Source organism: Enhygromyxa salina, from assembly GCF_000737335.2.
Classification (GTDB): domain Bacteria; phylum Myxococcota_A; class Polyangia; order Nannocystales; family Nannocystaceae; genus Plesiocystis; species Plesiocystis salina_C.
Genome location: NZ_JMCC02000067.1, coordinates 1 through 52,092, shown reverse-complemented (window position 1 = coordinate 52,092; position 52,092 = coordinate 1). Strand labels below are relative to the sequence as shown.

Annotated in this window: 43 protein-coding genes; 18 read left to right on the top strand and 25 right to left on the bottom strand. The window is 66.7% G+C overall.

The window, feature by feature from the left end; translation table 11 throughout:
* On the bottom strand, positions 1 to 394 hold a 394-nt coding region (locus DB30_RS24520; RefSeq protein WP_240480318.1), incomplete at its 3' end, for a biotin/lipoyl-containing protein.
* A gap of 14 nt (positions 395 to 408) precedes the next feature.
* Positions 409 to 3,171, bottom strand: coding sequence for a 2-oxoglutarate dehydrogenase E1 component (locus tag DB30_RS24515; RefSeq protein WP_052553156.1), 2,763 nt, complete (start codon positions 3,169 to 3,171; stop codon positions 409 to 411).
* 139 nt (positions 3,172 to 3,310) lie between these two features.
* Between DB30_RS24515 and DB30_RS24510 the strand changes: the two genes are divergently transcribed.
* The 7 genes from DB30_RS24510 (at position 3,311) to DB30_RS24480 (ending at position 9,954) form a co-directional block, all read left to right on the top strand.
* The gene (locus DB30_RS24510; protein ID WP_052553153.1) at positions 3,311 to 4,549 is read left to right on the top strand and encodes a pyridoxal phosphate-dependent aminotransferase; all 1,239 of its coding nucleotides are present in this window, start codon (positions 3,311 to 3,313) and stop codon (positions 4,547 to 4,549) included.
* Between the two features lie 114 nt (positions 4,550 to 4,663).
* Positions 4,664 to 5,752: a hypothetical protein gene (locus DB30_RS24505; protein ID WP_052553151.1), complete on the top strand. Its 1,089-nt coding sequence runs from the start codon at positions 4,664 to 4,666 to the stop codon at positions 5,750 to 5,752.
* Between the two features lie 21 nt (positions 5,753 to 5,773).
* Positions 5,774 to 6,856 (top strand): hypothetical protein, encoded by a 1,083-nt coding sequence (locus DB30_RS24500; protein ID WP_052553149.1) that lies wholly within the window; start codon positions 5,774 to 5,776, stop codon positions 6,854 to 6,856.
* A 191-nt stretch (positions 6,857 to 7,047) separates the two neighbouring features.
* Entirely contained in the window at positions 7,048 to 7,650 is a 603-nt protein-coding gene (locus DB30_RS24495) for a hypothetical protein (protein ID WP_146660440.1), read from the top strand.
* 86 nt (positions 7,651 to 7,736) lie between these two features.
* A complete protein-coding gene (locus DB30_RS24490; RefSeq protein WP_052553144.1) occupies positions 7,737 to 8,411 on the top strand; it encodes a hypothetical protein in 675 nt (224 codons plus the stop codon).
* Between the two features lie 148 nt (positions 8,412 to 8,559).
* The gene (locus DB30_RS24485) at positions 8,560 to 9,084 is read left to right on the top strand and encodes a hypothetical protein (protein WP_052553141.1); all 525 of its coding nucleotides are present in this window, start codon (positions 8,560 to 8,562) and stop codon (positions 9,082 to 9,084) included.
* A 6-nt stretch (positions 9,085 to 9,090) separates the two neighbouring features.
* Positions 9,091 to 9,954, top strand: a complete 864-nt coding sequence (locus DB30_RS24480) for an STAS domain-containing protein (RefSeq protein WP_052553139.1) — start codon at positions 9,091 to 9,093, stop codon at positions 9,952 to 9,954.
* Positions 9,955 to 10,036: 82 nt separating this feature from the next.
* Here the strand turns inward: DB30_RS24480 and DB30_RS24475 are convergent, their stop codons facing one another.
* The 3 genes from DB30_RS24475 to DB30_RS24460 form a co-directional block, all read right to left on the bottom strand.
* Complete coding sequence (locus tag DB30_RS24475; RefSeq protein ID WP_052553138.1) at positions 10,037 to 11,530, bottom strand: NHL repeat-containing protein; 1,494 nt, start codon at positions 11,528 to 11,530, stop codon at positions 10,037 to 10,039.
* 120 nt (positions 11,531 to 11,650) lie between these two features.
* On the bottom strand, positions 11,651 to 12,505 hold the full coding sequence (locus DB30_RS24465; protein WP_052553132.1) for an MBL fold metallo-hydrolase: 855 nt from the start codon (positions 12,503 to 12,505) through the stop codon (positions 11,651 to 11,653).
* Complete coding sequence (locus DB30_RS24460; RefSeq protein ID WP_052553130.1) at positions 12,502 to 13,572, bottom strand: fatty acid desaturase; 1,071 nt, start codon at positions 13,570 to 13,572, stop codon at positions 12,502 to 12,504. Before DB30_RS24460 ends, DB30_RS24465 begins: the two co-directional genes overlap by 4 nt.
* A 248-nt stretch (positions 13,573 to 13,820) precedes the next feature.
* Here DB30_RS24460 and DB30_RS24455 point away from each other — a divergent pair, with 248 nt between their 5' ends.
* Positions 13,821 to 15,302 carry a M20 family peptidase gene (locus DB30_RS24455; protein ID WP_165703929.1) on the top strand — a complete coding sequence of 494 codons (1,482 nt, stop codon included), beginning with the start codon at positions 13,821 to 13,823 and terminating at the stop codon, positions 15,300 to 15,302.
* On the opposite strand, the gene DB30_RS24450 is transcribed toward DB30_RS24455, so the two are convergent.
* From DB30_RS24450 to larC, 4 genes are read right to left on the bottom strand one after another with little or no spacing between them, the layout of a single operon-like run.
* On the bottom strand, positions 15,299 to 15,925 hold the full coding sequence (locus DB30_RS24450) for a hypothetical protein (RefSeq protein WP_052553128.1): 627 nt from the start codon (positions 15,923 to 15,925) through the stop codon (positions 15,299 to 15,301). The two genes, DB30_RS24455 and DB30_RS24450, sit on opposite strands and share 4 nt — an antisense overlap.
* Positions 15,925 to 16,761 (bottom strand): nickel pincer cofactor biosynthesis protein LarB, encoded by an 837-nt coding sequence (larB, locus tag DB30_RS24445; RefSeq protein ID WP_240480317.1) that lies wholly within the window; start codon positions 16,759 to 16,761, stop codon positions 15,925 to 15,927. The genes DB30_RS24450 and larB overlap by 1 nt, the downstream gene beginning before the upstream one ends.
* A complete protein-coding gene (gene larE / locus DB30_RS24440) occupies positions 16,754 to 17,557 on the bottom strand; it encodes an ATP-dependent sacrificial sulfur transferase LarE (protein WP_052553126.1) in 804 nt (267 codons plus the stop codon). Before larE ends, larB begins: the two co-directional genes overlap by 8 nt.
* Complete coding sequence (gene larC, locus DB30_RS24435; protein WP_052553124.1) at positions 17,554 to 18,771, bottom strand: nickel pincer cofactor biosynthesis protein LarC; 1,218 nt, start codon at positions 18,769 to 18,771, stop codon at positions 17,554 to 17,556. Before larC ends, larE begins: the two co-directional genes overlap by 4 nt.
* 154 nt (positions 18,772 to 18,925) lie before the next feature.
* Here larC and DB30_RS24430 point away from each other — a divergent pair, with 154 nt between their 5' ends.
* Complete coding sequence (locus tag DB30_RS24430) at positions 18,926 to 19,222, top strand: SCP2 sterol-binding domain-containing protein (RefSeq protein WP_052553120.1); 297 nt, start codon at positions 18,926 to 18,928, stop codon at positions 19,220 to 19,222.
* A gap of 87 nt (positions 19,223 to 19,309) precedes the next feature.
* Here DB30_RS24430 and DB30_RS24425 read toward each other — a convergent pair whose 3' ends face one another.
* Positions 19,310 to 21,217 (bottom strand): serine/threonine-protein kinase, encoded by a 1,908-nt coding sequence (locus DB30_RS24425; RefSeq protein WP_052553118.1) that lies wholly within the window; start codon positions 21,215 to 21,217, stop codon positions 19,310 to 19,312.
* Positions 21,218 to 21,340: 123 nt separating this feature from the next.
* Between DB30_RS24425 and DB30_RS24420 the strand changes: the two genes are divergently transcribed.
* The 5 genes from DB30_RS24420 (at position 21,341) to DB30_RS24395 (ending at position 28,858) form a co-directional block, all read left to right on the top strand.
* Positions 21,341 to 22,342, top strand: a complete 1,002-nt coding sequence (locus DB30_RS24420; protein WP_052553117.1) for an RluA family pseudouridine synthase — start codon at positions 21,341 to 21,343, stop codon at positions 22,340 to 22,342.
* Between the two features lie 101 nt (positions 22,343 to 22,443).
* Complete coding sequence (locus DB30_RS24415; protein WP_052553115.1) at positions 22,444 to 23,499, top strand: serine/threonine-protein kinase; 1,056 nt, start codon at positions 22,444 to 22,446, stop codon at positions 23,497 to 23,499.
* 817 nt (positions 23,500 to 24,316) lie between these two features.
* Entirely contained in the window at positions 24,317 to 26,227 is a 1,911-nt protein-coding gene (locus DB30_RS24410; protein ID WP_052553113.1) for a serine/threonine-protein kinase, read from the top strand.
* Positions 26,224 to 27,075, top strand: coding sequence for a tetratricopeptide repeat protein (locus tag DB30_RS24405; RefSeq protein WP_052553111.1), 852 nt, complete (start codon positions 26,224 to 26,226; stop codon positions 27,073 to 27,075). The genes DB30_RS24410 and DB30_RS24405 overlap by 4 nt, the downstream gene beginning before the upstream one ends.
* A 16-nt stretch (positions 27,076 to 27,091) precedes the next feature.
* The gene (locus DB30_RS24395) at positions 27,092 to 28,858 is read left to right on the top strand and encodes an ABC transporter substrate-binding protein (protein WP_205633053.1); all 1,767 of its coding nucleotides are present in this window, start codon (positions 27,092 to 27,094) and stop codon (positions 28,856 to 28,858) included.
* Positions 28,859 to 29,009: 151 nt separating this feature from the next.
* Here the strand turns inward: DB30_RS24395 and DB30_RS24390 are convergent, their stop codons facing one another.
* The 5 genes from DB30_RS24390 to DB30_RS24370 form a co-directional block, all read right to left on the bottom strand.
* Positions 29,010 to 29,735: a hypothetical protein gene (locus DB30_RS24390; protein ID WP_052553106.1), complete on the bottom strand. Its 726-nt coding sequence runs from the start codon at positions 29,733 to 29,735 to the stop codon at positions 29,010 to 29,012.
* A 220-nt stretch (positions 29,736 to 29,955) separates the two neighbouring features.
* Positions 29,956 to 30,774, bottom strand: coding sequence for an MFS transporter (locus DB30_RS24385; protein WP_052553104.1), 819 nt, complete (start codon positions 30,772 to 30,774; stop codon positions 29,956 to 29,958).
* A gap of 199 nt (positions 30,775 to 30,973) precedes the next feature.
* Positions 30,974 to 32,293 (bottom strand): L-histidine N(alpha)-methyltransferase, encoded by a 1,320-nt coding sequence (locus DB30_RS24380; RefSeq protein ID WP_052553102.1) that lies wholly within the window; start codon positions 32,291 to 32,293, stop codon positions 30,974 to 30,976.
* Between the two features lie 246 nt (positions 32,294 to 32,539).
* Positions 32,540 to 33,094: an HD domain-containing protein gene (locus DB30_RS24375; RefSeq protein ID WP_052553097.1), complete on the bottom strand. Its 555-nt coding sequence runs from the start codon at positions 33,092 to 33,094 to the stop codon at positions 32,540 to 32,542.
* Positions 33,095 to 34,984 carry a hypothetical protein gene (locus DB30_RS24370; RefSeq protein ID WP_146660424.1) on the bottom strand — a complete coding sequence of 630 codons (1,890 nt, stop codon included), beginning with the start codon at positions 34,982 to 34,984 and terminating at the stop codon, positions 33,095 to 33,097. It abuts the gene before it with no gap.
* 168 nt (positions 34,985 to 35,152) lie between these two features.
* Here DB30_RS24370 and DB30_RS24365 point away from each other — a divergent pair, with 168 nt between their 5' ends.
* The gene (locus DB30_RS24365) at positions 35,153 to 35,638 is read left to right on the top strand and encodes a hypothetical protein (protein WP_052553093.1); all 486 of its coding nucleotides are present in this window, start codon (positions 35,153 to 35,155) and stop codon (positions 35,636 to 35,638) included.
* Positions 35,639 to 35,650: 12 nt separating this feature from the next.
* Here DB30_RS24365 and DB30_RS24360 read toward each other — a convergent pair whose 3' ends face one another.
* From DB30_RS24360 to DB30_RS24350, 3 genes are all read right to left on the bottom strand, one after another.
* Positions 35,651 to 37,084 (bottom strand): UDP-N-acetylmuramate--L-alanine ligase, encoded by a 1,434-nt coding sequence (locus DB30_RS24360; protein ID WP_052553091.1) that lies wholly within the window; start codon positions 37,082 to 37,084, stop codon positions 35,651 to 35,653.
* Positions 37,078 to 38,343, bottom strand: a complete 1,266-nt coding sequence (locus DB30_RS24355) for a radical SAM/SPASM domain-containing protein (RefSeq protein ID WP_052553090.1) — start codon at positions 38,341 to 38,343, stop codon at positions 37,078 to 37,080. Before DB30_RS24355 ends, DB30_RS24360 begins: the two co-directional genes overlap by 7 nt.
* A gap of 131 nt (positions 38,344 to 38,474) precedes the next feature.
* Complete coding sequence (locus tag DB30_RS24350; protein ID WP_052553088.1) at positions 38,475 to 38,684, bottom strand: hypothetical protein; 210 nt, start codon at positions 38,682 to 38,684, stop codon at positions 38,475 to 38,477.
* A 395-nt stretch (positions 38,685 to 39,079) separates the two neighbouring features.
* Here DB30_RS24350 and DB30_RS24345 point away from each other — a divergent pair, with 395 nt between their 5' ends.
* Entirely contained in the window at positions 39,080 to 40,432 is a 1,353-nt protein-coding gene (locus DB30_RS24345) for a serpin family protein (RefSeq protein ID WP_052553086.1), read from the top strand.
* A gap of 754 nt (positions 40,433 to 41,186) precedes the next feature.
* Here DB30_RS24345 and DB30_RS24340 read toward each other — a convergent pair.
* From DB30_RS24340 to DB30_RS24320, 5 genes are all read right to left on the bottom strand, one after another.
* Positions 41,187 to 42,962, bottom strand: coding sequence for a TIR domain-containing protein (locus DB30_RS24340; RefSeq protein ID WP_052553084.1), 1,776 nt, complete (start codon positions 42,960 to 42,962; stop codon positions 41,187 to 41,189).
* 18 nt (positions 42,963 to 42,980) lie between these two features.
* Complete coding sequence (locus tag DB30_RS24335) at positions 42,981 to 43,790, bottom strand: TIR domain-containing protein (protein ID WP_052553082.1); 810 nt, start codon at positions 43,788 to 43,790, stop codon at positions 42,981 to 42,983.
* Positions 43,791 to 43,841: 51 nt separating this feature from the next.
* The gene (locus DB30_RS24330) at positions 43,842 to 44,222 is read right to left on the bottom strand and encodes a TIR domain-containing protein (RefSeq protein WP_165703927.1); all 381 of its coding nucleotides are present in this window, start codon (positions 44,220 to 44,222) and stop codon (positions 43,842 to 43,844) included.
* Between the two features lie 163 nt (positions 44,223 to 44,385).
* Positions 44,386 to 44,979, bottom strand: a complete 594-nt coding sequence (locus DB30_RS24325; RefSeq protein ID WP_146660420.1) for an RNA polymerase sigma factor — start codon at positions 44,977 to 44,979, stop codon at positions 44,386 to 44,388.
* A 28-nt stretch (positions 44,980 to 45,007) separates the two neighbouring features.
* Positions 45,008 to 47,002, bottom strand: a complete 1,995-nt coding sequence (locus DB30_RS24320) for a serine/threonine-protein kinase (RefSeq protein ID WP_165703926.1) — start codon at positions 47,000 to 47,002, stop codon at positions 45,008 to 45,010.
* 730 nt (positions 47,003 to 47,732) lie between these two features.
* On the opposite strand from DB30_RS24320, the gene DB30_RS24315 reads away from it, so the two are divergent.
* Positions 47,733 to 49,556: a hypothetical protein gene (locus DB30_RS24315; protein WP_052553076.1), complete on the top strand. Its 1,824-nt coding sequence runs from the start codon at positions 47,733 to 47,735 to the stop codon at positions 49,554 to 49,556.
* 244 nt (positions 49,557 to 49,800) lie between these two features.
* Here DB30_RS24315 and DB30_RS24310 read toward each other — a convergent pair whose 3' ends face one another.
* Together DB30_RS24310 and DB30_RS24305 are read right to left on the bottom strand one after the other, a co-directional pair.
* Positions 49,801 to 50,382, bottom strand: a complete 582-nt coding sequence (locus DB30_RS24310) for a barstar family protein (RefSeq protein ID WP_146660416.1) — start codon at positions 50,380 to 50,382, stop codon at positions 49,801 to 49,803.
* Between the two features lie 180 nt (positions 50,383 to 50,562).
* Positions 50,563 to 50,730 (bottom strand): hypothetical protein, encoded by a 168-nt coding sequence (locus DB30_RS24305; RefSeq protein WP_205633052.1) that lies wholly within the window; start codon positions 50,728 to 50,730, stop codon positions 50,563 to 50,565.
* 563 nt (positions 50,731 to 51,293) lie between these two features.
* Here DB30_RS24305 and DB30_RS24300 point away from each other — a divergent pair.
* Complete coding sequence (locus tag DB30_RS24300) at positions 51,294 to 51,944, top strand: MYXO-CTERM sorting domain-containing protein (RefSeq protein WP_146660410.1); 651 nt, start codon at positions 51,294 to 51,296, stop codon at positions 51,942 to 51,944.
* Positions 51,945 to 52,092 lie beyond the last annotated feature (148 nt).

The following is a 52,092-nucleotide window of genomic DNA, read 5'->3' as shown; positions in this document are numbered from 1 at the left end:
CTTGTGCAGGCGCAGGCGCAGGCGCTTGCGCGGCTGCGGGCGCAGGCGCAGCCGCCTCGGCGTGGGCGCTCGCGTCGGCCTTGGCTTCTGCGTCAGCCTGCGAGCTCGCGGCCGCCGTCCCGCTTGCATCGATCTCGAAGATCGCGTCACCCACGTTGACGGTGGCGCCCTCGGCTGCGAGCTGCCGGCTCAGCACGCCGGCCTCGGGCGCGGGCACCTCAACGGTGATCTTGTCGGTCTCGAGCTCGACGATCGGCTCGTCAACGCTAACGGCGTCGCCGGGCTTCTTCAGCCATTTGGCGACGATCGCTTCGGTGATGGATTCTCCGAGGGCAGGGACTTGAATGGTGGCCATGGTGATGATCTCGTGGGGCAGGGGGGCGTGGTCGCTCAACCACGCCCAAAAGTCTAGGCGAAGGCGTCGCTGAGCAGGCGCGCGAGCTCGACCTTGTGGGCTTCGGACGAGCCGGTCGCAGGTGATGCGCTCTCGACCCGACCAACGTATTCGATCACGAAGCGCTTGCCGACCAGCTCCTGCAAGCGCGGCTGCATGAAGAACCACGAGCCCATGTTCTTGGGCTCTTCTTGGACCCACCGCACCCGCTTGGCGTTGGGGTAGCGCGCCAGCGCCTCGCTGATCGCCTGGCCGGTGCGCGTGAACGGGTACAGCTGCTCGACGCGCACGAGCGCGACGTCGTGGCGGCCCTGCTCGTCGCGGGTGCTGTCGAGGTCGTAGAACACCTTGCCAGCCGACAACAGCACCAGCTCGACCTTGCTGGGATCGGGCTTGGTGTCGTCGATCACGCGGTGGAATTGGCCGTCGGTGAACTCGCTGAGCGGCGAGAACGAGGGCCGAAACCGCAGCAGGCTCTTGGGTGACATCATGATCAGCGGCTTGCGCCACATGCGAATGACCTGGCGGCGCAGCACGTGAAACAGCTGCGCGGGCGTGGTCAGGTAGCAGACCTGCATGTTGTCTTCGGCGCACAGCTGCAAGAAGCGCTCGAGCCTGGCGCTGGAGTGCTCGGGGCCCTGGCCTTCGTAGCCGTGGGGCAGCAGCAAGGTCAGCCCCGACAGCCGGTTCCACTTGTCCTCCGAGGACGACAAGAACTGATCCATGATCACCTGCGCGCTGTTGGCAAAGTCACCAAACTGCGCCTCCCAGATGATCAGACCTTCGGGCGTGATCAACGAGTAGCCAAACTCGAAGCCCAGCACCGAGAACTCGCTGAGCGGGCTGTTGTAGATCGAGAACCGGCCCTTGTGCTCGCCAAGGTGCTGCAGCGGACACCACTTCGCGTTGGTCTCGACATCGGTGAACACCGCGTGGCGGTGGCCAAAGGTCCCGCGCCGCACGTCTTGACCGGAGATCCGCACGGGCGTGCCCTCGGCCAGCAGCGAGGCGTAGGCAGACAGCTCGGCGGTGGCCCAGTTGAAGGGCTGCTCGCCGTCGGTCATCTTGCGCGACTCTTTGGAGAACCGGGCGATCTTGCGGTGCAGCTTGAAGCCCTCGGGCACCACGCCCAGCTTCTCGCCGTAGGCCCGCAGCAAGGCGGCCGAGACCCGGGTGTCGACGTCTTCCACCTCGGTCTCGTCGCCGCCGCTGTACTCGCGCCACTTGCCGTGCATGGGCGCGAGCGCGTGCTTGGGATCGCTGGACTTGGCTTGGTCGAGCGCGGCCTCGAACTCGGCCTCGAACTCCTTGCTCATCTGCTCGCAGTCGGCCTGGCTGACCGTGCCCCGCTCGATCAGCTGGCGCTCGTACTGGGCGCGCACCGAGGGGTGGTTCTTGATGATGTCGTACATGCGCGGCTGCGTGAACGTGGGATCGTCGCCCTCGTTGTGGCCAAACAGCCGGTAGCAGACCACGTCGATCACCACGTCGCGATGAAAGCGCGCCCGCCAGTCAACGGCCAAGCGCGCGACGTGAGCGGCGGCCTCGGGGTCGTCACCATTAATATGGAAGACCGGGACCCCGAGCACGGACGCGACGTCGGTTGCGTACAAGCCCGAGCGTGAGTCGCGGGGATCGGTGGTGAAGCCGATCTGGTTGTTGATGACCACGCGGATCACACCGCCGGCGTCGTAGCCCTCGAGCGCGGCCATGTTGAGGGTCTCGGCGACCACGCCCTGGCCCGCGAACGCCGCGTCGCCGTGCAGGGTGACCCCCAAGCTGGCCGCGCGGCCAAGGTGGGGCTGCGCGTCTTGGCGTGCGCGCACGCGACCTTGGATGACCGGGGTGATGGCCTCGAGGTGGCTGGGGTTGAACGCCAGCGCCAAGTAGATCTCTTTGCCGCTCGCGGTCGTGTGGTGGCGGTGATAGCCAAGGTGATACTTGACGTCGCCGGACCCGATGTAGCTCTCTGCGTCGGTGTTGGAGAACTCCGAGAACACGTCCTTGGGCGCCTTGCCCAGCACGTTCATCAGCACGTTCAGGCGCCCGCGGTGGGCCATGCCGAAGATCACCTCGCCAACGTCGTGATCCGCCGCGCCTTCGATCAGGCAGTCGAGCAGACCGATGATGCTCTCGGCGCCGGCGATCGAGAACCGCTTGGCACCCAAGAACTTGCTGTGCAGGAAATGATCGACGGTGTCGACGTTGATCAGGCTGCGGAGCAGGCGAAGCTGTTCGTCGCGGGCGGGCACGACCTCGTTGAGGCAGCCCTCCATGCGGGCTTGCAGCCACGCGCGCTGGGTTGGATCCGCGAGGTTCCAGTACTCGACGCCAACGTGGCGACAGTAGGTGTTTTGCAGGCGCTCGATGATCTCGCGCAGCGTGGCCGGGTCCGGCGTCAGGCCGCTCGTGTGGAACAGGCGATCGTAGTGGTCCTCGGTCAGTCCGTAGTGCGCTGGGTCGAGCTCGCTGACGTCCGACCGGCGCGGGCGCGAGAGCGGATCGATGTCGGCTCCGCGGTGGCCATGCAGCCGGTGAGCCTCGATCAAATTATCGACCTGGGTCTGCAGCGCGATCTGTTGGGCGTCGCCGGCCAGTGTCTGGGCGGGAGGGCGCGCGCGGCCGCGGAAGCTCGCGCTCGTTGGCGGCGGCGTCTGACCCTCGAACAAGATCCGCAGCCACTGCGGATCCACGCTGCTCGGGTCCTGCTCGTACGCGTCGTACAGGGCCTCGAAGAAGGCCAGGTTATGAATGCTGAGCGCGGCGTCGGCGGTCATGCGTGCGCGGAGTGTACAGGTTGTCGTGCGGCCCTCCCACACCCGAACGGCACTTGTCTCGTCGTCGCCGGACGAGCCACGCGCACGCTGCTCGCGTTCGGCGAGTTCCCGAGATCGAGACCGTGATAGTGTCGGCCCCGTGACGGAACCCGAGCGCGATGTCCTCTCTAGCCGCATCGCCGACTGCATTCTTGGTCAGCACGAGTCCTGGACCCGGCGAATGTTCGAGCTAGGTCGGCAGCTGCGTGCAGACGGCGGCGGCCCCATCTGGGATCTGTCGCTGGGTAACCCCAGCCTCGAGCCGCCGCAGCTGTGGGCGCAGGCGATCGTCGAGACCCTGCGCGACGAACCCACCGGCATGCACCGCTACATGACCAACAGCGGGTTTCTCGACGTCCGCGAATTCATCGCGCAGCGCGAGGGGGAGCGCTACGGCATCCAGGGCCTCGAGCCCCACGACGTGACGATGACCGTGGGGGCGGCGGGGGCGATCAACGTGCTGCTCAAGTCGATCGTCGATGACGGCGATCGCGTGCTGGTTCCGGCGCCGTTCTTCTCGGAGTACGAGCACTATTGCGCGAACCACGGGGCCACCCTGGTCCCGGTTGCGACGAACCCGGACTTCAGCCTGGACCTGGGCACGATCGCGGCGGCGATCGCTCAGGATCCCGACAGCGCCCGGATCCTGCTGATCAACTCGCCCAACAACCCGACCGGCACGATCTACAGCGCGGCTGCGCTCGACGAGCTCGCGGCGATGTTGGGCAAGCTGCAGCTCCCGCGCCCGCTGTGGGTGATCGAGGACTCGCCCTACCGCGACCTGGTCCACGACCAGACCGCGGCGTCCGTACCTTCCATGCTCGGGCGCTGGCCCAACACGGTGCTGGTCACCAGCCACAGCAAAGATCTCGGCCTCGCGGGCGAGCGGATCGGCTACCTGGTGATCAACCCCGAGGCCCGCGGGCGTGAGCTCTTGCACCGGGCGGTCGCGTTCTGCAATCGCACGCTCGGCTTCGTCAACGCGCCCGCGCTCATGCAGCGGGTCTTGCCCAAGGTCCTGGGCCAGCCGGGCGGTCGCGTCGAGGTCCAGGTCTACGCCGAGAATTGCCACAAGATGGCGGCCGGCTTGCGCGAGCTCGGGTTCGAGCAGCCCACCCCGCAGGCTGGCTTCTTCCTGTTTCCGCGCTTGCCGGCGTCGCTGCGGGCGTCGCTGGGCGAGGGCGGGGATGTCACGCTCACCCACCGGCTTCGCGAGCAGCGCGCGCTGGTGGTGCCGGGCGTGGCGTTTGGGGTGCCAGACCACCTGCGGCTGGCGATGTGCGTCGATCCGCCGGTCGTGGATGGCGCACTGAACGCGTTTCGCGCCGTGTGCGCGTAGTGCCGGGCGCCGGTCGGGTGCTGGGCCAGCCGTGGCGCAGCGAAGCCGCGGCTCGCAGACAAATCCGCGAGCCGAGAAGACTCGCAGGCTCACACGTGGCACCCTCGCCTCGCCATGAGCGCCGGTAGCAAGAGCCTCTCAGATGTCCTGGCCCGAGACGTCGCGTACAGCGGCGAAGGGATCTCGGTCCGCTCTCTCGAAGACAACATCCAAGAAGAGCGCACCGTTCAGGACACCAAGGTCGGCGAGCTCAAGGTCCTGCGCGATCGCAACGTCGTGATCCAGACGGCGATGGCCGACGAGCTCAAGAAGCTGCGCAAGTTCAGCGACTACATCGACGGCACCGCGACCAAGGGCGGGTTCTGGGCTGGCTTCAAAGAGGTCGTCTCGTACATCCCCGGGTTCAAGTCGATCGCGATCTCGAAGCGCTCGATCGAGGAGCTGCTCAAGCAGCAGTACCAAGTCTCGGCCAAGCGCGTGAAAGAAGCGGCCGGCTACTGCGACGTGCTCAAGCAGTCCGAGCAAGAGCTCTACACAGAGATCAACCGCATCAACGGCAAGATCGTCGAGGCCGCCGAGAACGAGCGGCGCGCGCTCGAGTACGTGCTGGATCTGCGGACCATGCAAGAGGAGCTCGAGGCCGAGCTTCAGACGATCGAAGCCGGCAGCGTCGAGGCCCGCAAGATCGAGACGGATCAGGACCGGATCCGCGCGTTGCTGGCGGAGCACTCGACCAACGTGCAGCTCTACGGCGCCGCCGAGAACCGCTACGCCAGCCTCAAAGAAAACACCCGCAAGCTGGCCGAGACGATCCGCAACCTCGCGCAGGACATCCAGCAGTACACGACCGCGGCCAGCATCAAGCTGGACATGGCCTCGGCGCAGATCCAGGCGATCGGCCGGGCCGCCGACGCCTCGGTCGTGATGCTCGAGATGAAAAAGTCGCTCGACGTCATGACCGAGTCGATGAACGTGACCACGCAGTTCGTCAGCGACACCCAGATCTTCTTCCGTCAGAACCTCGACAAGCTCGTCGAAGAGCTCGAGACCTTCGACGAGGGCACCTCGGCGCTGCTCGACGAGAACCTCAAGAAGTCCAAAGAGATCGAAGAGGCGCGGATCCAGTCGGCGATCGACAAGGCCATGGCGAATCGCGCGAAGCAGGTCGACGGTGGTGGCGCCAGCGCGCCGGCCGAGGGCTGAGGGTTGCGGGGTGAGTCGGCCATGAACGAGCTCGTCACGCTGCACACCCAGGCGCTGCGGGGCGCGGTCGTCCCCGCCTACCTCGACAAGCTCATCGCCGCGCTGCGGGCTGCGCGGCTCAACAACACGTTTCCAGATCGCCGCCGGGTCCAGGGCAGTCTCGAGACCCTGAAGCTGGCGATGGAGGCCGGGCTCTACGATCAGCTCTACGTCGACGCCCGCGCGGGGCTGCCAAACATGGCCAGCTTCACCCGGGTGCTCACCGATCACGAGCTCGCGGGTGGGTCGCTGTCGCGGATGAGCGAGACGGCGCACTACGAACAAAAGCGCGACGAGGCCGAGGTCTACGCGCAGCTGCTGCAGAAGCGCCGCTACTTCGAGGCGATCCAGGGCCAGCCCTACGCGCCGCTCGACGAGCACCGCGTGCAGCTGCGCCGCCACGATCCCGCGACGGGCACCGCAGAATTTCGCCTGGACCTGACCAAGCTCGACGCGACCGGGCTCTACGTGCGGATCACGATCGAGCTGACCCAGGTCGCCTCGGCGTGGCGGCGCAAGGTCATCGACCTCGACGCCGATGGTGAGAGCGCCGCCGCCAACGAGGCATTTCACGCGACCGTGTACCGCAACGCCAGCTACGACGCCGAGCACCTGTTCATCCACATGCACGACATCGAGGGCGTGAGCGTGGATCGGGTCCAGCGCGGCGTGATTGGGCCGGTGTTGTTTCGGCTGCCGCGCGAAGGCGAGCCCACCAACCCGGTGGTCCCTGCGGAGCCGGATAAGGGCAACCCGCGCCTGGGTCACGCGTGGCGGCGTTGGCTCGAGTCCGCGAGCAGCGACGCGCCCGAGCTGCTGATGTGCTTTCAGACAGACATCGCCGCCCGCGACGTGCGCGAGGAGAAGAGCAACGATCCCATCGAGGACCTGCTCTCGACCAGCATCCAGGACAGCGAGCGGGCCCGCTACCAGCACACCCGCGAGCGGTTCCCGTTCAAGGTGTTCAAGGACCGCAAATTTGTGGTCACGCGCGGGACCGAAGCGCTGGCGCGTGCGGTCTGCCAGGCGGCCGGGACCAAGAATCTGATCTATCGCGTGCGGTAGGCTGCCGCGCGATCGGCCGAATGCAATGTCTGCATGCGCCGCTGTGTGCGTGCGCAATCAGTTGCGAGGCAATTATTGCCACGTGACAAGTTGGTTTGATCAGCAACGCTCGACGCATGCATCGCGTCAACACATTTCAACGGTTGTGCCCAATCGCGATAGCCGCGCTCACGGCGGTCTTCTGCGCGGGATTGCTCGAGTCCGAAGCCGAGGCTTCCCCGCCGCCTGGCACCGGATTCAACGAAGGTGGTGGCTACATCACAATCACGCCTGGCGCGCTGGTGCTGACCGGCGAGCACGACTTCACCGAGGTCAATCCCAGCTACGGATGGGGCGTGGGTGGCGGCTACATGTTCGCGCCTGGGCGCTTGTTCAAGGGCACGATCGGCGTTGGGTTCGAGCACAACGTGCTGATGCTCGACGGCTACAGGTTCAAGGACTTCGGCGCCCACGCGGTGCGTCTGATGCCCGAGCTTCGGCTTGGACTTGGAGGCAACACCGTGTGGGTCTACGGTCTCGTGGGGGCGGGTTTCGCGGCTACGGCGTGGTCTTGGGATGCCGACATCGGGTTCTTGGATCGGCCGCGCGGGCGCGACTCGGCGAGCGGACTCGCCGTGCAAGCCGGCGTCGGCATGCAGGGATTCGTCTACAAGAATTTCTTCCTTGGCGCCGAGGTCGACTTCGACGCGGGGTTTTTCTACGAAAAGGGCGGCGGCAATTGGGGCAACAACAACGACGACACCTTCTCGCTGTACCAGGTCGGGATCGAGTTCACGGCCGGGTGGCGATTCTGAGTCGTTTTTGAGTATGCCCGCTTGCGAAAATGACATGCGCCTGCGTGTCAGGTGACACGCCGGCGAGTGTCGGTAAGATCGGGTGGATGCATCGCGCCCGTTGGTCACGCAGGCTCGCTCCGATCCTCCTCCCCACGCTCGCTGCCGCGGTCTATCTGGGTCTCCCGCAGGGCGAGGCTGAGGCCGCCAAGCGCAGCGGTGGGTTTGACGAGGGCGGCTACATCATGCTCACGCCTGGGTCGCTCGTGCTGCCGTTCTCGCACGACGACTACCTGGACCTCGATCCCAGCTTTGGCTGGGGGTTTGGCGGCGGCTACATGTTCGCCCGCGGCAAGCTGTTCAAGGCCACGGTCGGTGGCGTGTTCGAGCACTCGGTGTTGGTGTTCGACGACTACGACTTCAACGACTTTGGCACCCACGTGATCCGCTTCATGCCAGAGGCGCGGATCGGACTGGGCAGCAACAAGGTGTGGGGCTACGGGATGTTCGGGGCCGGGTTCGCCGGGGCGTTTTGGACCTGGGACTTGGACGTGCCCTTCTTCAACGATCGACGCGGGGGGGACTCTGCGCTTGGCGCCAACGTCCAGCTTGGCGGGGGCGTGCAGGGGATCGTCTACAAGAACCTGTTCTTGGGCGGCGAGATCGACGTTGATCTTGGGTTGTTCTTCGAGGGGGACGACAACAATTGGCGCAACAACAATGATGACAACTTCTCGATCTACTCGGTCGCGTTCGAGTTCATGATCGGCTGGTATTTCTAGCCGCGATGGCGCGCCGGGCGTGTCGCGGCGATCCAGCTGAGGTAGGGGTAGGGGGGGCCGTGACCAGGCCTCGCGTGCAGCGCTGCCGCGAGCCGGGTGCCGATCGCGCCACTCGACCCCGTACATCGTGCGGGTATATGGTCGCACGGTGACTGAGCACAGCGGGATGCGCGAGTACAGTGGCGCAGCTCTGAGCAGCTTCATCGTTGGGCTGTCAGAGCATCAGGCGGTCGTTGACAAGCTGGTCGCTGACAGCGGGGTCGACCGCATCGATCCCGAGGCTTGGTACGACATCGAGTGGGCCTTCGACTTGTTCAACAAGATCGAGAAGAAGCTCGGTCGGGCCGCGGTGATCAAGGTGGGCCGGAGCATGACCGAGACCGCCGTCTACCCGCCCGAGGTCGACAGCGCCGAGAAGATCCTCTCGGGCGTTGGCTCTTGGTGGGCGCTCAACGCTCGCGGTCCCGGCATCGGCACGATCACCTGCGAGTGGGAGGACGAGCACAGCGCGGTGATCGAGTGCACGGCCTACCGCAACCACTGCACCCTCATGACCGGCATCCTCGAGGGGGCTTGCATGCGCTACGGCATCACGCCCCTGGTCGAGCACGGCCCGGGTTCCTGCATTCAGCAAGAGACGGGCGACATGTGCGTCTATCGGGTTAGTTGGTAGCGCGCCATGTCCCTGTTTGACGCATCCACGCGCACCGAACTCGTCTCGTCTGTCACCCAGCGCCTGGCCAAACGCCGCATGAGTGCGTTTAGCGTCGCGGGCGAAGAGCCATGCCGTGTCCATGTCGAGGCCGCCGTCGACGCCCTCGAGCGCGACACCGAAGCTGGCACCGCCGAAGCCATGCGCGTGGTGGCGGTCGCGTTCACGAACACCTTCTTGGCCCATGGACTGGGTTACTCGGACCTCACCTTCTTCACCCGACTGCTGCGCGAGCGGGCCCGGGAGCTCGCGCCCGCGCATCAGCGCGCCGCGATCGAGCAGTGGTGCTACGACCACCTCGTGGTCAGCACGACCCACTTCATGGTTCAGCGCGACGACGCGCTGCAGCGCGAGGCCGCCCAGCGCGACATTGAGCGGTTCGAGTCACAGCTCGCCGAGCTGCGGGTCGCGCTCAACGAAAAGACCCAGCTGCTCGAGCTCATCCGCGAGGCCTCCACCCCGATCGCGCCGGTCGTTCCCGGCATCCTCGTCGTGCCGCTGGTCGGGACCTTCGACCGGTTCCGCGCGGAGCTGTTGACCGAGCGCCTGCTCGACGCGATCGGCCAGAGCCGCGCGCGGGTGACGATCCTGGATATCTCGGGGGTGCCGGTGTTCGACACCGACGCGGCCCAGCTCGTGATTCGCCTCGCCCGCTCGGTGCGGTTGCTCGGGGCCAAGGTCATCCTCGTCGGGATGTCGCCGGACAACGCAAGGACGATCGTCGAGCTCGGGGTCGCCCTCGATGGGATGATGACTTGCCGGGCGCTGCAAGATGGGCTTCGAGCGGCGCTGGCCATTCAGCGGTTGAAGCTCGTCTCGACCGAGTTCTGACAGGCCATGCGCCAACGCAACCAGCCGGTCGAAGCTCGCGCTGCGACCGGCTGATCTTGGCAGACCCCGCTGCGGGGACCGACTACTGCGGGTTGACGACGGCGTTGAGGCCACCGCCGGTCATGTCGGAGTAGGTGTAGTGGTTGCCCTGGATCATCACGATCTCCTTGTCGTAGGTCTCCGGGTCCATCTTCCACGCCCAGCCCTGCTGGTCGACCATCCACACGTAGCCCTCAACATCAATGCTGACGCCGACCGGGGTCGAGCACTGGTTGTTGAAGTCCGCGGCGGTGTGGATCTTGATGACCGTGTTGGTGTCACGGTCGATCTGCGCGAGACCGCAGGGCCCGTTCATGGCGACCCACACATTGCCAAGGTTGTCGGCTGCGACGCCGCGATGGCACGCCTGGGTGCCGGGGATCGCGGTGAAGGTCTCGGCTTGCGCGTCGAACTTGGTGACCGGGCCGCTGCACCCACCGAACCAGGCGTTGCCTTCTGCGTCAACGGTCATGCCGTAGGCCTGGGCGCTCTGCGGCATCGCCCAGCGATCGAAGGTGAGGTCGTTGGTGTTGAGCCGGAACACCTCACCGCGCAGGGCCGTGAACCACACGTTGCCGATGCCGTCGTAGGCGGCGCCGTAGGGCGGGTAGTTGGTCCAGCCCATGTTCCACTGGTTAATGTCGACGACCTCTTCGACGGTGCCGTCGACGGGGTTGAGCCGACCCATGTGGACCTGGTTGGCCGCTTGGCCGTGCCAGCCAACCCAGATCTTGGAGTTCTCGTACATGCAGGTGTTCTCGTTGAAGTCACCTGGCACGAAGGTCATGCCGCGCGGACCCGAGGGCTCACCGGGGCCAACGTCGGGCAGGGTCGTCCGCCACAGCACGCACTCGTCTTGATCCCAGTCCTTGAGATCGTTGGGACCCGTCGAGGTCGTGATCATGTTGTCGTTGTTCTTGTCGATGCAATCCATCTCGTTGGCGGCGACCAGGGTCACGCTCTGCGAGTTGCGATTGCCGACCATCGCGAAGCGGCCGTCCAAGCTCACGGTCGTGCGCGAGGGGCTGTGCGAGCCGTTGTTGGGGCCGGTGCGGTAGCGACCCTCTTCGATCAGGGTCTCTGTGTTGACCTTCGAGACGCTGCCCTGCGTGGTGTTCGCGACCCACAGGTAGCTGAAGTCGAAGCCCATGTTGCCGCCCATGCAGGGGTCGCCGTCGCCGTCGCCGTCGCCATCGCCATCGCCATCGCCATCGCCATCGCCGTCGCCGGTGGAGTCGCCGTCACCGTCGCCAGTGGAGTCGCCGTCGCCGTCGCCGGTGGAGTCGCCGTCGCCGTCGCCTGGATCGCCGTCGCCATCACCGGTGGGATCGCCGTCGCCATCACCGGTGGAGTCGCCGTCGCCATCGCCGCTGTTGGACATGCCCTCGGCCGAGTCATTGGTCGTACCAGTCTCGGTGGTGCTGCTCATCGAGGCCGATCCGTCTCCATCGGCGATACCGTCATCGCCGCAGGCGGGGAGGAGCAGCAGGCACGGGAGACCAAGCAGAAGTGATCGGTTACGAAGCTCGAGGAACATTCGCCAAATCTACACAAAAACCGGGCTGCCCCGTACTTTTTCTCGGGGGGAAACCCTCTAGGAGCGAGGGGATTCACTCACGCTGCTGTGACCCAGCCAACAGCGAGCGCGCGGACGCCCTCACCCAGCCGCGGGGCGGGCTCCCTTGCCCACCCGGACCAGCTCGCCGTCGGCGACCAGCTTGCGCAGGTGCGCTTCGACCGACATCGCGGCGATCGGCCACAGCTTCTTGGGCACGTCGTCGTACGCGGCCGCCAGGATCCCAAGAAACGCTCGCCGCCCGCCCTCTACCACCGCGCGTCGGATCTTGGCTTCGCGGGCGAGCCGATGGCTGACGTAGTGCTCGAGCACCGCGACCGGATCGTCCAGCACCGGCCCGTGCGCAGGGACGAAGCTGGGCGACTGACCGTCTGCTTGGTGGGCGCGAACGTGCGCGGCCATCCGCCGCAGCGAGTCCAGGTAGACCCCCATATCGCCGCCGTCGCTGACGTCGACGAGGATCGTGCCTTCGCCGGCGACCAGGTCACCCGCGTGGGCGATGTTGGTCTTGCGGTCCCACACCACCAAGTGGCCCGGGGCGTGGCCGGGCGTGAACAGGGCCTCCACGACGTGACCTTCGCCAAGGTCGATCGTCCAGCCTTCGTCGATGTGCGTGTCGATCGGGAAGTCGAGCCGACTGGCGGTCTGCGGGTGGGCGAAGATCGGGATCTCGTGCCGGTCCCGCAGCGCTGGCGCGTAGCCGATGTGATCGACGTGGTGATGGGTGACGACGATCCCAGCGAGCGCGCGACCGTCTGCCAACAGCGAGGCGATCAGCGCGTCGAGCCGGGCCTGCTCGCGGGCGTGCGGGGTCGCGGGCTCGATGATCAGTAGGCGATCCCCGCCAACGATCAAGGTGTTGGTCGCCGTCGCCGGTGGCAGCGTGGGCGTATCGAGGTTCAGCACCCACGCGCCCTCGGCGATGCCCGCGGTCATGGCTGACGCGGCGACGCCGAGCTGGCCTTGGCTTCGGCCTCGGCCTTGGCCCGCAGGTAGGGTTCGTAGGTCTCGGCCAAGAACCGGGCTTTGTAGTCACGATACGAGGCGATGCCGCCCAGCAGCTTGGTCAGGCGGATCAGCCACCACGCCGTGTCGAGCTGCCACCACAAGAACCCCGAGCGCGCCCCGTTGGGGAACATGTGGTGGTTGTTGTGCCACTCGCCCGAGACGGTGCCGGCGAACAGCTGATTGATCGACAGATCCTCACGGTTGAAGTCCGCCCAGTCGCGCTTGTCCTTGCCGCAGCCGTGCGCGTCATAGTTGAAGTCGCGGATCCCAATTGCCCACAGTGCGGACATGCCAAAGATTGCGCAGGCCAGCGCGTGGCCGCCCATCAGGTAGAACGCGCCGTACCAAAACAGCCAATTGAGCGAGAAGTGCAGATACAGATAAGCAGGGTGACAGATCGAACCCCACTTTTTGTATTGTGCGTAGGTGTTGGCGTTGACGCCGGTGTGATTGAGCATCGCAACGGCGCGCTTGTAGTCCTTGCGCGAGAGATCCCGGGCGATCGGCTGGTGCAGCTCGCCGGCCAAGAAGCAGTAGAGCCGGCCGCCGTGGGCATTGTAGGGATCGCCAGCTTGCTCCGTATAGGCGTGGTGCACGTGGTGCGAGAGCACATAGGTCTCTTCGGGGACCAGCCGCAGCGGGAGGTTGCGGAGCACGAAGCGGTAGATTGGATGCGTGAACGTGAACGCCCGGTGGGTGCAGTAGCGGTGCAGCCAAACGATGTTCGTGGTGCCCAGGAACAGCATCGCGTACAAGAACCCAACCAGCAGCAGCGGCCAGCTGAAGTACTTGGTGAAGAACAGCACCGTGAACGGGAGCAGCGCGAGCGTCCACACCCAATCGGTGAAGGGCAGCCAGTTCTTGCGCGACGCGAAGATGTTCATGCGCGAGAACCAGTGCGCCATGATCTCGCGGTGGGTGGGCCGGTAAAACTCGCCATCTCGAGACCAGCCGTAGGACGGCTCTTCGAGTACCCGCTTGAGAAAGACGCTCATGAATTTCGGAGACTACCCTGTGATCGCGCGCACTGACCATCCTGGGGCCGGTTGAGCGGAACGCGCGGATCGCTCGATTCGGTGATTGAAGCCCGCCGCAGAATCCAATGCGCGGGCAGTTGGGCTCGTTCGCGTTACTCACGCGAAATTGTTGTGAGCAAACTGAGAGCCAGAAGCCACGAATTCACCCGGGGATCGCGCAGTGTGGGCATCGAGGTCGCGGCGTGCTGTTACGCTGGGGCGCGCCGATGTCGAGTGCCACACCACCACGTCCGTGGCGACGTCGCCTGCTACGTTGGTTGCTTGGCGTGCTCGGGCTGCTGTCCGTGCTGTTGGCGATCGCAACGGTCAACATGCTCGCGACCCGCTCGCAGCAGGTCCAAGTTGACGGGTTTGAGCCTTTGCGCATCGACGAAGTCCAGGCGGTCGACCGGCTGAGCGAGGCGATCCGGATCCAGACCATCTCGCCCCAAGACCCGGCCAGCTTCGATCCCGCGCCGTTCATCGCGTTCCACCAGCTGCTCGAGCGCTCGTTTCCGCTCGTCCACGCGCAGCTCGAGCGCGAGATCGTGAGCGACTACAGCCTGATGTACCGGTGGCCGGGGGCCGATCCCAGCGCCGCGCCGATCATCTTGGCGGCCCACATGGACGTGGTCCCGGCCGATGATCCCAGCGCGTGGTCGCACCCGCCCTTCGCCGCCGAGCAGGCCGAAGGCTTCATGTGGGGCCGCGGCACGATGGACGACAAGGGCGCCCTCATGGCGATCCTCGAGGCGACCGAGGCGATGCTCGCTGCCGGCATCACGCCGCCACGGACCGTGTACCTGTGCTTTGGCCACGACGAAGAGCTGACGGGCTCCGGCGCGGCCGCGATGGCCAAGCTGCTACACGCGCGCGGGGTCGAGGCCGAATTCCTGCTCGACGAAGGCACGGGGATCACGGTCGGGATGTTTCCAGCGGTCGAGCAGCCGGTCGCGCTGATCGGCCTGAGTGAGAAGGGCTCGGCGACGATCGAGCTGCTCGTGGAGCTCGAGGGCGGTCACTCGTCCGCGCCGCCGGATCAGACCGCGATCGGGATCCTCGCGGCCGCGGTCGCACGCGTTGAAGCCCAGCAGCTGCCAGGGTCGCTCGACGGTCCGTTTCGCCAGACCCTCGACACGCTCGGGCCCGAGATGCATGGGCCGCTGAAGCTCGTGGCGACCAACTTGTGGCTGTTCGCGCCGGTCATGACGCGGGCGTTGCTGGCCTCGTCGACGACTGCATCGTCGGTGCGCACGACGACCGCGGTCACGGTGATCGAAGGCGGCGTGAAGGCCAACGTGCTGCCACCCCGGGCGCGGGCCCTGGTCAACCACCGCATCAACGCGGGCGACACGGTCGAGCGCGTCGTGGCCCACGTGCGCGAGGCGGTCGATGATCCCCGAGTCCAGGTCACGCTGGTGGTCGGCAACGAGGTCCCGCGGATCTCCGACGCGCAGGCGCCCGGGTTCAGCACGATCGCCCGCGCGGTCCGAGAGGTGAACCCCGAGGTGCTCGTCGCGCCTGGGCTGTTCGTGGCCGCGACGGACGCTCGCCACTATGTTGGCGTCGCCAAGCAGGTCTATCGATTGTCGGCGTTCTTCATCACCAAGCAGGACGTGCCCCGCTATCACGGGGTCGACGAGCGACTGTCGCTCGAGCACTACGCTGGGATGATCCAGTTCTATGGGCGGATCTTGCAAGCGAGCTAGCAGCCGAGGGCGACCCACGCTGTGCCAACCACGATCGCGACGATCGAGGCCCCAAGCAGCGCCCAGCGGCGGACCACCTCGCGCGAGCCGGGGAGCCGACCGACGATCAGCGCGAGCAGGCCCGCGAACGCCCCCATCGCGAGAATTGAGCCAACGCCGAAGCCCGCCAGGTAGCTCAGCCTCGCGCTCGAGGTCAGCGCCAACGCCGGGAGCACGCCGTAGAGGTGCGAGCTGCCGGCGATGCCGTGGATCAGGCCAATGCCCAGCGCGGATCCGCGGCCGTGGACGTGGTGCGCAGCGTGGGCATGGGCGTGGGCATGAGCGTGGTCGTGCCGATAGAACCGCCACAACCCCCACGCGCCGACCCCCACGATCGCCACGCCAACGATCCGCTCACTCCACGCTCCGACGAGATCCAGCGGGATCAAGCTGCCGAACGCGAGCAGCACCAAGCCGACCAGCCACACGCCGCCCGCGTGGCCCAGGCCCCACGCCAGCCCCACCCGCGCGCCGCTCCGCTCGCTGTCCGAAGCGGTCGCCAGCGGGGTGATCGCGGCCAGGTGATCGGGCCCGCTGATGACGTGCCAGCAGCCGAGCAACAACCCGGTCAACGCGGCCAGCATCAGGGCGCCACCTGTGGTTCGTCAGGTTGCACGGGGCCGGACAGCCGGTTGATCAAGGTTGCCGCGTAGGCAGCCCCAAATCCGTTGTCGATGTTCACCGTCACCACCCCGGCGGAGCAGCTGGTCAAGCACGACAAGAGCGCGGTCACGCCCTGAAAGCTCGCGCCGTAGCCGGTGCTGGTTGGCACCGCGATCACGGGACAGTGGACCAGCCCGGCCACGACCGAGGGCAGCGCGGCCTCGAAGCCGGCGACGCAGATGATCACGCTGGCGCGCTCGAGCGTGGGCAGCTCGGCGAGCAGGCGGTGGAGGCCGGCGACCCCGACATCGGCGAGTCGCTCGACGCGATTGCCCAGGACCTTCGCGCAGCACAGCGCCTCGTTGGCGACCTTTTGATCCGCGGTGCCGGCCGAGAGCACGACCAAGGTCCCGCGCTGGCGAATGCTCTGATCCCGGTGCAGCGAGAGCAAGCCGGCCTGGGTGTCGAAGCGCAGCGCGGCGCGGGCCTCGAGATCCAGCGCCTCGCTAACGGCCTCGTGCGCGGCGGCGTCGGTCCGCGTGCACAGCACGTTGGGGTTGCGCTTGGCCAGGCGCACGAAGATCTCGCGGATCTGATCCGTGGTCTTGCCGGGGCCATAGATGACCTCGGGGAACCCACGGCGGGCGGCGCGATCATGATCGATCCGGGCCCAGTCCAGGTTCTCTACCCGGGGTTGCGCCGCGCTGGTCTCGAGCCCGGCGAGGGCTTGCTCGCGGTTGATGCGGCCATCGAGCAGCGCGTCGAGGATCGCCCTGGCCGAGGCGGCCGAGGGGGTTGAAGTGGTCACGTCATTCACCGGCAGACCTCAGCACGTTGAGTGAGCCCGAGCGAAACCCCGCGAGGTCGATCGTCACGATCGCATAGCCGGCGCGCTTGACCGCGGCGATCACCTCGACCCGCAGCGACAGCGCGCGCTCGAGATCCGCGATCGGCAGCTCGATCCGCGCGAGCTCGCCGTGGTGCCGCACGCGGAACCCCTCGAACCCGAGCGCGCGCACGCCAGCTTCGGCCTGCTCGACGCGGGCCAGCACCGCAGGATCCACCCGGGTGCCGGCCGGGACCCGGCTGGCCAAGCACGGTGACGCCGGCTTTTGATGGTTGGGCAGCCCAAGCAGGCGCGCGAGCTCGCGGATGCCGGCCTTGCCAAGCTCGGCCTCGACCAAGGGCTTGCGGACCGCGAGCTGCTTGGCGGCCAACAAGCCCGGTCGGTGTCCGCCAAGATCGTCGAGGTTGTCGCCCGAGGCGACGCACGCAAACCCCTCGCTGCGGGCCAGCGCGGTCAGCCGCTCGAACAGCTCGGTCTTGCAGTGGTAGCAGCGGTCGCCTGCGTTTTGGCGGTAGCCGGGGCGATCCAATTCGTGGGTGTCGATCAGGCGGTGGCGCAGGCCCAGCTCGGCCGCGAGCGCGACGGCGTGCTCGCGCTCGCTGCCGGCCAGCGAAGACGACACGCCCGTGACCGCCAACGCCCGCTCGCCGTGGACCCGGGCCGCGACGACAGCGACCAGGGTCGAGTCGACGCCGCCGGAGAACGCGGTGATCGTGGGGCCGTAGCCGCGGATCACCTGCTCGAGTCGGGTCAGCGCGGCGGTCATGCGCCCCCTTGGGCGGCGAGCAGGGCCGCGATTGCGTCGGTGACTTCGCGCAGCGGCATGGCTTGGGCGCGGGCGATCCGGGCTAGGTCTTCGTACTCGGGTCGGTCGCGCCCGCCCGCTCGCTTGATCCGCACGGGGCCCCATTCGGTGTCGAGGGTGGTGATCTCGCGGGCCAAGGTCGTGCGCGCCAGCAGCTGCTCGCGGACGCCTAGGGCCGTGGTCTCGCGCAGGATCGTGGCGACCGCTTGCTCGCGCTGGGCTGGCAGCACCAACACCGTCAGCGCGAGCCCGGGGCGGCCTTTTTTCATGGTCAAGGGCGCGAACGCGACGTCGAGCGCACCTTGCTCGAACAGCCGCTCCGACACCCACGCGAGCACCTCGGGCGACTCATCGTCGAGGTGGGTCTCGAGCGCGTAGATCGAGTCGCGCTGAAACTCGCCGGCCAGCGCGGTAGCGATCGGCTCGACCGGCTCGACCGGCTCGACCATCGTCAATCGCAGCACGCTCGCGGATCGGGACCCTGCCCCGTAGCCGACCGCGTGGGCCCGATAGCCAAGCGTGCCAGCTTCCAGCGGTGAACCCCACGCGCGCAGCAGGGCCGCGCCCGTTGGCGTGACCATCTCGCCCTCGCCAACGCCCGCGAGCACCACGAAGTCCTCGAGCAGGTGCACGACCGCGGGCGCCGGAGCCGGCATGTCACCGTGTGCGCAGCGGATCGTGCCCGAGCCGCCCGGCAGCGGCCCGCACAGCAATTTTTCGATGCCCAGATGATCCAGCCCAAAGCTGGCCGCGCAGATGTCCAAGATCGCGTCGGCGGCCCCGACCTCGTGAAAGTGCACGCGGTCGATCGAGATCCGGTGGACTTTGGCCTCGGCCTCGGCCAGCAGCACGAACGCGGCGTCGGCTTTTTGCTTGGCGCGAGCTGGCAGCGTGGACGCGTCGATGCGCTGACGGATCTCTGGGAGGTGGCGGTGATCGGCCTCGTCGGGGACCGTGAAGCTGGCTTTGGTGCAGCCAAGCTGGCGGCGCATCGCCGGCTCTGCGTCGAGCCGCCAGCCGGGCAGGTTCAGCGAACTCAGCGGCTCACGCATCGCGGCCAGCAGCTCTGGATCGAGGTCCAGCAACGCGCCGACGAGCATGTCGCCGGCGAGACCGCCAAACGGATCCAGCAGCGCGACGCGGCGCACAGCGCTCGTGGAATCGGGCTTGGTCAAGGCTCGGCGGATCTACACCGAGTTGTGCACGTCGACCAGTAGCCCAACATGGTCCTGGCAGCCGCGCATTTCATCGCGCACCCCGATCTGTAACGATCGGCCGGTTGACCGGGCCGGGGTAAGGGGGTTTACTCGCGGCCGAGAGAAACCAGCCATGAGTCTCGAGACAGTTACCGAAACGATCAAGGGCCGCGTCGGAGACGACGCAGGGCTCGGTGCAACCCTCAAGTTTGACATGGGTGACGTTGGCGTCGTGTTCATCGACGGCAAGTCAACGCCGAACAGCGTGTCCAACGACAACAACGACGCCGACTGCACGATCGGACTCTCGCTCGAGGATCTCGAGGCGATGATGGCGGGCGACCTCGCGCCAACGACGGCGTTCATGGCCGGCAAGCTCAAGGTCGACGGCGACATGGGCGTCGCCATGAAGCTTCAGTCGATCATGTAGACGCGATCGGATCGGACGCGTCTCGATCCACTGCGCCGTCGCCTGCTTGGCGGCGGCGTTTGCAATTGGCCTGCGCGCGCGCGCCCTTCACAGCCGGTGGACTTCTTCGAGGGCCTCGACGCGATCACGCAGCGCGTCGAGCTCGGCGTGCGACTCGCGCTCGGCCCCGCTCACGACCTGCCGCGCTGCGGCCTGCCGGGCGACCAGCGCATCGAGGGTTGCGGTCAGCTCGAGCATGCGAGCCGCCCACATGTCGCGCTCTTGTAGATCCCGCCGATGCTCCGACTCGCTCGCGTCGAAGTCGGGGTGGCTGACCATCGCGTCGAGCTCGGTCATGCGCTGGGTCCCCACGGTCGCAACCGCGAGCGCGTGGGTCATCTCTGCGTCGACCTGCGCGTGCTCGGCCTCTGGGGTTGCGCGCAGCAACGCCATCACCCGCTGGATGACCGCGCGCAGCCCCGGGCGATGACGGGCGCTCACGCTGGGGGCGACGCGCTCGACCTCGCGCAGGCGGGCATCGACCAGGGGCGGCAGCGGCATCCGGGTCGTTGGGCTGATCTGCAGGGCGGGCTTCGAGGTCCACCACGCGACCGCGCCCACGTACAGCGGGACCAGTGGCAGCGCCAAGACCAACAGCACGATCATGAGCGGCAAGCCAATGATCAACAGCGGCAGCGCGACCTTGCTCCGGCGCGCGCCAATCCGGGCCATCTTCTCTGTCATCTTTCCGTGCGAGAACCGGCCGCCCTTGTTGGCCTCGGCGTGGAGGCCCAGCTGCGCGAGCGACTGTGTCAGCGCCCGGGCGCTCGGCTCGGACACACGGACGACCAGCGGAAACGGCAGGCGAGGGATCTGCTCGGCGAAGGTGCCGATCTCGAGGCCCGCGTCGGGGTTGGCCCGCAGCCACGTCAACAGGGCGTCGCGGCGGACGCTGTCGAGCTTGTCCCCAACCGCGCCCGGTCCGACCACGAACACCGTCCATTTGCCGGGCTCGACCGTGACCCGCAGCAGCCCGCAGTCCAGGCACACGCGCACGCCGTGGATCACCGGCGCGCCACACCGAGCGCAGCGCCCAGCGGCCGTGGCCGCGAGCAGATCCCGCGGCCGCGCGCGCGCCAGCTGTTGCTTGCTCGCAACGGCCAATGCCGTGACCTCGCCCGTGTCTGGAGCTGCCAGCAGCTGGTCGATCGCCTCGACCACTGCCGAAGCGGCGTGCGGACGATCGCTCGGCTGCTTGGCCAACAGCGTCGAGACCAGCTCGCGCAGACCGCCCGAGAAGGTCTCTGGCAGCTTGGGCGCCGGGCGCTTGCGGTGAGCATCGAGCACCGCGAACGGGGTTGGGGCCGCGAACGGGGGCCGCCCGGTCGCCATCTCGGACATGATGCAGCCCAGCGCGTAGAGATCCGTGCGCGGATCCACGGCGAGCGGATCCAGGGTCTCGGGCGCCATGTAGTCGGGGGTCCCGAGCACCGTGAGCGCCTCGCTGTCGACGCCGGCAAAGCTGGTCGCGCGGGCCATCCCAAAGTCGGCGATCTTGGCGGTCTCGTCGGCCTTGCCGAGCTGCGCGATCAGAATGTTGGCCGGCTTGAGGTCCCGGTGAATGACGCCGCCCGCGTGGGCGACCGAGAGCCCGCGGGCGATCCCACGCGCGAGCGTGAGCAGCCGGTGTTCGCTCAGCGGTGCGTCCACGGCCAAGACCTGGGCGAGCGTGGGCCCATCGACGAGCTCCATCAGCAGCGCCTGCCGACCTTGGAATTCGATCGCGCCGTGGACCCCGATGATGTGCGGATCACGGAGCGTGCGCGCCAGCTCGGCCTCACGAGTGAAGCGCCGGGCCGCGCGAGGGTCGCGAGCGTTGCGGTCGTGGAGCAGCTTGAGCGCGTAGTGGTGGCCGGTGTCCCGGTCGCGCGCCCGATACACCGTGGCCACGGCCCCGACACCCAGCTCGTCCCCAAGCTCGAGCTGCTCGGGCTGCGGTCCTGCGGCGCGCGTCACCTGGGGCAGACTACCAGCCTACGCGCGGAGCACCCTCGGCGTTTTCGACCCCTCGTCGCGGGTGGTCCGGGCGCCGCGTTCGCCCTGTTCATGGCCCCCAACTCGGGGTAGTAGAGCGTCACCTTGGACGACAGCCCCCGCCAGCTCGTGGTCAGCGAAGACCAGCACGAGTCGACCCTCGCCGCGCTCGTGCGCGAGCTGATGGACGGCCTGTCGTGGAACCGCTCGCGCGACTTGGTCCGCAACGGCCGGGTCAAGGTTGGCGGCGCGCTGCACTTCGATCCGGCCGAGCGCGTGTCCGCGGGCACGCTGATCCAGGTCAACCCCACCGCCCAGCGCAGGCAGTCGCCCGTGCTCGAGCGCGAGCGGCTGATCCACGTCGATCGCGACGTCGTCGTGGTCCGCAAGCCCGCCGGGTTGTTGAGCGTCCCGTACACGGATCGCGACGACCGCGACACCCTGATCGAGCGCACCCGTCAAGCCCTGCGCGAGCGTGGCGTGAACGACGACGCCGACAAGTCGGACAAGCGCGATCTACTTGGCGTGGTCCAGCGGCTCGACAAGGACACGACCGGCCTGCTCGTATTTGCCCGGACCCGCGCGGGTCGCAAGGGGCTCGAGGCTCAGTTTCGGGCTCACACCGTCGAGCGTCGGTACGTCGCCCTGGTCCACGGCCGGGCCGAGGCCGCGGTCCACGACAGCTTCTTGGTCCCTGACCGCGGCGACGGCCTGCGCGGATCTTGGCGGGGCCGCAGCCCACCCAAGATCGCCAAGCGAGCGATCACCAAGGTTCGGGTGGAATCGCGCCTGCACGGGCCCTTCGGCGAGATCACCCTGGTCTCGTGCCGGCTCGAGACCGGCCGTCAGCACCAGATCCGCATCCACCTCGCCGAGGCCGGCCACCCGCTGGTAGGTGAACAGGTGTATGGCCGTGGGCGGCCCCGGGCCCAGACCGGCGACCAAGCCTCCGGGCCAAAACCCAAGCGAGCCCCCAAGATCGAGGCCCTGCGGCCGATGTTGCACGCCGCCAGCCTGGGCTTTCGACACCCCGTCAACGAGCGGATGCTCCGCTTCGAAGATCCGCTCCCCGACGATTTTCGCGCGCTGCTCGACTCACTGAGCTGAGGTGGGCGAACCCCTTGCCGAACCCCTTGCCGAACCCCTTGCCGAACCCCTTGCCGAACCCCTTGCCGATCTGGGGCAGACACATGATAGGCTCGTCGTCCGTGGCAGATCCGCGAACGGATCACGTGACGGCCAAGATCGGGCTGCCGTCACCCCAGATTGGCCAGCACAGCACACTCGACCAGGCCCAGGCGAACGCGCTGGCCCAGGCGACTGCGTTAGCGCAGGCCATGGCCGGCGGTGATCTGCCGCCGGGCACGTCCGTCATCCAGCAAAAGCGCTTCGAGGTGGTCGAGCGGCTGGGCGAGGGCGGGATGGGCAAGATCTACAAGGCCTACGATCCAACCATGGATCGCTACGTCGCGCTGAAGGTGCTCAAGCCCGACGTCCCCGAGAGCGAGCAGTCGCGGTTCCACCGTGAGGCGGTGATCGCCGCCAACTTCTCGCACCCCAACTTGGTCCGCGTGCTCGAGGTCGGCCGGACCGAGGCCTTCCAGTGGTTTGCGATGGAGTACCTGCGCGGCAACGACGTCGGCGACGTGCTCGCGCGGCGCCGCTACATCTCGTTTCGCGTGCTGATCGACATCTTCACGCAGACCCTGGACGCGCTGCACTACATCCACACCCGCAACATCGCGCACTGCGACATCAAGCCAGAGAACATCTTCATCACCCGCGACGCCTACGATCGGCGCCTGGTGATCGTGAAGCTGATCGACTTTGGGATCGCGCGCGAGTACGGCGGCCCGCTCGAGCTGCACACCCACATCACGGGTGATCCCCGCTACATGGCCCCGGAGCAGGCGGTCATCAATGGGCGCATCGATCACCGCGTAGACCTGTACGCGCTCGGCGTCACGTTCTACGAGGTCGTCACAACCCGCCACCCGGTCGAGGAGCACTTCGATCTGCCGGCGACCAAGCTGCTCGCGCTGCAGGTCAAGAAAGAGTTCGAGCCGCCCAGCATCTACATGCCAGAGAACACCCCGCCAGAGCTGGCGGCGGCGGTCGACGACTTCACCGCGCGGGCCTGCGCCAAGGATCCGGGGCAGCGCCACGCCAACGCCCTCGAGATGCAGGCCGAGCTGGTCTCGATGCTGGGCATCCTCAACCAGATCGCCAGTACCGAAGAAGAAGATCGCGATCTGGGCACCTGAAGGGATCGGGCTGTCGCCCGGTGCCGAGCGGGACCAGCTGCTCTGAGCTCGGGCGAGGGCTTCTCGCCCGCTTGCAGACGCTTCGTCGACCGGTTCACCGCTGGGCAGCAAACTGCAGCGATCCGCGCCGACCAAGCGACAGCCGAGATGCGCGCAGCAGCGCTCGCGCCCGCGTCGCGTTCGGATCGTATTTTTCCAGTGGCTGGCACCCAACCGCCTGGCCGCGGACCTGTAGCCTGCGAGAGATCGCCGGTCCGGGCGGGGTCTAGGTCATGCTTGTTCAGCCGTCAAAGAACGGTGTTTGGACGGTCCACCTAGCAGACCCCGGCACGCCTTCGCGCGAGCGTCCCGCATATCAGTCTGGTCCCGCGCCAGCGGCCATGGCTCCAAACCGGTCGCTTGGGACCAGCTTTTGCGGGTTGAGGCGCTCTCCCGCCTGCACCCCAGGTAGGGATTTTCCTTGTAGAGTAGAGTGGTGGTGCCGCAAAATGACAGCGACCGCGAAGCCCTCGATCGAGGTTCTCCTGCCCGGACCCGCACCGCACCCCCGCGAACCCAGCCGCATGCCCGGCTTGGCTTGGAGTCGCGCTCCACGAGCGGCGCCCTCGGCAGCCGTCCCAACCACATGGGTTCGCTCGGCTTGCCCGGCCCCAGTTCGCTCGGTTCGCAATCTCAGCCCCCACTTCATGACGACTCTCCGCCAACAGCGACCGCCCCTAGAACCAGCAGACGGGTGGGCCGTCCCTCTCGGACCACGAGTGGAGCGACAAATCAAATGGTGATGTCTAGCAGTGTGAACAGTTTGACCAGTTTGACCATGGACGCCGGAAACGATCCGCTGATCGGCCAGACTCTAGGTGGCAAGTATACCGTCGAGCGATTGATCGGGCGCGGCGGCATGGGCCACGTGTACTCGGCCACCGCAACCGATGGCGACGCTGCCGCGCACGATCTAGTCGTCAAGATGATCGCGCCGCCCCTGGCCCAGCAGCCCCAGGCGATGGCTCGGTTCGAGCGCGAGGCCAAGCGACTCGACGGCCTGCGCCACTCCAACATCGTCGAGATGTTCGACTACGGGCGCGAGGGCGGCCGGGCGTACATCGTGATGGAGTACGTCGACGGCGAGCTCCTCAGCGACTTTCTGGCTCGCAAGGGGCGGCTGTCGCTGGCCGACTTCGTGCCGATCGCAGCGCAGATCCTCAAGGGGGTCGGCCACGCGCACTCGCGCGATCTCATGGTCCGCGACATCAAGCCCGGCAACGTCATGCTGTGCGAGCGCAAGGGCCGGGCCAACTTCGTCAAGATCATCGACTTCGGCCTCGCCAAGATGCTCGAGGGTGATGAGGACATCACCAAGCAGCACTTCATCGGAACCTCGGGCTACCTCTCGCCCGAGCAGATCAAGGGCCTCGACATCGATCTGCGCGTAGATGTCTACGCGCTCGGCGTGCTGTTCTATCAGATGCTCTCGGGCCGCATGCCCTTCGAGGCCGAGAACGACACAACGCTGCTCTACAAGCACGTCCACGAGTTCCCAACGCCGCTGTCCGAGGTGTTGCCGGCCAACCACGAGGTCCCCGACGAGCTCGTCCACCTGATCCACGACTGCCTCGAGAAAGATCCCGACCAGCGCCCGCGCGACGCCAACGAGATCGTCGAAAAGCTGATCGATTGCGTGCCAATGGCGATGTTCAAGCTCCCCGCGGTCAGCGAGACCGCCGAGCACGTCGCTATCTCTGCGCTTTCAACCGCGGCGCTCAACGCCCCGACCGGCCAGACCGCGACCTACCTGCAGGTCGAGGCGCACGACGACCAAAGCGATCCAATCACCGCTGGCGGCAGCTCGGTGCGGGTCCAAGCCCCGGCCACCAGCCCCAGCCAGACCTTCGCCAGCGAGCCGCAGTCCAAGGGCAAGCTGATCTGGATCGTCGGTGGGGTGGCTGTCGCCGCGCTGCTGGGTCTGGGCGCGATGGTCATGATGAACAACAACGGCGGCGAGGCCCCGCAGCCCGACGCTGCGCCGGTCGCCGCCAACACAGCCGAGCTCGAGGCCGCGATCGCCTCGGCCCAAGAGCTGGTCGGCCAGGGTGACTTCGACGCGGCCGCGCGCAAGCTCGACCCGGTCCGCGGTCAGATCGCCAACGCGCCCAACTTGTCCGGCACGGTCACCCACCTCGACAAGCAGATCGAGGTCGGTCGTCTGATGAAGACCGCCCAAGCGCTCGACACCGAAGGCAACACCGGCGCCGCGATCTCGGCCTACCAGGCGGTGCTCGAAGCGGACGCCTCGAACGCCGAGGCGCGCAAGCGCATCGCCGAGCTGCAGGCCTCGGTTGGCGCGGACAACGGGATCTTGCAGATCAGCACGGTGCCACCCGCCGATCTCCTGATCGACGGCTCGCCAGCGGGCAACACGCCCTACGACAAGCCGCTGTCGGTTGGTAAGCACACGATCACGATCAGCGCCAAGGGCTACGAGACCTGGGAGCGCGAGATCGAGGTCAAGGCCGGGGACAACCCCCCGATCGACTTCACCCTGACGCCGGTCGCAGCGGCCAGCGACAAGCCCAAGCCAACGCCAATCAAGAAGCCGGCAGCCTCCCCGACGCCCGCGGAAGCCGAGCCCAAGCCCGAGCCCAAGCCCGAGCCCAAGCCCAAGAATCCCTTCTTGGATCCCGAGAAACCGAAGAACGAGAACGGGCCATTCTTGCCCGTGGAGAAGAAATGACCCCCGTGACCTCGCTGCTGTCCGCGCTCTCCTCCGTTACCTTGTCCATCTCGCTCGCGTTGGGCTCGACGGTCGCGTTGGCTGCCCCCGCGGCATCCCCCACCCCCGAAGCCGAAGCCGACGCCGACGCCGAGGAAGTCGAGCGCAAGACCGAGGCCGAACAGCTCAGCGATCAAGCGATCGAGAAATTCCAGGCCAAGGACTTTGACGGGGCCGTCGCGCTGTTCGAGCAGGCCTACGAAGTCGATCCCCAGCCAAACTTCCTGTTCAACATCGGCCGCGTCCACGAAGAGGCTGGCAACCTCGAGAAGGCCGTCGAGTTCTACGCAAGGTTCGTCAAGCAACCTGGCGTTGATCTCAACTCGCGGGAGACCGCGCTCGACCGTCTCAAGGTGCTTCGCGCGATCCTACAAGAGACCACGGAGAAGCCGCCCGAAGAAGAGCCGGACCCCGAGGTCAAGCCGGTCGAGCCACCGCCCCCGCAGACCGATGCGGCCGACGATGACGCCAAGCGCAAGCGCAAGACCCTGCGCGCGGCCGGGTTTGCGCTCACGGGCGTCGGCGCAGCCGCGATGATCGGCGGCGCCGTCGTGGGGGGCCTGGCCCAGGGTGACTTCAACAAAGCTGGCGAGGCCGAGGTGCCGAGCGACAGTCAGTCGCTGCTCGATAGCTCCAAGACCAAGGCGCTGACGGCTGACATTCTGTTGGGCGTTGGCGGTGCCGTGTTGCTGACCGGAGTCGTCCTGGTCGCCATCGGCTTCAGCAAGCCCAAGCAGAGCTCGCGCGTCGCGTTGACGCCAACCTTTGGTCCGGGCGGCGGCGGTGGCGTTCTGCGCCTGCGCTTCTAACGAATTGGAATTTATCATGACTGACCTCACCGCTTCCTCATCCCGTTCATCTGAATCCTCATGGATCGCGCGGCTGTCCACCTGGGGCGTCGGCTTCCTGGGCATGGCCGTGGCCGTCCCAGGCTGCTCGCTGATCCTGGGTGGTGACGGGGGCTTTCAGCAGTGTCAAACCGACAATGACTGCGACCAGTTCAGCGGCAACTGGGTGTGCGACGCAGCTAGCAACACCTGCGTCGAAGACAGCGTCGCGGACGGCACGATGACCGGCGATGGTGACGGCGACGGCGATGGTGACGGCGACGGCGACGGCGACGGCGACGGCGACGGCGACGGCGACGGTGACGCCGACTGCTCGACCCACACGCAGTGCGTCGACCTCCACAACGAAAACTGGATGTGCAGCTGCAACGGCACCTGCGTCCAGGCGCTGACCAGCGAGTGCCAGCTGGTCAAGTGGCCCAACGACACCCCGCAGGACAACGTCGTGTTCATCGGCTCGATCATGCCGACCTCGCCGCCGTTCGACACGTTGGTGCTGCCGCTGCAAAACTCGATGCAGCTCGCGATCGCGGACTTCAACAAAGAGACCCAGCTGCCGGGCGGCCAGAAGGTCGCGTGGGTTGCGTGTGACTCGGCCGCCGGCTCGAAGGCGGTCGAGGTCGCGCAGCATCTGGTCGACAACGTGTGCGTGCCCGCGATCGTCGGCCCCGTGTTCTCCGAGGCCGTCATCGCCGCTTCCGAGATGGTCACGGTCCCCGCCGGGGTGTTCACCATCACCCCCACGGCCACCAGCAAGAAGCTCACCGATCTCGACGACGACGATCTGGTTTGGCGGCCGATCGCAAGCGACGTCTATCAGGCCCACGCGGTCGCCGACCGCCTGCAGGCAATCGTCGAGCCCGGCGACAACGTCGTGATCCTCAACAAGAACGACGAGTACGGAAACTCGCTCTCGCTCGACGCCTACGCCAACACCATGGGCGTCAACGTCACAGACGTGTTCGCCTACGACCTGCAGCTGGATCCCACCGATCCAATCGTCGACGTCGCCGACCACATCCCCAACACGATCTTCACCGACGGCGGAGACAACCCGCCCGAGGTCATCGTGTTGGTCGGGACCAGCGAGGTCCAGGCGTTCATACTTGGCTACCTGCAGGCGATCGCGGTCATGCAGCCCCCGCCAATCCCGAAGTTCTTGGTCACCCACGGCGCGGTCCCGTCGATGGTCGACGTGATCAAGCACCCGCTCGTCATCGACGACGACATGACGCAGGGGCTGCTCTACTCGATCCTCCAGGGTGTCGCGCCGATCATCTTCGACGAGCAGAACTTCACCGCGTTCAACACCCGCTACATGGTCAAGTTCATGGAGACCAACTCGATCTCCACGTCCTCGCTGGCCTACGACTCGGCGCTGGTGACCATGTTCGCAATGGCCGCAATCCCCGAGGGTGAGGCGATCACCGGGGCGAACATTGCCGCGCAGATGGGCAAGCTCGTCGATCCAGACGGCACCTTCATCAGCTTCGGCCCCGAGATCAACACCACCTTCATCAAGACGGCAGTCAACGCGCTCTCGGTTGGGGGCACGGTCGATCTCAAGGGGGTGTCCGGCGAGCTCGCGTTCGACCTCGCCACGGGTGACGTGCGGACGGACCTGCTTGGCTGGCAGCCGGAGCCGATCAACGCGAACCTCGACGCGCCGGGGCTGGTGCCCAAGCGGCTCTACACGCTCAACCCCGTGCCGGCCACGGACGGGACCTGGGCAGAGCTGCCGTAGCAGGGCTCAGACTCTCCACATACAACTTGGCGCTGCGGCGGGGCGAGAGAAGCTTCGCCCGGCGGTGCCGACCTCGCTGTCGGAGCGGGCGCGCGGACTCAGCGTGAGGATTTGGGGCGATTCACGCGAGCTCTCGAAGAAGTCCTTTCGGCTACTCTTCGCCACGCTCGCGGCGCCAAATGGCGGCTTCGTACTCAACGTCCTGACGCAGAGCTTCATCATCGCCAACGACCGCGTCAAAGAACTCGCGGTGCCAGATGTAGAGCACCGCGGCCATGTATCGCTCCTCTTGCAACCAGCTCCGATACGCTGCCAATGCTTCGGACAAGTGGGGAACTGCCGCACCGATGACTGCCTCGAACACAGGTTGCTGAAATTCCGAATCCAGCGACCCCGAACCGAAACGTGGCAATCCTCCAGACAATGCCATGAGCTCTCGTTCGTGGAACAACTTCGTCTCGACCGCGCCGTCGTCCAGTTTGACCGTGATCCGGGCGACCACTGGGCCTCGGTTCCCACGCGCGTCCCCCACTACCGGCAGTGTCCCGCTGTACACGTAGAACACGACCGCGCAATTGACTAGAGGCCACGCGAGCGGAACCATCGGGCTCAGGCGAAAGCCCTCGTCGAGATGCCGCTCATGTTCCGATGGAACATGATCTGCAAAGCCAGCCGCACGCCTCGCGTCCTCGGCGAGACGGATCGCGTTTTCCGCGTCGGCAATTGCCTGGTTGCAGCGTGGCGGAGGCACGGGCACGCTTGGCTCAATGACCTGCGAGATCGAGTCACGCTCGGCGCTCTCGGGTCGATCGACCGTGCTCGTGCAAGCGACGACACAAAAAAGGCCCGGCAGCCATGGCTTTTTGGGGGCTTTCATACGTTGGGGAAGCCCTTCGCTAGATGTTCGTCAGTGTCTCCAAACCGCGGCCAGATTGTCAACAATACAAATTCCCTCGAAAGATCCGGGCTCGGGGTCTTCCCTCGCGGCCAGGACGCCAAGACCTACGCGGACAAAATTGAAGGTGGTCGAGACGGTCGCGGCCGGCCAGTTCGGCGATGAGATGGAAGACCAACGGGTGATGCCCGCGCGTCACACTTCAGGGGACGCGCACCGGTTGCAGCGCTGACACGCGGCGTGGCCCCGCAGCCGGCTTGGCGCTCGTCAGCTGGGCGAGCGGCCGCCACGAACAACCCAGGGCGACGCCCGCGATCACAGCGATGCTCCCCACAGACATGCACGCGGCAAACACAGGCTCGGGTGCGAGGGTCGTGGGGGCCGTCCAGGCGCCCGTGGCCCGGCCCAACAACACGCACAGCACCCAGCCGGCCGCCCACGCGCTGCTGGTTCCGCACTCACGAACGGCGGCCAAGCTCGTCGGTCCCAGGCACAGCGCCGCCAGCCCCAGCGTGGTCGCGCAGGCTGCCACGGCGGCCATTCCCACGTCGCCTTGGGCGAGGCTCCACTCCACGCCGACCGCCAGCGACAACCCGCTCAGCGCCAGCAGCACGAAGCCCAGGCCAAATTTGATCGCAGGCGAAGGCTCGAGCGCGACGCGAGCCAGCAGCCGCCACACCACAAACACCAGCGGCGCCAGCACCAACATCGGCGCGACGAACAGCAGCTCGATCGTGCCCGGCGAGGGCCAGAGCCCAAGCACGTCCGTGCGCGCCGAAGCGATCGCCAGCGCCGTCTGCTCGAGCCGTCCAAACGCGATCCAAAACCCGAGCTGAACCACCGCCAGGATCGCCACGACCCACCACGGGCGCGTGCGCTCGGCGGGCGCGTGGGTCGGCAGCGAAACGATTGAGAGCAGGCCGCAAGCCGCCAACCCCACCAACGCGAGCCCGGCCGCGCGCGAGCCCACTCGAGCGAGCGGCGTTGCGATCGCCACGCCCACGCTGACTGCGACGAACATTAATTCAGCGCGACCCCGCGCGGTGTGCTGGCCCCTTGCCATGATTTCACTTGCCATGATTCAACCCCTCCTCGGCCGCTTCCGCGGCCGGACATCCAGCGAGCCAAACTGCTCGATGGAAAGCTATCTTCAGCTCGGGCGAGGGCTTCTCGCCCGCTTGCGGACACCCGCGGAGACTGGTTCATCGCTGGGCAACGAACTATGCGCGTGCGCGACGAAGCAGCAGGTGCGCGGTGCGATCGCGATCGAGGCTGTCCTTGACCGCATGCTCGAACAGAGTCTCGTAGCCAAACCCCAGCAGCCATTGCTGCAAGGCCGCGACGTCGTAGCGGCGCGAATACAGCACCGAGCAGCGCTGTCCGCTGGCGTTGATGTCCACGTCGTGGACGAAATTGTGCGAGCGCGGGACCTCGCAGGTGACCCCGCCATCGCGCGGGATGATGCGCATGTTGGACTCGAGCAGCGAGCCAACCGAGGCACGAAAGCGGCGGTGCGGGCCCTCGACCAGGGCCCGGCGGACGGTTTCTTGGGTGTCCCCGAGCCCGCCCTTGGCCAGCGCATACAGGGCGTCGTCTTCGATCCGCGTCTGGCGTACCCCAACCTCGAGCCACAGCAAGTCACCCGGCCGCAGCACGCGGCTCAAGGTCCGCTCGACGAACACGGTCTCGCTCTTGAGGTTGCCAAAGGTACCGCCAAGGAACAGCACCAAGCGGCGGTCATCGTCAGCCTCGGACAGATGCCCGGCGAATCCGATGTTGCCGTCTTCGAAGTCCGAGCACGATGGCCGGACCAAGAAGTGGGGCCAGCGCTCGCTCTCGACCTTGTCGCGGATCAGGTTGCGGGCCTTCTCGGACGCGAGCCGCAGCAGCGGGATCGAGACATCGACCGGCGTATAGGTGAGCCAGTCGATCAACCGGTGATTGGGCCCCGAGTGGTCAATGAGCAGCTTGATCGCGTGGGCCTCTTTGGCCCCATCGCCGGGGCCAAGGCTGATCAGATCCACGCCGCAGGACTTGCCCTCGGTCCAGCGCAGAGCCGCGCCAAGCTTGGGGGCGCTGGTGCGTGACGAACCACCAAGCGCGGCCGTCAGCGCCGACACGAAGCCCTTGCTCAACAGCGTGTTGCCGTAGCCGGTCGCCAGCAGCTGCGTCCACGCCATCGCGCCGGCGGGGTGGTAGTAGAGGAACTTGTGGCCGAGGTAGACCGAGTCCCACTTCTCGCGCAGCTCTCTCTCGAGGTCCTCTGGGCCCGCGCCCTCTTCGATCACGATCGGACACAGCGAGGGCTCGCCGACCAGGTCTACGCCGCGGCGCTTGCTCAGGAAGTAGATCCTGGCGATGACCTCCTCGAGCTTGCCGCTGTTGAGCGCCTTGACCTTGCCGGTCTTCCAGTTGTGGATCGTCGTGGGTGTGACGCTGCAGATCGAGGCCTGGGCCTCGTTGGTGTGGAAGCCGTGCAATTCCAGAAGCCCGAAGATCAGGTCGAACACCTGACTGGTCTGGCTTCCGGCGGCGGACATGGAGAGAGTCTACTGACCCACGAGTCTGCTGCTCCAGGGAGATATGCGGCGCGGCGAAGACAACATTGGGGGATCCGCGCAAACTGCGAGATGCCCCGTAGATCCCCGCAGGGATGATCACGGGGTGTCTGCGTCGTCGGATATGACCGCTGAACGGTGTTCAGGGCGATGCTGGATGTTTGTCCGCCTGCCCCGATGTTTGAGCGCGCGCGACCAATGTTGGATCGCTCGGCCCCGCGACCGCGCTCAGCCAAGCTCGACCGAGCGCCGCAGCCGATCATCGGCGCCCGCGGCCACGCCCTCGAAGATGTGATCGGCGAGCTCGAACACCCGCCAGCGCGGCTGCTCGAGTTGATGAGCGAGGAGCTCGATCACCCGGCCCTCGAGCGCCGCCACGCGCTTACCCTTCCATAGCTTGTCAGCGAGCGCGACGAGTAGATCCTCGAGCGCCAAGCTCGCCTGGTCCCAGCTCGCGTGTGTGATGCAGAACCTCGCGAGGTGCTCGGGCACGCGCCGCTCGATCAACAGCGCCTGCCCGGCCTGCTCGTGGGCGTGACCCGGACCGCGCAGCTCGCTTGGGTGAACGAGCTTGCCAACATCGTGCAGCGCGGCGCCGATCTGGATCTCACCCGCGTCAAACCGGGCGCCGAGCCTGCGGGCCAGCGCATCCGTCAGCTCGATCGCCGCCTCGAGCACCAGCTCGTGGTGACGGAGCAGGCGCGCGGGCACTTCCAGCTCAGCCAACAACGCGAGCGCGTCCGCGCCGGTCTCGAGCTTGGGTTTGTTGGGGATCATCTTCATCTACCAGTCCAAACAATACTCCGGCGCGACCTTGGGATCGCGGACCCACTGCACGACCCGCAGCGCTGGCCCGGCGGGCCGATAGCTCAGCTGGATCGGCTTGCCATCCCGCATCACGGCGAGCTTCACCGGCTCGCTAGCGTCACCCGCAACATAGTCGAGCTCGACCAATTGGTCGCTGCCGCGCAGCCCGGCCTTTGCCGCGGGGCCATCGGGATCCACCCCTGTGAAGCTTGGCGCCTCGCCGACACGCGTGGTGTCGACAAAGCCCAGCTCGAACCGGCGCAGCTTGGTTTGCTTTGGCACGAAGCAGCGCCCGTACGCGCCGGGGCTGAGCGGCGGACGCTGGCCAACCAGCACGACGGCCTCGAACATGGCCCCAAGGTCGCCCTCGGGTGGATCCGAGTGCGACATCAACCATGCCATCTCCCGCAGCAGCTCGGCGAGGGCGAGCTCGCGCCGCTCCGAAGCCACCGCGCGCGCGACCAGCAGGCGCAGGGCCTCGCCAACCCCAACGCTGGCGCCCCACTTGTCGACGTGCCCGCGGATCCGATCGTTGGCCCAGGCCATGTACGCGGCCCCGCGCGCGACCAGCAGCCCCTGCGCGTCGGTGGCTGCGATCTTTGTGGTTGGGTCGGCTCCCGGCTTGCTGGCGGCGGCGATCAGCGCGACCAGATCATCGAGCGTGCGCGCGCGCAGGGGGGAGGCGGCGAGCTCGAGCTCGATGCGGTTGAGCTCTGCGGAGTACTCGTCGTCGGACAGCACACCAAGCTCGAACAACACCTCGCGCGCGACGTAGCGGGTCGCGCCAGCGGTGAACCACAGCTCGCTGATCGGGTCGGCGCTGGGATCCAACATCACACGCACGCGCCCGCCGAGCCAGCGCGCGACCAGGGCTTGGGCCGTGCTCATGCGGGCTTGGGCGTTCCAAGTTGCGGACTGGTCGGCCAGGATCACCAACCCGCGACCGCGCAGCTCCGCACGAAACTCTGGCTCTGCCGCGGCGCGTGAACCAGTCACGAGCATGGTCACCAGCGGCTCAATGGTTGGCAGACCGATCTGCCGATCGACCATGGTGCGGACGGCAGCCAGCTCGGCCGCCGACCACCGCTGATCAAAGCGCGCCGGCCCAATGCCAAGCCAACGATCCTCGCCGCGCACGCTGTCGAATCGCGCCCACTCGACCGCGCCCATCATGAACGCGACCCGGCGCAGCTCGAAGGGCCAGGCCTCGAGCTCGAGCTCGCTGCCAACCGCGAAGCTGCTCGCAGCTCGAAGCGGGGGCAGGCCGGTGGCCTCGCTTGGATCCGCCGGCTGGAACGCCTTGGGCTCGAGGTGGATCGCCAGGCTCTGACGCTGATCCAAGATGCCCTCGGGCAGCAACAGGAGCGCCTCGCCGGTTGCGAACAGGTGAACCTCGTCGAGCTCGATCCGCGCGACCTGGCCGAGCGCCGCAGGCACCGGCTCGAGCTCGTAGCTGATCCGCAGCGGCAACACTGGCGTCCGATCCAGGCTCAGCTCGACGCTCTCTTGCTCGGCGTCAACGCGGGTCGCGAGGCTGAATTCGATCGGGCCTTCGGCGTCCTCGATCGTTGGGTTGAAGCCGCCCACGATCGGGCCCGCGAGGCTCCACTCGCGCAGCGCCGGCCCAAGCTCGGGGTCGAGCCCTGTCAGCTCGATCCGCACAGCGACCTTCGCCGCCGGCGTGAGCAGCGGCGTGACAAACACGTGGAACCCCGGCGCGAGCGACTCCGTTGGCGCCAGCTTGGGTGCAGGGGTCGCGGCGCGCTGAGGTTCGGGCGCCTCGGTCGGCGCGGGCGCCCGACATCCGAGCAGACACGCCGCCAGCAACAGCGAGCGATGGACCCCCGTATATGTGGACCTTGGCACCGAGTGATTCGAGCCGATGTTGCTGCGTAGGTCAACCGCGAGACCCATTGCTACAAATACGGTGGCGAGAGACACCGACGCGACTCGAGCGAGCGCCGGCACCTGATGGCACCGATTCTGCGGGGTCCCCAAAGTTGACAACCCGATCTTTGGCAGCATCCTCGCCGCATGCACAGGATCGCGAAAAACGCCGTGGTGGCGGTGTCATGCTCGCTCCTCACCATGGTCGCCTGCGAAGGCACCAAGGTTGACGATCAGGCCGCCAAGGAGATCGACAAGGCCGCTGACGAGCTCCAAAAGGACGCCAAGCAGGCCGGCGAAAAGATCGAGGACAAGGTCGAAGCCGCAGCAGACAAGGCCAAGGACGCGACCCAAGAGCTCGGGGCTGACGCTCGGGCGGCGTTGGATCGCGCCGATGCGCGAATGTCCAAGCTCGACGAGCGGCTTGCCAACGCCAAGCGTGAGGCCGAGGCCAAGCAGCGCAAAGTCAGCGACGACATCCAGCGGGAGGTCGAAGAGGCCAAAGCCAAGGCGGCAGCCAAGGCTGAAGCAGCCAAGAACGCAGCGGCCGAAAAGTCTGGGCAGGCGATCGATGAATTGAACGCCGCGCTCGACGACCTCGACAAGAAGATCGAGGCGTACGAAGCCAAGTGACCCGCGCGAAGGTCAGCGCCCATTCACGCGATTGCTGTCGCTCAATTGAGCAATACCTCCCGCGTGAGTGGATCGGCACCCGACCAATGCATGCGCGACGCGGCTCACACCGCCGGTCCCCATCACGAGCACCACGTCTTCACTTTGGGCGAGCCCACGCGTGATTGAGACCGCTTCGTCGAGCCCTTCGGCGCGGATCACCTGCCGAGCACGCCCAGCTTCGGCGCGGGCGCGATCGAGGCAGTCCGCGATGCCGAACTCCGTCTGGCCCCGGTCGCGCTCACGCCCGGCGTGGACCGGGGTCACGACGATGACGTCCGCTCCGGCGAGGGCCGTGGCGAAGCGCTCTCGAAGCCGCTGCTCACGGCTGGGCAGGTGAGGTTCGAATACGGCGATCAAACGCGCCGCCGGCCACTCGCTGCGCGCCGCCTCGATCGCTGCCGCGACCTCGCTGGGGTGGTGCGCGTAGTCGTCCAAGACGAGCGCACCGCCAACCTGGCCAAGCCGTTGCAAACGCCGGGACACGCCCGCGAAGCTCGACAGCGCGAGCGCGGCGTCCGGGGGATCGACACCAAGCATCCCCGCGGTGGCGATCGCCCCGAGCGCGTTGCGGAGGTTGTGCGCGCCCGGAGCCCACAGACGAACCCGGCCCGCGCGCCGTCCATCCACGTGGAGCTCGCACTCACTCGGGCCGCAGCGCTCGCCCCGAACGCGCGCGCTTGCATGAAGACCAAACCCCCACACCGGTCGATCCGTACCCCCGAGGTGGTCCTCGCTCCACGCTCGCAGGCGTGCGTCGTCGACCCCGAGCGCGAGCCCGCGAGCGGCCCCCGTGCACAGGCGCTCGAAGCTGGCCACGATCGCCGCAAACCCACCTCGTGAAGAAAATTGCTCGACGTGGTCGTCGTCGACGTTGCCCAGACAGACGATCGGCGCGGGCGTCTGGTCGAGGGCGCCGTAGCCCTCGCAAGCCTCGAACAGCGCGATGGGCTCGGACCCGATGCGATGACCCCCGCCCAAGATCGGCGCGTTGGCACCAAGGACCACGGTTGGGTCGCGGCCGACGGTGATCAGGATGTGGGCCAGCATCGCCGTTGTCGTGCTCTTGCCGTGGGTGCCGGCCACGGCCACGCGCTCGGGTGCGGGCAGCAGGGCGGCGAGCAGCTCGGCGCGGCTGAGGATCGGCAGCCCCGCTCGCCCAGCCTCGCGCACCAGCGGGTGGGTGTCGGCGACTGCAGGCGACCGCGCGACGAGGTCACACGCGCCCAGGGATCCATGAGGCGAGCGGGCGTCGATGCCCGCCGCTCGCAGCCTGTCCAGGTTTGGGGATGGCTGCGCGTCGCTGCCACTGACGACGTAGCCCCGCCGAGCAGCCACGTGCGCCAGCGCGCTCATGCCGACGCCGCCGATCCCGAGCAGGTGCAGCCGCGAGCCCGGCTTTAGCACGACCCATACCGCTCGTCGTAGGCGCGCACGAAGGCCTCTTGAACCCGAGGGTTCCGACCCAGCGCCGTGCAGGCGCCTCCTTCGGTCGACAGGCCCTCGACCAGCGCCGGCGCGCTCGCCCGGAGCATGCGAAAGGCCTCGCCGATCGCCAGCTCGCCGTGACCGTGGCGCTGGGCCACGCGCAGCAGGCGATGCAAGACCGCGACCGTGCTGCCGTGTGGCCCCCGGTCCGAGCCAGAATTGACGCGCGCGATGATCTTCCCGATTCGCTCCTCGCGGATGTTGCCGATCGGGTACATGAAATTCCCACACAGGGCGACCTCACCATCATGGTTGATCGACAGATCCTGGTGGTGCGCGCCGCCGTCGTGGGCCTGTGCTCGCGGTCGCATGTTGCCGCAGCGGATCTGCTCGAGGGCGGCTCCGCGGCGGCGCTCGAGCAGGCGCTCGGGCAAGATGAGCGCGGCGCCAACCTTGGAGGTCTGCAAGCGCTTGACGAGCACCCGGCCCGCGTCTGCCTCTGTGCCCCACCACTCGACCCCGCCGCCCTCGACCCCGCCGCGCGCCGAGCTCTCGTGGCGCAGGCCTGCGCGCGCGAGCACGTCGTCGAGCACCCGGCGCGAGCCCTTCACCCACGCCCCGCTGGCCGTCGCGCTCACGCGCAGGCGATGGCCGATCGATTGTTTTTCATGCTCCACGCCAAAGCCGAGCTCGAGCAAGACCCGAATGACCCGCCCGGCGACCTCGGTGGGCACGCGGTTCGCCGGGGCCGCGTCGACGCCCCGCAGGGTGTTGTGGCTGTTGTCGATGCTGACGAACACGCGGGTCAGCCCGGCCCGCTGCCAGGTCTCGAGCAGGGTCCGCGTGGACTCGCCCCAGGCGCCCGCCTGACGCAGCAGGGCCTCGTTCTTATCCGCGTAGGCGCCCCGGGCCCCGAGCGCCGCCGCGTTGGTGACGACGCTGGTCGCGAGGCCAAGCGCGCGCGCGTGTGCGGTCAGCTCGACCAGCTCGCGGTAGCGCAGCGTGGGCTCGCCCCCGCTCCAGTAGACGCCGGCCATGCCCATCGCCGCCCCATCCGACAAGACCTCCTCGAGCAGCTTGCTGGGGAGGTCCTCACGGCTGGAGTTGTCGGCGCGGCGAGTGTCGTTGAAGCAGATCGCGCAGTCGTTCGTGCATCGGCCGGTGACCGCGATCTTGAGCTGCGCCGTGGGCATGTAGAGTGGCGCTTGTGCGTCTTGGGTCGTCGTCTGTTGATGCATGCGTGGGGCTTCTCGCGCGTGGCAGGCGGATTGTGCCAGCCTACGCGCGAGCGCGTGGATCTTTTCCCACTCCGCGTCAACTTCAGGCCAGGCCAGCAGCGAAGTCTGATCCGCCAGCGCGCCTCGAGCCCTCAGCCGCCGCCGGCTATGGAGTAGCGGTTGCCCCCGTCGAACACCGCGCCCGGATCCCCGATCGGATCCCCTATGACCCGATGGAAGAAGACCCGCCGCTGCCCGGGTGAGGTCCACCACACATAGCTGCGATAGGTCTCGGCCGAGTATCGGTCGCCGTACAAGTAGCTGTTGCCGCCCCACGCGTACACGTTGGTGCGGTAATACATGCATTCCCCCTCGTAGCTACCCGCGCCATTCCAATAGGCGAGCCACGATCGCGCCTGACCTGCCTGTAGACAAAACCCGGCTTTGTAGCGAGGGGGAGCTCATCGATCGGCGCCGCCGTCGTGGCGGCCAACTCGTCGAGCGGGGCTGGTTGTTCACCATCGCAGCCGGTCGCCGCGAGCGCGGCTAGGGCGAGGCAAGAAACGAGAGGGGGCTGGCTTGGCCGCGCGAGCGGCCGCGGGCCTGGCCAGCTACGATTTTTCCGCTGGGCGTTGATCGAACCACGACGTCGAGGCACACCCGCTTAGCCGGGGCTCATCCACGGGCCCGGAACTCATCGACGAGACGAACAAACATGCCTACCCTCTACCGCTTTGCTCCCATTGTCCTGCCAGCCATGCTGGTGGCCTTTGCTTGTACCAGCGAACGACCCGCCGATAGCAAAGACGACACGTCCAGCGAGGTCGGCGACGGAGACGGCGATCCCGGCGATGGGGACGGCGATCCCGGCGACGGGGACGGCGATCCCGGCGACGAGATCCCGGAGCTGTGGTCCAACCAACCCCACGACGGCGATCCACAGCTCTTGCCCGGCGAGCTCGAGGCCCTCGAAGCTGCCAACCACGCCCTGACCCTCGACCTCTACCACGCGCTGCGCAACGGTCAGGCCGCGGGCGAGGGGTTCTCGATCTCGACCTACAGCATTCATAGCGCCTTCGGCATGCTCTACGGGGGCACGACCGATCCGGCGCGAACGGAGATCGCCCAGACTCTGCACTTCGATCTCGCGGACGATCGTCAGCACGTCGCCCTGAACTGGCTCGACGCCCAGTTCCAGAGTCGCAACATCCCGGCCGTGGACGACGAGATCGACGCCGTCGAGTTTGCCACCGCCAACGCCGTGTGGGCGCTCGACGACCTCGCCAGCGGGGTGTCAGACGCCTACCTGGATCTGCTGGCGCTCCACTACGACGTTGGCGTCAAGCTTGGAGACTTCGACGCCCAGCCAGAGGCCGAGCGCGAGGTCATCAATGATTGGGTATCCACGCAAACCCGGGATCTGATCCCCGAGCTGTTCCCCGAGGGCAGCATCGACACGTTCACGACGTTGGTCCTCGTCAACGCGCTGTACCTCAAGGGGCCCTGGTACGAGCCCTTTTCGTACACGGAGGCGTGGGACTTCACCGGCCTCGACAACCAGGTGATCCCGATCGAGATGATGCGCAACCCCGGCATGTCGAGCGCGGGCTTTCACGTCGATCCCGACTACACGATCGTGGATCTGCCGCTGCGTGGCAACGAGCTCGAGCTCATCGTCATCATGCCCGAGGACTTCACCGCGTTCGAGGACAGCCTCGACGGGGCCAAGCTCGCAGCGGTCCTGAACTCGCTCGACGGCGGTCTGCTCGACCTTCGCATGCCCATGTTCAACCTGGAGGCCTCGTTTGGCCTGTTGGAAGAGCTCGAGGCGCTTGGCATGGTCGCGCCGTTTAGCGACGTGACCAGCTTTGATTCCATCCACGAGGAGCTGAATGTGATCCAGACGGTGGTCCACAAGACCGTGATCAGGGTCGACGAGGATGGGCTCGAGGCGGCGGCGGCCACTGGGGTCGGCGGTGATGGAGATGGCGATGGCGATCCTCCGCAGCCAACGGTCGTCGTTGTTGATAAGCCGTTCTTGGTTGCGATCCGCGACCGGCCGACTGGGACGTTGCTGTTCTTTGGCCGCGTGCTCGACCCGAGCCTGTGACGGGGGTGCTCGTCGACGGCATTGACAGTGCCGTCGACGAGCGCGCCAGTGCGCGAGGTGCTGAAGTCACGGCGCTGATCAAAGAGCGCGCGGAAACACTTCGACCTTGGTCCGGCTGAACACCCTTCGGCTCGGGTTCGCGCCGGACCTGCGTTTAGCCGTGAGCCCGTGACGGGGGCTGCTCGTCTTCACGTCCTTCGCGGTGCGCCCGTACTCGGAGCTTCGCTCCTCCGTGCGGGCCGGAGGACCCCCGCTTCGCTCGGGCCCTCCGCCGCGAAGGGCTGCTGGCCCTTGCTACCACCAACTGCAACACCGCGACATGCTGTGGATCTTCGTTAGGCACGCGAAAACTGCGGTTCTGAGGCGAGGGCGGAGTCATCGTGGGTCCGGCTGGGTCCGGGGGGTCCGCCCTGTTCTTGGAGATATCCTGGAGACGATGAGTGGGTGTCGACACGAGTACGCCACGGCCAACGACTCGCGACACTGACACACTGGCTCAATATATAGGATGCAGGCGCACGCGATGTCGGAGATGGAGCGATCGCGCCGCTTCGGGATGGGGTCGAACTCGGGGAAGTACGTTGGGAGTCGGTGATCGCCGACGTGCTGTCCATGGCCAACCGGATCGTCGAGTTGCTGGGCAACCGACGGATCACACGTGTTCCCCGTGTTCAAGTGCACCGTCAGACCACGGCCGACCTCGTCGGCTCGCTGACGACCCATCAGTTGCTGCTGTCCGGTAAGCACCGAAAAGTCACCGGCCGCGTTCATCTGGGTGCTCGGCCAGGGCGTTCAGCAACTCGGCGACAATCAGGGCCGTCGCCAAGTCGGGGTCCCTGGTCTCTCCTAGTTCCTTGGCGATGCGTGGATCGACCCGCCCGGCGGACTGACTGAATGTCTTTGAGAGTGACGCCGCAGCTCCTTCCCCGAGCCCAAGGACGAACGCGGGGCGCAGGGGATGCGCGGAACGGAAGCGCTCGTGTTCGTCGATGATACCAGGGCGAGCGCCGATCGAGTTGTGGATCACGCCACCAACAAACACTCCCCCATCCAGATCACCGGCGATCATGGCGTCGCGCAGGGCGTTCAAGTCATCAACCGGATCTTCACCGACTCCATGCCACCGCACGTCGTCGAACACTCGGTGGTCGAGGGCCTCTCGCGGAAGCTCGCCACGATTCAACCAGTACCTTCCTTGATGAAGCTCGATGCGTCCAGTGTGTCCTGCCGCGAGGTCGATGACGGACTTGTGGATGAGAGACGTGACCGAGGGGTGGCCGCCATAGACAACCGTCACGCCGAGTTCGAACATGGTCTGAACGAAGGTGACCACGAACGCCGGCAGCACCGCGGCAGCGAGTTCGGCTTGGTATCGGTCATCGGTCATCGCGGCGGACAAAAGCACCCGCTTTCCGGTCAGCGCGTCGAGGGCGACACCGTCGCTCACGCGGGTTGCGACGCGGGAAAGCGGGGCGACTCGAATCGTCGGCGCGCCAGCTCGGGCGAGGCCCGTTGCGAGAAGCCGTGGGTAGGGCCGTGTCCCGCCGACGAACAGACCGTGTCCGCTGGTCCCGACGACCTCTCGCAAGGCTTCGACTTCGAGCACGTCGGGATGCTTCTCGGAGCATGCGATGCGAAGATCGTGCTCGCTGGGATGCACGAGCATGTGTGGGCGAGCATCCTCGAGGCTCCATCCGCGGAGTCGACACAATTGCTCGAGCACTCGCCAGACACGCTCGCGAAAGGACGCTTTGCTCGCCAGAAGGCGCCGGCCAGCGTTCGCGGCTCGCTCGGCGACCCCAGATAAATCGTCACCTGGCTCCCATGGCACATGGGGCACGTGCAGGGAGTGGACAAAGGCTGTTGCTGAGGGACTGATGGCGAGGACCGGCACATGGGCAGCCAGCGCCATGTCCATCTCGTCAGCAACCCACGGTGAGCGCGCTGCGCCCCGAGAGTCCACGAGCAGCACCAGGTCGGAGCGCTCGACCTCAGCTTTGATCGCGGGCTGCACAGAGACACCTCCGGCGATCTCGTGGAGGTCCACGAAACAGCGAAAACCTGCCCGTTCGAGTTGCTGCCGCAGCGCGTCACACAGGGCGGTCCCATCACTGCGTGCGTAGCTGATCATGACCTGGCCACCGCTGCCGTGGCGCCGAAGGCCGCCATGGTGGAGCATGGCGTCAATGATCGACTGCGGGTCATCGAGGCCGCGAGCGTTGCGTTCGCAGATCACTGGCAGCGGCGCGGCCTTGAAATCGTAGCGTTCGAGGCTCTCGACGATCGGAATCAGCGGGAGCCCGCGCCCGGCGAGTTGGGCGATTCGAACTCGCAACTGTTCATCGGCGGCAAGATCGTCGCTGACGATGAGGAGTGCCGCGTAGAGTTCGGCGTTCGTCGGCGTGGTGGTGCGCGTCATCTCCATGCTCGCCTCACAGAGTAGACAATCGGCGGAGACCAGCTGCCTGAGCGAGTCGGCGAGCGAGCGTGTTTTGGGGGTGTGAATGATCTCGTAGTGAAAGAGTTCCATGACGTCCTCGCAGTGTGATCAACCGGGACCGAGCGCCTTGGGCTGGTTGGCCTGCTCGAATTCCATGATTGTGAGAGTCTCAAGCTGCCGCACCCGTACCTTCAGGTGGTGGTGGGCGACGAAACCCGCGCCGGCCACTGCTCCGAGTCCAGCCAACCTCGCTACCTGGCCGCGCGTCCGACCAAACAGAAGGCCAACGACGGCCATCAAGAACGCACCGACGCCTGCACCCATCACTGTGTTTTGAGCCATCGACCGCGGGTCACCGACCAAGTTGACCTCGAGTCGCCGCGAGCGAAGAGCCCGCTGGAGCTTGTGCGCCTGCCCCAATTCGTATCCAATCAACAACAGGCTGACAGCACCGACTGCCCCCACCACACGACAAACGGCTCGATCGAAGTCGGCGTCTTCGGCGAGATCGAGGGCACGGTAGTCACCGACATCCTCAAGCATCACAGCCTTTTCCAGCGACGTCGCCCGCCAGCCGATGAGGTGCGCGTTGGCTTCGAGCACTTCCCTGGGAATCGGGGAGCCGGCCTCGCCGTGCGGCCAGATGCCGATCACGGGCTTACCATACTGTCGAGCCCATGCAACCTCCTGGTTGATCCAGTCGCTCTTGTGGCTCCGCTTGGTGAGGATCACGAGCACGCGGTCGCATTCGCTGATGCGCCGTTCGATCTCGGACTGTGGATTGTCAACGTTGAGTTGGTCCCACACCGGGACGCTGGAGTCGACGTGCTGCACGTTTCGCATGTGCATGAATTCCTGAATGCGAAGGAGCTTGTCAGGGTGATCGAAGGAGTGAGAGACGAAAATGCGGAGTTTCATGGGTCGAGGGGGGCCGGCTCGCCACGATGGCGGGCCGGCGGAGGTAGAGAGTTAGCGAAACAGCTTGCGCAGCGTGGATGGGTCGAGGACGTGGATATTTAGGCTTCGGTGTCGGGTAGGCGCGGCCCCTCGTGTATTCGGGACGCGCGCGAGCACGATTTGCTTGTTGAGGCTGGTGGCCACGTCGAGCTCGTACTGAACCCAGTGGCTGTTGTGGGTGTCGTCGCCGACGAGGCACAGGACCGCCGCGCAGCCGCGAAGCTTGGGCTTCAGGTAGTTCTTGATGGCGGACTCGCCGAGCTGTCGGTAGTCCTCGGACTCGGCGATGGAGACCCGGTCGTCGCCGGCCAGGTTCTCGTCGAACCAGCGCTCGACGGATTTACGATGCGCCTTGTCTTCGTACACGTAGCTGATGAAAATTGACTTTGGCATGTTGTTGTTCTCTCGTTGATAGAGGCTGACGGCCTCACCAGACAGTCCGAAAAGCAGGGGGAAGTGGCTCATGCCCTTCGAATTTTTTAAATCTCCAACGGCAGATGTCCCGCACAATGTGAGAGGCTCCCATGCGCATGGGAGCCGCTATTTTGGGCCCCGATCAACTCGACCGATAGGCCTCGACCAACTGCCGGGTCTCGACGTCGGAAAGCCGCTCCGAGGGCACACCGAGCTTCTCGGCGAGCGCTTGCTTGGCGCTGGCCATGTAGCGCTTGACCGTCGCGGGCGACTTGCCCATCGTCTTGGCGACCTCGTCGATCGTCAGGCCTTCGGCATAGTGCAGCTCGAACGCGTCCTCGTGATTGACGGGCAGGCTGGCGAGCGCGCTGACTAGGCGATTGCGACGCACGGCCTGGACGCTAATGCTGGTGCGAAACTCGGCGATCGAGTGTAACTCACTGTCGAAGCCGACCGATGGGCGGCGACGGTCGATGTACTTGAGCAGGAGCTTGTGTGCGATGCCCATCAGGTACGCCTTCGGATTCTCGATCTTGGTCGGGTCGGCGGCCAGAAACACACGGATGGCTTCGTTGGCCTGGTCGTAGCAGTCGGGCTCGGGCACGCGGCTACGGAAGTAGCGCTTGACCCGGGGGTAGTGCTCGTTGACGGTGGAGGTGAGGGCGGCGCGGTCGGTGGTCGACATGGATTTCTCGCTCTGATCGGACAGTTCCAAACGCGGGCTCGATTGGCTCACGGCTGGTGAAGAGTTTGAAGAACGATGTTCATGGTGTGTTTTGCCGGCGATGTGCAACCAGCGGGATCCCCGTGGCCCCGACGCCGAATGCCGGGTCCCAGCCGACCAGCGCCCAGCGAACCCAATCGCTGTTGGGCTCGGCGACCACCCACGCGCCGACGGACGTGGTTTGGCCGTGCATGCGCTCGCCGGTGCGCCGGTCTACGAGCTCGAGCTCGCAATCCGAGACGCGCACGTCGAGTTCGGTCACCGTCGCGCCGGTCCACAGCATCCAGTGGCCAGGCAGGGTCTCGGCCGCTTTGGTGCACCACCTGCGGCCCTTGTCGTCCTCGTCGACGGCCGTGCGCAGTGAGTCGAGCGAGGCCCGCACGAGCTCGCGCGCGAGCGGAGGTACGGTCTGGTCAGCGGGCGGCGGCCCACAGTCGGGCACGTCGACGCGCTCGGATGTGCAGCGACGCTCGATGCAATCGTCGCTACTGTTCGGGCTGGGGCAGCGAACACGACACTGGCTCGTGCACGAGGCCTGGCGCAGATCCGGCGACAGCTCGGTCGTGGGCGGCGTTCGACCGCCGCGCAGGATGCCGGTCCACACCACGTTGTCCGCACCCAAATATTGGTAGTCGCCGCTGACCTGATCGTCGGCGAACACGTAGTTGAACGCGTAGGTGATCTTGCCATGCTTCTCGGATGCGATCACGAATTCTGAGGAAAACTCGTGGCCATTCGAGGTTCTTACCACCCGTACCCCGCGAGCGCCTTCACGGACCAAGTTCTTGGCGTAGTGCCGTGGACCGTCGCCGGTCTTCCGCAGCGAGGCATTCATCGCGCAACCATCGAGCTGCTCGATCTCGAGCTCGTAGTGGCCCGTCGCGCCATGCCAACGCACGCTGTCGCTGGCCCAGATCACGACAGTGTCGTAGTGCCAGGTACCCACGAGATTTGCACATTTGTCGACCGCCGGTGGACTGGCCACGCTGGCGGTCTCGACGGGGGTGGCTGCCGGCTCCGGTACGCGGGCGCCCAACGCCCAACCGGCGCCGACGAGGATCGCAACGAAGGACACGAGTGCGGCCCCGACCAGATACGTGCGCTTTTGTCGTTCGACCCCACGCAGCTCGTCGAGTAGTTCGCCGAGCTCGGCGTAGCGACCTTCGGGGGTCAGGGCCAGGCCACGCTGCAACGCGGACCTGAGCCGCGTCGGTAGCTGACTGGCCGGATCGCCCCGACCGAGCGACTCGCTGGCCGCGTCATTCTCGCTCGGCAGGTGTCCGGTCAGCGACTCCCAGGCAGCCGTGGCGAACGAGAATTGGTCCGAACTCGCGCTCGCATGACCGTCGAGCGCCTCGGGGGCCATGTACTCGGGTGTACCGGGTGCGAGTCCGGGACGTGTGAATCGAGCCGAGACCATGACCTGGTGGGCACGCCCGACCCTGCGCCCGTCTTCGCTGTTCTCAACGGACAGCCCGCGCGCGAGGCCAAAGTCGACGACTCTGACACGGTCGCTGTTGTCGATCATCACGTTCTCCGGCTTGAAATCGCGGTGGATTAGCCCGGCTTCGTGCGCCGCCGCCAGACCGTCACCGGCGGCGACCAGCGCACGCAGCACGTCCGCGCGGGAGCGCTCGGACTCCGCCAGCCAGGCCTTGAGGTGACGGCCATCGATGAACTCCATGCTCACGAACAGACAGGCCAAGCGGGCCTCGCCGGCCTCGACCGTGCCGCGATCGTGATCGTAGATGCGCACGACGTTGGGGTGCTCAAGCTGCGCGAGCGCCTGGGCCTCGCGCAGGGTCTCGAGCTCGATGCTCTCGTCGTCGAAGCGCGGGTACAGTTTCAGGGCGACGATGCGGTTGAGCTTGGTGTCGCGGGCGCGGCAGACCACGCCGTTGGCTCCGCGGCCGCGCAGGTCGAGGATCTGGTAGCGATGGGTGACGACCGGAGCCGGGCCCGCGCCGAATTGCGCCACCAACAGCTGAGCACCGATTGCATCCTCGAGGGCGACGACAGGGTTTCTGGTGCTCACGCGGCCGATGATCACCTGGGCTGGGCCCGCAGACAACTCAATCCGGGCTCAAACTCGGGCCGGCGGCGGAGGTGAGCTCTCGCGGCTGCTTGTCCTTGACTGTGACATGCCTCCGTACGCTCGAGAATGCAGGGTCGAGCGCCGTACGGGCCTCAGTCACCTCCGGGGCTTCGGACATTGACTCGTCCGCGTCTCGGAATTGTGCTCTGCTCTGTGGGTGTTCCACTGATTTCATCGAAAAATCGTAGTGCGACCGACCATCGGCGGTTGTGTGCCCCCGCCACTCGAGTTCCGCGACAAAGTGTGGTTCCCGGGGACCCTCACCCCACGCGGGGGGGCGTTGATGCGAGTAGGGGATCTGGAGTCGTCGTTCGTGAGTGAAGGCGTAGCTCCATGAGTGACGCGGGGCCTGCTCTGGGTGTTCGACGACGAGTTGGCGGGTACGCAGGTCGAGCACCCGTTGCGCACCCTGAACTGCTTGCTCCGCGGGCTTGGGGGTCGAGCTGCCACACATCGCCCTCCAAGACACGATCGTCACCACCGTCGAATTCGATGAGCAAGGCGTCATCGCGGACGTCCGGGCCTCGTGAGTATCCCCGCTGCTGCGACTGCCAGCGCAAGTGCCCGGCTACGACGCGCGACGGTGGACCTGGCGGCATCTCGACCTCGAGCCGCCGCTATGAGCCCCGATTGTGTAAACGAACGGGCTCGCAATGTGGTAGCCGGTCGCATGACCGTCGACGACATCTTGAGGGCCTACGAGCGCGAAGAGCTCGATTTCGAGGACGCCCGCGACCAGATTCACAGCCTGGATCCGGCCGTGATGGCCGAGGTGCTCGACGTACTGCGGGACCCGGCGCGCGAGCAAGCCCATCCCGTCGCGGTCATGGCCCTGGCCGATGTCAACTACCCACCGGCCTTCGAGCACCTGCGGACGCTGCTCGACCCCGAGGAAGACCCGGAGCAACTTGGCATCCCGGCCGCCATCGCCCTCGACTCTCTGGCCGGCGGCCGCTTCGACGCCGAGCGCTTGTACAGTGATTGGGAGGGCATGGCCGAGATCTTCGCCGCGATCGCGGCCTGGTGGGACAGCGGCGCGGCCGAGGTGCCCACGGTCGACGCTTGGCTGGCTGAGAAGCGCGCGAAGGCGGCCAGCCTTCGTGATCAACGCCCTCCGCCCCAACCCGGGGCCGGGGCGGCCGAGCACGCCGCCCTCCGCCCGGCCCTCGTGGCCATGGTCGCGGACTTCGGCGCGCTGCCAAGCGCGCGGAAGCATCGGCTGGACCATGACGCGCTGCGTCGAGTCCTGCATATCTACACCGCTTGGGCCCCCGACGACGACGGCCTCCCGCGCGCGCTCGAGTGCGTCCGTCGCTACCTCGACGGGGAGGCCTCGGTCGAGGAGCTCGAGCAGGCGGCCGAGCTCGCCAAGGCGGCGACGTCCTCCGCGAATACGGCCGCGGGCTGGAATTCTCACCATAACGCCTACATGGACCCCTCGGCGAAGGCGGCTGCTTGTGTCGCCCAGGGTGTCGTCTATGCCGCCAGCTCCGAGGACCGCAACCGGCAACAAGGGCTCAACTATGCCCGCGACGCCGTCGAGTGGTCCGGCGGTGATATCCGGGCCGAGCTCACCTGGCAGTACCTGCAGTTCCGCGACGACCCTCCGATCCCCGCCGGCCCCGGGAGCTCCCCGCCGGGTGACGCTCACCAGCAAGCTAGCACCGCAGGCACGAAGGACGCAGCCGACGAGCACAGCCGCGGGCTGATCGCCTCCATGGGGATCCTCGTGGGCGTGGGCTGCTTGCTCGTCGCCGCGCTCAGTGTGGTCAACACCGCCTTCGACCTGAACTTGTCGCTCGGAGTCAGGGGCGCGACCCCCACGCCGCTGCCCAGCGAGTACTGGACCTGCGCAGCCATCGGCGTCATGGGGCTGGTGTTCATCGGCCTGTCCTTGTTCGGCTCGTTGGTCGCGTCCAAGGTCCGAGAGGCCAAGGGCAAGCCTTTGGTGCGCGCGGGCATCGTCGTGGGCGCGCTCGCCCTGCTCGCCATCGTTGGCCGCGGGGTCCAGGTCGCGGTCTTGATGAACACCTACGGCAGCATGCTGGCCTATTACTGCACCGACGGCGACCTCGATGACGTGCGCGCCGAGCTCGAGAAAGGGCCCTCGGATGAGGACCTCGAGCGGGCGCTGTCGAGGACATCCCAGTACGACAACCATGAGGCCCTCGCGTTGGTGCTGGAGGCGGGCGCGGACATGCGCAGCGAGTGCGAGCTGCTCGGGGTCAGCCCGCGCTACATCCAGGTCGCCCTCGACCACGGCGTTGGCCCCGAGTCTTGCGGCGACAGCGAGGCGTTGATCTGGGAGGTGATTCAACAAGGGGGACGAGACGACGCGCTCACGGCCGAGACCGTCACCCTGCTCATGGCCGCCGGCTGGTCGACGACCGCGCGGCGCGAGGGTGACTCGAGGTCACCCGTCGAGCTCGCGTCCGAGCAGGGGCTGACGGCGACCCAGTCGGTCCTCGAAGGTCAGAGTGAAGGCCCTCGTTGAAGCTCGGGCGCGTGAGCCAATCGGCTGCTCGATCAAAATTTCCGGGGCCCGGCGGCAAGCTGTGGGCGCACTCACCAAAAGACCCCTTGCACGAGCGGGTGGTGTTTAGTGGAGGTGGACGCGCGCGCCGGTCTCTCCGATGGGCAGCGTCAAGTTCCACACGGGGGTGAGGGGGAGCGTCGAGCAGCCATGTTTACATCGAGACCACGATCTTGCCGTAAAACTGTCCCGAGCCGAAGTGGCCTCACGCACCCGTAACGCGCACCCAAGCCGTGGCTTCTTCCAGTGAGACCGGGATGTCTAACGTCCTAAATTCGTCCGCCCAGTCGCTGGACAATCGACTCAGAATGTCCACGAGGCGTGTCGCGCTTGCCTTGTCCTGCATGACGAAGACCAGTTCCAGTCGAGTCGAAATCCAGTCCTCCCTATCGTCGGGGTTGAAGGTGGGATCTAGTTCCTCCCCGACTAGCAACTCTTTTGACACGCCGACGATGACATCGAGCACCTTGCGAAATGCGTCCGGCGCCTGAATGAGCATGGTTTCCGGGCGATACCACACAAGAACGTGCTGCTTCCCGGCATGGTCCGCCCACCCAAAGGTCCGGATCAGATCGACAAGAGCGTCTAGGTTCCCTCCGAATCCACGGATGAGCGGAACCGAGGTCTCGATTCGAGAATAGAAGTCGGAGATCGAAGAGATAGCCCGACCGTCGAGAAGCGCCACGAGCCCATTGGGCGCGATCCGATGCTGCACCGTCCCGGCGAGGTGTTCCCACGAAACGTCTCCGACGATGACGTGCACCCAGGCTTCGGTTGGTTCGATCATTTTCGTCCGGTCCGCATCGGGATGAAGGTCTGGTAGTGATCGGGCGTATACCAGAGGTTCCCCGCGTCATACAGTGCTCGCTCGGCTCCTCGCGTTCCACCCTCGCCGACGCGAATGTCGCCCACGTCGGCGCATAGGACATCCGATGCGGGGTCGGGGGTGGCATGAACGTCGCGTCGCTCATTTCAGCGTGTTGGATCGGCAGGCGAAGTGGGCATCACCCAACAGCTGCCGGTCGGCGACCGAGGCCCCGTAACATGCGGCCAGGGCCGGCTGATCTTGCGCGAGCAGATCGGGCGCGTCATCGCCAGCGAGCTCGTCGAGTGAGCGGCCGTGACGTTCGAACACACGACCGAGTCGCTCGTGGGTCCACTTCGCAACGTCGGGCAGAATCCTCGCTTCTTGCACGAATACGCGACGGCCAGCGACTCGCCACATTGCCGGCAAGCAAAGTGAGCGAGGCCGTGCTCGAGCATGCGAGCAGCGCGGGTGCGACCCGAACTCCTCGACGACCAAGTCGGGCAACCCGCCAGACTGCTCTGCTCGCTCGAGGAAGGTCGGCCAGTGCTGCTCAATGAGCTGGTACAGCAGCGTCTCGTAGGGCCGGCCTCGCGGGCGCGCCCTGCCAGGCAGCCGCTTCATCCGGCTGTGCCCCGCGTGGTGGGAGATCCCATCGGTAGACAAGCGAGCGGCGGTGATGGTTCATGAGTGGGGCCATCATGCGGGCGGTAAGGCAGGCTTGATGCGGCGTGTGTTCGAGAGCTACTGCGGCCGCGAGCGCTTCACCGCTCTCTCGTCCACGAAGCTGGTGCAGATGCCGGACGCCTATATGGGCTTCATCTATGAATTCGGCACGGGGGGGCCATTGAGCGCCGACCTCCTTTGTGCGATCAAGACGGGTGTACACCCCGGTGCAACGCCGACCACACGCAGCCCTGAGCGCGTCCACCGTTCTGCTCATCGGTGCGCTGCTGTGCTGGTTGCCGGCGCGGGCCGATGCCTGCAAGCCGCCGCAGTTCGTCGCCGAGCGCCTCGAGTTCGAGCTCGTCGGCGCGCGCTGGAACGGACAACCGACGTCAACCGACGGCGTGCCCGCGAGCGTCAACGTGAGCAGCACGCCGCACGAAATGATGCTGATTCCAGATCTTGGCTACCTGCGGCTGCAAACCGCGACGAAGCAGCTGCCCGCGTCGACGCGGCGCTACATTCGTCGTAAACGCCGCTCCGCCAAGCTCATCTGCGCCGTGCTCGTCCACCGCGAGCCCGCGATCCCGGGCCGCTTCGTGCCCTCGACCGTCACCGTGGACTCGAGCCCGCGCCGGTCGGCGTGGGCATCACTGTGGCCGGACGACACCCCCGGCGTGGTCGAGCTGGGCCCCACGCGCGAGCAGCTGTCACTTCGAATCGAGCGATCGGATGGTGTGCTCGAGCTCGAGTATCAACTCACACACGCGAGCTTCTCCAGCTGCAGCGTGACCGGGGGCGAACACCCAACCGGAGCGCTCGGTTTGCTGATCGGCGGGTTCGCGTTGGGCCTGACGCGCCGGCGAAAAAGGGCCTGACCATCGCCCTCGACTCGGGCCGTCTTGCGTGCGGGCCGGAGGACCCCAGCTTCGCTCAGGTCCTCCGCCGCGAAGGGCTGCTAGCTCTTGCGACCACATCGCGCAGGCGCTTGGGCAGCGGGCCTGCCTTCGTGGCTATGGCGTGCTG

Coding starts and splice junctions, on each gene's coding strand:
- DB30_RS24465 (WP_052553132.1), bottom strand. CDS start 12,505: ATGACCGCGGGCATCGCCGAGGGCGCGTGGGTGCTGAACCTCGATACG.
- DB30_RS24430 (WP_052553120.1), top strand. CDS start 18,926: ATGAGTCTCGAGACAGTTACCGAAACGATCAAGGGCCGCGTCGGAGAC.
- DB30_RS24460 (WP_052553130.1), bottom strand. CDS start 13,572: ATGAGCGTCTTTCTCAAGCGGGTACTCGAAGAGCCGTCCTACGGCTGG.
- DB30_RS24450 (WP_052553128.1), bottom strand. CDS start 15,925: ATGCTGGCCGCGTTGACCGGGTTGTTGCTCGGCTGCTGGCACGTCATC.
- DB30_RS24365 (WP_052553093.1), top strand. CDS start 35,153: ATGCACAGGATCGCGAAAAACGCCGTGGTGGCGGTGTCATGCTCGCTC.
- DB30_RS24315 (WP_052553076.1), top strand. CDS start 47,733: ATGACCGTCGACGACATCTTGAGGGCCTACGAGCGCGAAGAGCTCGAT.
- DB30_RS24335 (WP_052553082.1), bottom strand. CDS start 43,790: ATGAAACTCCGCATTTTCGTCTCTCACTCCTTCGATCACCCTGACAAG.
- DB30_RS24390 (WP_052553106.1), bottom strand. CDS start 29,735: ATGAAAGCCCCCAAAAAGCCATGGCTGCCGGGCCTTTTTTGTGTCGTC.
- DB30_RS24310 (WP_146660416.1), bottom strand. CDS start 50,382: ATGATCGAACCAACCGAAGCCTGGGTGCACGTCATCGTCGGAGACGTT.
- DB30_RS24515 (WP_052553156.1), bottom strand. CDS start 3,171: ATGACCGCCGACGCCGCGCTCAGCATTCATAACCTGGCCTTCTTCGAG.
- DB30_RS24380 (WP_052553102.1), bottom strand. CDS start 32,293: ATGTCCGCCGCCGGAAGCCAGACCAGTCAGGTGTTCGACCTGATCTTC.
- DB30_RS24345 (WP_052553086.1), top strand. CDS start 39,080: ATGCTGGTGGCCTTTGCTTGTACCAGCGAACGACCCGCCGATAGCAAA.
- DB30_RS24385 (WP_052553104.1), bottom strand. CDS start 30,774: ATGTTCGTCGCAGTCAGCGTGGGCGTGGCGATCGCAACGCCGCTCGCT.
- DB30_RS24375 (WP_052553097.1), bottom strand. CDS start 33,094: ATGAAGATGATCCCCAACAAACCCAAGCTCGAGACCGGCGCGGACGCG.
- DB30_RS24350 (WP_052553088.1), bottom strand. CDS start 38,684: ATGTATTACCGCACCAACGTGTACGCGTGGGGCGGCAACAGCTACTTG.
- DB30_RS24405 (WP_052553111.1), top strand. CDS start 26,224: ATGACCCCCGTGACCTCGCTGCTGTCCGCGCTCTCCTCCGTTACCTTG.
- DB30_RS24330 (WP_165703927.1), bottom strand. CDS start 44,222: ATGCCAAAGTCAATTTTCATCAGCTACGTGTACGAAGACAAGGCGCAT.
- larE (WP_052553126.1), bottom strand. CDS start 17,557: ATGACCGCCGCGCTGACCCGACTCGAGCAGGTGATCCGCGGCTACGGC.
- DB30_RS24455 (WP_165703929.1), top strand. CDS start 13,821: ATGTCGAGTGCCACACCACCACGTCCGTGGCGACGTCGCCTGCTACGT.
- DB30_RS24410 (WP_052553113.1), top strand. CDS start 24,317: ATGGACGCCGGAAACGATCCGCTGATCGGCCAGACTCTAGGTGGCAAG.
- DB30_RS24475 (WP_052553138.1), bottom strand. CDS start 11,530: ATGTTCCTCGAGCTTCGTAACCGATCACTTCTGCTTGGTCTCCCGTGC.
- DB30_RS24395 (WP_205633053.1), top strand. CDS start 27,092: ATGACTGACCTCACCGCTTCCTCATCCCGTTCATCTGAATCCTCATGG.
- DB30_RS24500 (WP_052553149.1), top strand. CDS start 5,774: ATGAACGAGCTCGTCACGCTGCACACCCAGGCGCTGCGGGGCGCGGTC.
- DB30_RS24480 (WP_052553139.1), top strand. CDS start 9,091: ATGTCCCTGTTTGACGCATCCACGCGCACCGAACTCGTCTCGTCTGTC.
- DB30_RS24505 (WP_052553151.1), top strand. CDS start 4,664: ATGAGCGCCGGTAGCAAGAGCCTCTCAGATGTCCTGGCCCGAGACGTC.
- DB30_RS24355 (WP_052553090.1), bottom strand. CDS start 38,343: ATGCATCAACAGACGACGACCCAAGACGCACAAGCGCCACTCTACATG.
- DB30_RS24490 (WP_052553144.1), top strand. CDS start 7,737: ATGCATCGCGCCCGTTGGTCACGCAGGCTCGCTCCGATCCTCCTCCCC.
- DB30_RS24340 (WP_052553084.1), bottom strand. CDS start 42,962: ATGGAACTCTTTCACTACGAGATCATTCACACCCCCAAAACACGCTCG.